Source organism: Pandoraea oxalativorans, assembly GCF_000972785.3.
GTDB classification, from domain to species: domain Bacteria; phylum Pseudomonadota; class Gammaproteobacteria; order Burkholderiales; family Burkholderiaceae; genus Pandoraea; species Pandoraea oxalativorans.
In genome coordinates, this window is record NZ_CP011518.2 from 1 (window position 1) to 57,671 (window position 57,671).

The window sequence follows — 57,671 nt, forward strand, 5'->3', positions numbered from 1 at the left end:
CACGGGCGTCCCGTCCCCGCCTGAGTTCAGGGGCTGAGCGCCGTCGCCCGCAGCCCTGACGCGCGGCGAAATGCCGGTGCACCGCCGCCTCGCCGGGGTGCCCGAAAGCAAGTGGTACGCCGCTCACGCCCCCCGTGCCGCTTTTAATCCAAGGGTTGGATCGCTTGAGACAGCCCGACCCGGCCGAACGCGCTAAGCGCGTCGCGCGCGATGCGCGGATCGCGAAGCCGAGGCAACGGCGCCGACCATGAAAGTCGCCGTGCGCCGTTTCAGTGGCCATCGTGGCCATCCCGGCGATCCCGGCAAGACCACGCGGGCCCCCCTCCGCTCACGCCGCGCATGCACGCGCCCAAGCTTGAGGGGGACGCCCTCCATGCCGGCACGGCCGACGCCGGCGCGCCTCTGAGCCACGGGCGCGGCATGACGCACGGGCGCGGCATCGCGTCGAGCCCCCCGTTGACCGGGCACGCTCGGGCCACGCGCGCATGAGCGCGTAGCGGTCATTCCGCCCTGCAAAAAGACGCCTGCGATCGGCCGGTTCGGCGCACCCGTGTCAGAAGGCGCAAGCGCGCCGCGCCCGTCACCGGCGCGACCTCACGTCGCCCGCCTCCGACGGTTGCCACGGGTCGGCCCCTGATTTTTTGTCCCCCCGTCGTCAGTGCCGGTGCGGTGACGACGGGATGGCCCGGACGGTCCGGGCAACCGCCTGGGGCAGACCGCTCCGGGCATGGCGATGCTTAGCGCCCGCGCGCCGCCCGTCCACCCGCGACGCCATAATCGAACGAAACCACGTCATTTCGAAAGCGCGCCTCTGCGCCATGGTCTAAAAATAAATCGGTCTGTATCGCGGGCGACGGGGTGACCCGGGCCCGCCGGCCTCCGAGACGCGGGGCGGCGGCAACGCCACGGCCGGTCGCTCGCCGTCAGTTCCCTGACACAACCGCAAGGATCGATAGGAAAACTCATCATGTTCCCCATCTCCGCCGACCAACGCTTGTTCTGCTTCCCCAACAACTACAACCAACCGATCACCTGGGCAGACTTGCAGCATATCAAGGAGGCCGAAACCCTGGCTGACGTGCCCGGGCGCCGGCTCGACGAGCGCGGTTGGTGCCAAAAGCTGGTGGACTGGTGCTGCCTGGGGCCCGACTACAACGACATGACCCGGGAGGCGGACGCCGCGTTGTGGCGACTGCTCAAGGCCAATCCCGACAATTACCGCAATCCCGACAAGTTGGGCCAGTTCGAGCGCCTGCGCGACATGGTGACGGACGTGGACCAGCAAAAGTTCCACTATCTCGGGCTTGACCGCGACGAAGTCCGGTTCTCGCTGTCCGGCGTGGAGAGTGAACCCGTCCATTTCAGGGCGGCGCCGGAAGGTGTCCCCAAGCTCATCACCTACAACCTTTGGAACCCTACGGCGCAGGAAGAACAGCCCGAGGCGATGCTGCCCGTCACGGGCAATCTTCATGGCCTCGCGGCGTACCAACAGGCCTCCTTCCATAAGCAGCGGATGCTGAACTGGCTCGCCCGCCCGGCCACGTATATGGCGATGGACCGAGCGATCGATACGCACCGCGCGCAGCGAAGATCGAGGCGGATGCTGGCAACCGGGATGGCCAACCCCGCGGTGCCGGCGCCCGCCAACCAAGCACCGCTTCTCGGGGAAGTGCCGCAGAACCCGCCGACGTTCACCCTGACCCAGCTTGATAACGGCCTCATGCGCGCGGACATCAGTTACGACGTGATCGTGGGCCGGGCCGAGATCTCCTTTCTCCTCAGTGAGCTCCCTCATCCAGGGGCGCCCATTCGGGACACCATGCAGTGCATTTACAGAAAATTTACGTCCACCATCGGGCTCGTCTGACGAAGGCTCCGCGGATGCGACGGCGAAGCGGGGCGGCTCGCGACACCTGCGCTTGCCGCGTGGCGGGCACGCGGCACAGCCATGGTGAGACGGCCGACGTCCGCACCGTGACGCCCCCGCCTGACGCGAGCCGCCCACCGTAGGGCGGCTCTCGCCGCGCCCCGCTGTTCCATTGTGCCGCTGTCGCGCTGCTCCACTGGGCGGAGCGGCGCATCGGGCCCTGCGCCGCCTCATGCGCTCACGCCGGCGGCGTCCTCCCTTTCAAACGCGCGCCCGCGCCCGAGCGAGGTACCGTCGCGTCGGCCGCGCCCGCAACCCGGACGCGCCCCGATGACGTCGTTATCGCCAGTCAAGGGGAATGAACTCGGCCAATTTCCGCTTAACCTCGTCGAAGGCTTTGCATCTCCTCAGAATTTCACAGCCCCCTCACCGCGACCGGCCAACGCGTTATCCCCCCCGCCGAATCGTATTGCCCGGCCCCCAACGTCCGCGCGATTGACCACCGTGGCATCCTGTCGATGCGCGGCTTTCGATCGCCCCGCCGCCCGGTGTCGACTGAAATTTGACAAGCTGCCGTCATCCCCACGTGAGCGGTCGGCGGGTCGCCCCCCGGGGCCATCGCACGACGCCACGACGCGTGAGCCGCAGCGCATGAGAATCTCGCGTGTCCACGTCGCGGCATCCGGGGCCGGGGGCGAGCTCCGCCGCCCCCCCCGCAGCACCTGCGTCGCGCGTGGATCCGTCACGTGGTGGCGGCCGTAGCGCGACGCCGCAGCACGACGCCTCAGCACGACGCCGCAGCACGTCGCCTTAGCATCCGCTCCTCACCTCGGGCCCCGGGCGCGTCACCGGCCGCCACCGCCGGTGCAGAGTGCCGTGGACCGTCACGGGCACTGCGCCAAGCGGCCACCGTTGGCCGCGCCACGGCGTACGCGCCTCACGTCGCGCACACACGCCCCCGCACACGCCCGGCGCCGTGCCGTCGCGCGGTGGGCTCCCCCCGGGTGGCCCACCCGGCCTCGCCCCCGCGCCCATGTAGCGCGGCACGCTCGCCCTTGCACCGGAGGCCCGCCCGCTCGCCGGGGAGCGCCGCAACCCCACGCTTGTGGGCGGCTCCCCGCCTCGCCTCGCCCCACGCCCCGCTCCCCTGTCCACGTGCACGCGAGGCTACGATTCAGGTGTTCACCCGAGCGTCGTGCAGCCAAGGCGACCGACAATGACGACAAGCCCCCGGCGTTTGCCCACCGCGCGCGCCGGCCGCCGCGCACACGCCGACAGCGGTGCGACGCGAACCGTCCGTCAGGCCTGAATTTCGCCCGCCGTCGGCCCCCTTTCGATCACGAGGCCCCCACGATGCCCCCGATTCTGACGCTGCGCCCGAGCACGTTTTTCTTTTTTTCGCCCACCCTGCATGTCTCCCAAACCGAGCTCGATCAGATCAAAGCCACACCCGATCGCGCGGCGCTCCAAAGCGGGGGGAACACCTGGCTCGACTGGCTCTTTGACGCCGACAGGCTCAACGCCAAGCACGCGTTGCACTGCCTGATCCACGGCGCGGACGCAAAAACGATGGTGCGCAGCTTCGCGCTTTTGCGCGGCCTGGTCCCCGAGCACGACCGGGCCCACTTTCACTTGGCCCCCCTCGACGAAGACACGATGGAGTTGACCATCCGCGCCCCCGGTGGCGGCGAGCCGCTTGCGTGCGTGCAAGTGCCGCGTCTGGGCACCTTCGGACTCGCGGACGACCCCGACGACCCCGCGTACGTGCGCCTCGTGTACGGTGACCCCCAGGATCCCCTCCTCATGCTGCGGATGCATTCCCCGCGCTTGCGGGCCGAGCTGACAACGTTCGAGCCCGCTTACTCGCGATTGAACCGCTTCTTCGATCGCGGGACCGTGGAGAACGAGCGCGATCCTTACCTGCTTCGGTTTTGCGAGGTGGTGATCGCGCACCTGAGAACCCGCACCGGTGAGCTTGACTTGGAGGCGGCGTTCAATGCCACCGTCCCGCCCGCCCTCGGCGCCGCGCCGGATTCGAGCGCCGCGCACGCGCTCGCCGCCCTCCCGACGCGCGTTGCCGACGCCTTCGAGGGCGCGCTTAAGCAACTGGTCAAAGACCTGAAAACGATCAAACAGGATCCAAAAATATGGGCGTATGTGTATGAGCAAGCCAACCGTAAGCTAAAGCTCAGTGCGATCGCGCAAGCTTACCGAGACCGCGCCCACGAGCAATTGGCCAAGCTGGCGCTGAGCGCCCGGGAAGCGGGGAATTTCACGTTCGTGGATTTTTGCAGAAATACGTCGCCCCCCGGAAACGCCAAAACCAAACTCAGAATCAACTCTTAAAACTCGATGGGTTGAGCCCGGACGCCACCAGCCGGTTTCTGATTGGGTGGCTAAAAGACATTCACAAAGATCTTCCTCATATTCGGTCAGCCCAAGCCAGCAATATCCTGTGGACCGGCATGCATCCGGGGGACCGCCGCGATCATTTGCATACCCATAACCAGGTGACGTTATTTTTTCCGGAAGGCACCTCCGCCGCCGCGATCGAGCACAGCGCTCGCCAACTCGAAGCGTTGGTCCGCAAAACCCTGGGCGGTGCCCACGTGTGTCAGGATGTCGGTCATGATTTGGCGGTTGAGGGGTGCCAATATGTCACGATGCGAAACGAAACGATCACCAAGCATGGCTTTGATGTGGCGCAATTCCTCAAGGATCATGCCCATTTATTTGTTGATAAGCAAAAGCAGTATGCAAAATTAATCTCGGCCAATGCAGAGCTCACCCGCAAGGAGATGATTGTCTTCGCCCCGACCACCGCCGGGGTTGACGATGACCGGACGGAAGACGAGCGCTTTGTGTATCGCTTGGTGAAAATTCTGGATTACGCGGATATTGAAGACGCGGCCACCGTCAAAAAATGGCTGGTCGAGTTTTTTTCGTCCACCGCACCATCGGCGCCTTCGGCGAGCTAGCCTGGAGCGCAGGGGTGGCCCGAGGGGTGGGTGGGGGCCCGATGTCGTTCGCCAGGCATGAGGGGCCGTCTTGGCTTGAGAAAAAGAGCCGTCGCGCGGCAGGGCAAAGCGCACGTCGCAGCGCCGACGAGCCGGTGCGATCCATACCGAATCGTGGCGCCGACCCTGCCGGATTTTTCGGGTGTCGTCAGCGCTTGGATCGGCTCTCCCCCCGCCGCAACGCCCGCGGGGAAAAGGCTCGGGGGCGGCGACGCGAGCGCGCCCGCTCAGCACCACACGACATTGCGGTAATCAACGGTGCGGCGGTAGTAGTGGCGCCGATCCCACGGCGTGACCGTGTAATCCACGTAGGCGCCACTCAGGACGATGATACCGTGATGCAAGGTGTGCGAGGCGTGCGAGATCATAGTGAGCTCCGTAAAGCAACGGGTGGGCATTGGCGGCAGCGCCATGCTTCTGACGCTATTCTCCGCAGCGGCCTCACCGCGGCCCTCAGACAAACACCTGAAATGATGTGGGCGCCGCGGGCCCCCGGCACGCCGCCGCCTTCGGCCCGCCCCGGTGAGCTCGCCTTCACACGCCCGTCCCCGCTGCGCGGTCTGTCGAAGCGCCGGCGCGGCGCATGCCCGGCGCAGGACCATGGGGCCCGGCGGCGTGCGGTTGGCCGACGAGCTGCGCAGACCGCTCGCGAAGCAGGTCGCGGACACGCCCCCGGGGCGTGACGCACGACACGGGGTCATGCCGTAAAACATGGCATGTCGCCCCGGGCTCTCCCCGGTTGAACCGGCCGCGCTCAGCCACACCGCGACAGCGAGGCAGGGGGCACGCGCCCCGCAGCCGTTTGACCGTCAGACCCCTCGGCCGCGCACGTGCGGGCGGCCGAAGATGACACGGCATGCAGGCGCGATCGTGACCCGCCGTGACGCGCCCGGCAAACGTCCTGTCGCGCGACCCGGCAACAAAGCCGGCATGCCCCGACGCGGTGGCGCTGTCGATCCTCACCGAGCGGGCGGCGTTTTGCGGCGTTTTGCTGCGTTTCCTACCCCCGCTCGAGCACCGGGCAAACGACCACGCGGCGGCGCGACGCCACCTCGTGGTGAGCACGAGCGCCGACCGGCCGAGCGCCCCGCAGCAGGTCATGCGTCGCCGAGATGAGGGCCCACGCCGGCCGGCACGAGTGCACGCGCCCTTTGCCCTTTGGCTGCGCCATCACGCGCGAGCCGTTGGCGTCGCACGCCGACGTGATGTGACAGCAGACCCTACCCGCGTCGTCACCCAAGCGCTCGTCAAATGCGATATGAGGGGGCGTGTGAACCTCGATGCGGATCGGCACCTCCTCGCTCAGGACCGTCGTGGGGACGGTGCCACTGCGCCGGCGGGGGCGTTGGCCAGGTGGGTGCACCGTGCGGGTCACCGAGAGGGGGGATGCGTCGCGCCGCCGCGGCCATGCTCGATCAGCGCCGTCTTAGCGCAGTCTTGGCGCCAACGCAGCGGCATCGACGGCATCGGGCCATGGCCTGACGGCGCAAGCCGCTCGGCGGGTCCGGCCGAGGGGTCGGTTGGCAAAGCCGCTCGATGGCCGCGTGACGCTTACCCTCAGCACCGCCGACCGAAAGCGCTCAATCCAGAGGCGTGCGCGCCGCGCGACGTTGACGTTGGCGCCATCGACAGGCCGCGCCGTGGAGACGGTACCGTCGCCGTGCGCCGCTGCCCAATGACGTCGAAGCGCTACGGCGCAAGTCCGAGAAGTTGGAAGGCGAAATCGGTCAGCTCGAACGCAAACTCGAGGAATTGCCGCTCGACAACGGCGAGACTCCTGCGCCCACGACGCCTGCGTCAGAAGCGCGCGTCAATCGCGCACGCAAGCCTGTGCCAGCACACCTTCCACGCGACACCATCGTACATACGCCATCCGCCAACGCGGGTCCGGATTGCCGCGGCCCCCTCAAGCAGATCCGCAGCAATGTGGTCGAGCAACTTGAATAGGTTCCGCAACGCCGGCGCGTGATCCGTCACGTTCGCCCGAAGTTCAGTGGCACGTGTTGCCAGACACCGGTTCAGGCGCACGCGCCGTCAAGACCCGTTGCGCGTGGTGCGCGTGGTCTGGCAGGCCCGGGCTTGCTCGCCCACGTGCTCGTGGGCAAATACCGCGCTCAAACGCCGCTGTACCGTCAGGCGCACATCGAGGAGCGCGACGGCCTTGGCCCGGACCGATCGACGATGAGCGAACGGGTCGGTGGTGTGAACCGCCGGTGGCGTCCTCCGGTCGATGCGTGGTACCGCCACGCGATGGCGGGCCCGACGCTGCACGCCGATGACACGCCCGTGCCGATGTCGGCACCGGGCAAAGGTAAGACCGCCGCGGGACGACCGTGGGCTTCCGTTCGCGACGAACGGCCGACGGGCTCCCCGCAGCCCGCAGCGGTGTGGATGGCGCTCACGCCCAATCGCAAAGGCGAGCCCCTGCAACGACACCTTGAGCCCTTCGCCGGCCTGCCCCGTGCGGGCGGCTTCACGGGATCCGACAAGGTATTCAATGACCATCGCACCCACGCGGCGTGCCGGGCTCACGCACGGCGCACGTTCTACGGGCTCACCCGATCGAACCCTTCTCCCGCGGCCGGCGAAGCGCTCGATCGCATCGCCGCGCTCGATGCGATCGAGGCGCAAATCAGCGGCAAGCCCCCTTGACGGGCGACCGGCAGCCCGCACCGAAAGAACACTTCCGTTACGGCAAAGCCTGCACCCGTGGTTCGACGGCTTGATCCCGACGCTCTCGGGAACGTCCGCACGCGCCGGTGCGATCCGGTCCACGCTGAACCGCCGGGATGCGTTGAATACGTTCGTACGTGATGGACGTGCCGAGATCGACAACAACGCAGTCGAACGGGCGTTGCGTGCGGCCTCGCCCGGTCGGAAAAATTATCTGTTCGCGGGCGCTGAATCCTGGGGCGAGCGAGCCGCCGCGATGTCCGGCCTCATCGGATCGGCCAAGCTCAACGACACCAAGCCCGAGGCCTGTCTGCGCGAAGTGCTGGGTCGCATCGCCGATCATCCGGTCAACCGGATCGACGCGTTCTTGCCCTGGAATATCGGCATGCCGAGTCCAACCCGCCTTAACGAGGCCCCATAGGTCCCCACTTCGGGATAAGCGGGGACTTCGCCGTGTCCCGACGCCGCTCGCTTCGGTTAATCAACGCATTGCGTCGCAAGGTGCCCAGGCCGGACGCTTACCCTGTTTGCGCACGGTCTTACGATCGATCTCGAGGCAAGCGGCGACGGCCCGGATGCGCGGTCGTTGGCGGTGCGATTCCGGAATCGTCCTCACGTCGCCCGGTTCGATCACCGATGCGCTGCGGAAAAAGCCCAAGCGCCATAGGGTCGGGGGTCGGGGTGCGGGGTGCGGGGTGCGGGGTTTAGAGACCGGGCGCCGCTGACACGGGGTCCGGGAACAGCAAACCGGGGAAAATGACGTCGGCGAAAAATGCGGAGTATCCGCCCGACAGTGACCATGAACCACCGGCTCGTTGGCTGGTCGAGGCGCAGAACTTGCGCCTCAAGCGCCTCAAGCGCCTCAAGCGCCTCAAGCGCCTCAAGCGCCTCAAGCGCGTCACGCGCGGCATCGGCAGCACGGCGGCTGCCGCGCAAACCCGCTTCACCGGACTATGAGGGCGGGGTGATCGCGCCCCCCTCAACCTGTGGAGCGCCTTTGCGCCGACGCGTTTGCGCAAAAAAAGGAGCGCGGCGTGCGCCACACGCAAACGCTTCCCCCTTCCGCACCAAGCCCTTCAGACCCAGAAGCATTGGGAGCCCATCTCCGCCACCGGTTGCGCCACGTCGATCATCACGAGACTGAAATCCCGGGCCAGCCCAAGCGGGTGGGTCTCCACAAATTCGATGAACTTCAGGTATGTCTGCCAGATTCCCCAGATTTCCATGGTGCGTTCCTCTCAATTTGACATTGGTTTCGGTCAGTCTCGCCAGCGTGGATTTCGCCCCGCAGACCCGTTCGCGGCAACGTGTTAGCCGTTGAGTGAAGTATCGTCCTCACCGGTGGCGCGCAGCCTCAGGTATAGACCTGAAGTTATGACCCGCCCCCCCATCGCCCAGGGCCGTCGCACGAAGGCATTCCCCGTTGAAATCACGGGATTGGGATTTCGCTTGTAAGCGCCGCGGGCAGGTCGCTTACTTTTGTCTTTTGCGCGGCAAAAGATACACGGTGACGTGCCCGGTACTGAAGGCGCTGCGGGTGATCCGACCGATGCGCGCAGCCGCACGCCGGGGCACGGCCCGAGGCCGAGGCTGCGGGGCGCGCTGTGCACGCCGGCGCGCACCGCCGGGGCGGGACCCGGCCAGGGGGCGGGCAAAGCGGGAGTGGCTGCGCCGCCATGGGCCGCGCAAGAACGCCATCGCGTCGCACGATACCGTCGGCCGGTTGACCGCAGCGCTCGACCCTGAGCAATTTAGAGCCCGCCTGAAGCCCGCTTGAAGCCTGCTTGAAACCTGCTTCATGCCGTGGAGGGGCGGTGGAGGGGCGGTCGGTGCCCGGCACCGGCAGGCCGGAGGGTCGCCATCGACGGCAAAGACCGTACGTGGCTCACATCAGCGCGGCGAGCGCGCCATCCCTCGGGGGCGGCCTACGGCAGCGGCCCGGGCGTGGCGCCCGGGCGGGTGCGCCCGTTATTTGGCCGCGGGCCTAGCGGCTCCGCACCCTGCGCCGCCTGGTCGGCCGCCTCGCGCCACGCGCGCCGTGAGCGCCGCATGCGGCGCAGCGCCACCGCGGCCATCTTGAACCAGCCGAACGGTCGGGGATCGACGAGCATGCTCACCGCCCGGGCGTAATCGAGCACCAGCCCGGGCGTCCACGCCATCGTCTGCGCCCGCTTGCGCAACTGCGCCGCGACCCACAATTCCGGCGTCATCCACAGCCGCAGGAAGGTCCACCAGCCGGCGTCGTCACCGCCCGTGAGACGGCCGATGCGTCCCTCAAGCGCGGCTTCGAGCGCCAGTGCGACACTGCTGGAGCAGTTGCGGTGCGTTAAGTTGTAGGTGGTATCGGTGCGGTACGCCTCCCAAAACTTGGCCAATTGTTCAGGGCTGTAGTTGCGGATGCGCACCTTCACCGTCGAGGGGCACCAGGCCTGCGACTCATGAGCGTAGCTCGGCTGGAAGACACCGGCCACGTCGTTGTCGTGCGTGGCGCGCAACGCCGTCGCGAACGAATCCGGCGAGCGGTCGATCTCCACGGCCGGGTAGAGACTCACGTAGATCCCTTCCGGGCTCTCCAGGGCCGCGTGGCCCGTCGAGATGACGCCGTCGCGATCGACCGCCGCGATGTAGCGATCGATCAGCGGCTGGCGGCGCGCCGGCGCGCGGGACGATCCCGACGGCGTCCAGACGTGCACGGTCAGCGCCGGTTCATCCTCGCTCGGTGGGCCATCCCACTGCGGTGCCCGCGCGCGCCTGCGCTGCTGCCACAAGGCACGCTTTTCCTGCGGACTGGCAAGCACTTCCTCGATGCGCATTTCCGAGGTCATCGAGCGTGCACGCATCGCCAGCATCAGGATGTTCCAACCGGTGAAGGCCAGCCCGAGACCGAGGGCGTACGGCAGCGTGCCGCGATAATGCGTGGGGTAGGGCTGGTAGAAGAAGATCGCGATCAGCAGCTGGAACAGCCCGCCCGTGAAGGCCAGGGGCCAGCGCGGGTAACGCACGACGTAGGCGGCCACGCATTGCAGCAAGCCGTCGGCTAAGAACAGCGTGCCGAACAGCATCGACAGCCAGAAGTTGCCGACCTGCTGCTCGAAGAACAACACCAGCACCGCCGTCAGCGTAAAGCTGCCACCCTTGGCGGCGCGCACGAGACGTTGGCCGCCCACGCCGATGGTGACGATGGACAAGGTGGCGAGCCCTTCGATGAGCATTAGCCACGCAAACACCTCCAGCGGGAAGTGCACCACGCCATCGAGCGCATCGATGATCAGCGCGGAGCCCGCCGCGAAGAACAGGACCCCGATCCAGATCAGGGCGCGCGAGCGACGGCGCAGGTAATCGATTCCAAGCAGCACCAGGACCAGGCGAACCAAAGCAAGTCTCCGTCGTAGCGTCGCGCCATGGGCGCGCGGGGGGCGCACGGCGCGATGGGGGGCATCTCGGCCGAGCGGTACGTTGCGAAGCTCGCCCCACGCCCCCCGCAGGGGCGACCGGAACGAGCACGCCCTATGGTAGCGCGTCGCATGCCAAAATCGAACACCGGTAAGCAAAAGCCGGCGGTGCGCGCGGGCGGTGTAGGGGGCGGCGTACGGGGCGGCGCACGGGGCGGCGGAAGAAGCGGTGGAAGGGGCGCGAGAAAATTCCGCGCGGACTCCCGGCGCACCTCCGCGCCGCTCGCCTTCGCCCCCGCCGGGCGGCGCACGTCGAGCGGATAGTGTCGGTGCAAAGCCATGCCGGCGAGCATCGGGCGAACACCTGAAAAGCAGTCCGTCGCCGACGACGGTCCCCTCCCTTCCAGCGGCGCCGCGGCGGTCTCCCGGCGTCTCATACCGATGCTCGGCGGCATGCCCGCTTGGCCATGCACCATCGGCCGCCCGCGGTGCGCCGGCGACGTCGACACCGCCGGCGCACCGCCGAAAGGGGTGGAGGACCGACGTCCCGGGGGCGTCGGGCTCGCGGCGAGGGGCGTCTTGTCACAGCCCGTCAGCCGCCGGCGTATCACCCCGGCGCCCCCTCAAGCGACGGAGACGACAGGAGGGGCCTTCTCGACGGGCGGCGTGTGAAAAAACCCGCCGCAGGGCGGAATGCCGCCGCCCTCGCCACCGCGCGAGGTCATTTGGGCCACGTCGGGCTTCGCCGCGTCGCCCGGCCCGTTGTGACCGAGCAGGACATGACAGTCGAGCAGGGCCCCGCGCCCTAGGCAATGTTCATATTGCGGCCTGCATTCCCGCAGGCGCTTTTTCTGAAACGCCTCGCTATGCCCCCGGGTCGGCCGCCCGGTTTTCCGATCGCCCCCATGGAGATGCGCCCCGCGCGCCGGCAAACCGCCCGGTTCGCCGGGTGTGGGGCGCAGAGGCTCAATGCGCCTGCCCGGATCGAGGGGAACCACCGGGTCCGGACACAGAAGGCCTTGCAGGCCGTGCGACGGCTCGGCCCACCGTCCGGTTCGATCTGGGCGGTCCCCCACGGGGGGGCGCCCCGCGACAAGCCCGCCCACGGGAAGTCACCGCCCCGGGCGCTTACACGCGACGAGGATGCTGCGAGCCGTGGTGCTCCCCGCATAGGCGCTGCGGGTCGCGCCGGAGGCGTTCGCGCTGGCGCTCGCCCCGCTCACCCAACCGCTTTCTGCGGTGCGGTCATACACGTCGTACCCCGCACTCCCACACAACTCGCCCGCCTTCTCGAAGCACATGCCCCAATTCCGATCGTAGCCCGAACAATTGATCGAGTACGCCGGCCGACCGTCCGGCGCAAACGTTTGCGAGGAGGTTGCACAGCCGCCCACGAGGGCCAGCACCCCGACGACCGGAACCCAACGAATCACTGTTTTCACGACACACCTTAATGGCTATCTGGTTATGAGTTCATGTCACCGCGTCTGCGACGGTGACCGATACGCCCAAGGATCAACCTCGCTTGGGCGCTGAGCGCTGCGGCGACCCGACCGGTCAAGCACCGCGACATCGGTCGCCCCGGCCGCCCGCCGTCGCCGTGACGCATCAGGCGCCCCCATCTTATCGCGCGGACTCCGTACTGTCGCGGATCCTGTGCATGCGCGTCGCACGGGCGAGCGCACGGCGCGCGGCCGCGTACGGCGCCCGCCAAGGCCTCGGATACCGCCGCCGGGGTCAAGCGAGTGCCCAAACGTCATCGCCGTCAGGGCCGCGGTGTCCCGCCACCGCCCCGCGACGTCCCCAGCCTGGGCAGGCCGACGTTGCCCTGGCGGATGGGAACGCCCTGGGGCGCTCGTGATGGCCGGCGGTCTTACCCGCCCCGACGGGCCCACAGTGCGCGCCCCCCGGTTGACCGAAAGATGGCACAGGCGGTGAGGGATGCGCCGGCGCCCCGTGATCCTGCACGATTCTGCGGCCCACCGGGCGCATCGAGGGTCATCAATAGCGCGGGGCACAGGCCGCGCACGGCGTGCCTGACGCTCGCCCCCTCACGGCCGATGACGTGGCGTGATGCCCGGTGGGATGAACGGCCGTGGCTCCGGCCACGCCCCCGTAGGCGCGCGCACGGCAGACGGCACTGTTTCGTGCGGCGTCGCAATCGCCCCGGTTGATCTTGCGCCCGGACCCACCGGGCCACCGACGCCCCGTGCCCGGCGAGCGAGCGGCGACAGCTCAAGCGTCGCGTCGTAGGCGGCGTCTGTCAGGTAAATCCCCTGGCACGAAGGCGGCCGCTCGCGCGTCTCGTTCGGTCGGACGGGCCCCACGCACCACCTCGCGGTGGATGTCATTTTCGCCTGCCGCAGCAATTCGGGCGCACGCGCCTCGCCCCCCACCGTGACCCGCGCGTCGACACCGCGCAGATCACGATGGTGCGAGGCAAACGAGAGGCGGACGGTACCGTCGGCAAACTTCTCGCCGGTCTGCGTCCGGGTGACGATATCGATGGTACGCACCTCACCTTTATTATACTTAAATTGGGGGGCCCCGTCGCGGTCATAGACCGGCTGCGTGGCGCGCCACGCGAGCGCCAGCGCCATGAGCACACGCTTGCGCACCTGCGGCGCATTGGGCACCTGATTGGGCACGGCCCGCCTAAGACGACCGATCACCGCCGTGACCATGAGCCGTTTCGCCTCCGCCGGGCGGCCCGACGCCACCAGGGCCCGCACCAATTCGGGCTCCCGGTTGACCTGTTTCAGGATGTCCACACCGTCGATCATCACACTGCCGTCGGGCGAGGCATACACTTGGTACAGGGCATCGTACAAAGCGTCCATCAGGAGGGGCGGCCTCGAGTCATCGAGCTCGGCAGCACCGCACTCGGCAGCGATCTCATCGAGACGATCCTCGGCGAAGCGATAGGTGGCGGCGCTGAGTCCGGAAAGGCCCATGGGCATCTCGTGAGAGATGTTCAGTTCCCCGTGCTTCACCAACTGCCGATTGCGCTGGCGGCCGGCGTCCGTGCCGGCATAAGTAAAGGCCGCTTGTTGCGCTGCATGATCCAGCGCCGTCCCCTTGCGATACACGCGCGCGCCGGAAGTGTGATACTTCTCCATGTCGCCGGACCACGGCCCATGAGTGGGGGTCGCGGCGATAAGATAGTATTTTTCAGTGCCCTCCAGCCCGGCGAGCGCCATCCCGGGGGGGCGGGTCCAGGCGCCGGGGGTCGCCAGCTCCGGTGGCACACCCACCTCGACCCGCATCGTCCGACAGTCCCAAAGTGCCGCACGCACGCGCGCCCACACTTGCTCCACCCATTCCCTGCAGTGTCTCTGAACCTTCGCCGCCAAGGACGTCAACGGGGATGGCTGCGTCACCCCGAATTTCTCAAGCTCAGAGGGGATGTCAAGGCCGGGGTGCAATCGCACCGCCAGGCCGGACATTTTGACGGTGAGCCGGTGCGTGTCGCCCTCCCCCGAGCAGTCGGGCGTAAGCGTGAACGTCAGCTGTATATCCTCGACCTTACTCGTCTCCCGCACGGACGCTGCCGTGTACGTGGTGGTCAGGTGCACGCGAACGTCGTTGCCCTCGAAAGTGAGGCTCAGGGCACGTTGATGCACCGCATGTACGGGATCGGTCACGTGCAGCGGGGCGGCCGCGTCCAACAGCGCGTCAGAGGCCAAGAAGCCCGCAATCACACCGGCCTGCGCGTGCGCGATGTCGCCCGCCACCCCCCCCGTCGTCGTTAAGTGGTCGGCAATCCGCGCCGTGAGGTCCGCCAGCAGCGCCCCGCCCCGCTCAGCCTCGGTGGCGTTCAGGCCCAAGCGGGGCTGCGGCAGGGCGAGCGGCTCGCCCGCGACATACAACTGAATCCGGGCGGGCCGATCCGGCGCCGCCGGGTAAAAGCGCTTCCCCAGTTCGGTGAGCACCCCCTCATCCCGAGGGTCACCGGGCAAGCCGGGGAGCAGGGACGTGTTCAACACCCGATCGGCCAACACGGCGGACGGCGCCGGCCCACGGTGGCTCACCTGAAATTTGCGCATACAGCGTCATCTCCCTGAAGAAGTCGGTTCGGCCATCCCGCAAGAGGACCGCGTGGCACCGGCGGGGCGTGCCGGGGGTCGCACCGTCGCGCGCCGCCGGTCGGCGCACGTACCCATGCGCCGACACGGGCGCCGGGTCGGTTGGTCATTGTCGGGTTTCGCGAGACGGCCGCCCTCAGGTAAAGGCCTGAACTTGGGCACACAGCCCGCGCGTGCCGTTCGTGAGCGTGGCGACGCCGCTCGGTTTGGCCCTATTTGCCCTATTTGCCCTGTCGGCCCTGACCACCCGCATGCGCCCGCATGCACCCGCCTGCGCGCGCACGGCAGCTGCCACTGTTTCGCGCGACGTCGCGATCGCCCCGGTTGAGCTTGCGCCCGGACCCACCGGCCCCCCCACGCCCCGTGCCCGGCGCGCGAGCGGCCCCCGACAGCATTCGGGGGACACGTCCGCGCAGCGCGTGACCGGCCGGCACACGCGAGCGCACGGGGGACCCGCGGTGAGCGGCGTCAGCCCGCGTGCACGGCGTTCCCCGCCCGCGCGCCGGAGGGGACGCGCTCACCCGGCAACAGCTCAATCGCCGCCTTGTAGTCGGCTTTGGTCAGGCAAATCCCCCGGCTCGAGGCTGGCCGCTCGCGCGTCTTGTTCGACGGGTCGGGCTCCACCCACCACTTCGCGGTGGATTCCATCTCCGCGCGCTTGAACATTTCGCGCTTACGCGCCTCGCCCCCCACGACGACCTGCGCGTCGACACCGCGCAGGCCGCGATGGCGCACGGCAAACCAGAGGCGGACGGCATCGCCAGCGAACGTCTCGCCGGACTCCGTCCGGGTGTCGATTTCGATGGTTCGCACCTCACGTTCATTATTTTTAAATTGGGGGGCACCGTCGCGGTCATAGACCGTCTGGGTGGCGGACCACGCGAACGCCAGCGCCATGAGCACGCGCGCGCGCACCTGCGGCGCATCGGCCACCTCATTGGGCACGATGCTCGTCAGACGACCGAGCATCTTCGTGGCCAGGAGCTTTTTCGCCTTCGCCTGTTCCGCAATCTCCACCGGGGTCCGCTCCGATTTGTGCATCCCGCGAATCACGAGGCCCTTACCCTCCATGAGCTCCTCACCGTCGACCCACACACCGCCCTGCGACGAGGCATACGCGTTGCCCAACGCATCTCCCAACGCGCACAGCATGGGACGGAAGCGCGGGTCACCGGGCTCGGTAACGGCGCACGCCGCAGCGATCGCATCGAAACTCTCCCCGCTGCACGCGCGAACGAGCTCTTCGAAATACCGCTCGGGGCACGCAGCGGCGATCTCATCGAGACAATCCTCGGCGAAGCGATAGGTGGCAGCGCTGAGTCCGGAAAAGCCCATGCGCATCTCGTGCGAGATTTTCAGTTTTCGGTCCTCCACCAACTGCCGATTGCGCCGGCGGCCGGCGTCCGTGCCGGCATAAGTAATGGCCGCTTGTTGCGCCGCATGGTCCAGCGCGGTCCCCTTGCGATGCACGCGCGCGCGAGAAGTGTGATACTTCTCCGTGTCGCCGGCCCACGGCCCATGGGTGGGGGTCGCGGCGATGAGATAGTATTTTTCAGTGCCCTCCAGCCCGGCGAGCGCCATCCCGGGGGGGCGGGTCCAGGCGCCGGGCGTCGCCAGCTCCGGTGGCACACCCACCTCGACCCGCATCGTCCGATAGCCCATCAGTGCCGCACGCACACGCGCCCACACTTGCTCCACCCATTCCTGGCAGTGTCTCAGAACCTTCGCCGCCAAGGACGTCAACGGGGATGGCTGCGTCACCCCGAATTTCTTAAGCTCGGAGGGGATGTCAAGCTCGGGGTGCAATCGCACCGCCAGGCCGGACATCTTGACGGTGAGCCAGTGCGTGTCGCCCCACACCCAGCATTCGCGCCTAAGCGTGAACGTCAGCTTTATATCCTCGACCTTACTTATATCCTCGACCTTACTCTTCCCCCGCACGGACGCTGCCCTGTACGTGGTGGTCAGGTGCACGCGAACGTCGTTGCCCTCGAAAGTGAGGCTCAGGGCACGTTGATGCACCGCATGTACGGGATCGGTCCCGTTCAGCGGGGCGGCCGCGTCCAACAGCGCGTCAGAGGCCAAGAAGCCCGCAATCACACCGGCCTGCGCGTGCGCGATGTCGCCCTCCGCCCCCCCCGTCGTCGTCAGGTGATCGGCAATCCGCGTCGTGAGGTTCGCCAGCAGCGCCCCACCCCGCTCAGCCTCGGTGGCGTTCAGGCCCAAGGGGGGCTCCGGCAGGGCGAGCGGCTCGCCCGCGACATACAACTGAATCCGGGCGGGCCGATCCGGCGCCGCCGGGTAATAGCGCTTCCCCAGTTCGGTGAGCACCCCCTCATCCCGCGGATCACCGGGCAAGCCGGGGAGCAGGGACGTGTTCAACACCCGATCGGCCCACACGGCGGACGGCGCCAGCCCACGGTGGCTTACCTGAAATTTGCTCATGCAGCGTCATCTCCCTGAAGAAGTCGGTTCGGCCATCCCGCACGAGGACCGCGTGGCACCGGCGGGGCGCGCCGGGGGTCGCACCGTCGCGCGCCGCCGGTCGGCGCACGTACCCAGGCGCCGACACGGGCGCCGTGTCGGTTGGTCATTGTCGGGTTTCGCGAGACGGCCGCCCTCAGGTGAAGGCCTGAACTTGGGCACACAGCCCGCGCGCGCCGTTCGTGCGCGTGGCGACGCCGCTCGGTTTGGCCCTATTCACCCTATTCACCTTATTTACGCCGGTGGCCCTATCCGCACGGCCGGCACGATCGGCACGGCGTTGTGCGTCGTGCGCGGCGGGTGACGCGACGCTTGCACCCTGCCCCGCACGGGGCATACCTGTCGCGACGCTCGAGCGCCCTGACCATTGCGCATAAACCGTGTTCATGCCCCACCCTGTGTGGCCCGCGCGGCGTCGCGCGAAGGCGGCACCCACGCGCTTCGCACGGAGGCCCCCCGACGACACCCCGGTACCGGGGTGTCGCGCCGTGCGGCGCGTCAGCGGCGCGCTGAGCGCTTAGCCGTGCGCTCCGCGGGTCCGCCACGCCGGGCCGTCCCGCCTCGCGGGCGTACCTGACCGGCGCGCGGGCGGTGCGAGGACGACGGCCGTGAGCGATGCCGAGCCGTTTGCGCGGCGCATCACTGTCGCCCACCGACATTTACGGGCACACTGACGACATCGCCACTTCACGCGAGTCGACTTCTTATGCGCACTCTGTTTGCCGCCCCCCTGCTCTGCCTGCCCTTGCTCGCCTTCGCCGATTGCCAGGATCGCCTGAACGACTTGACCAAGACCCTGCAGCCGGGGCGCACCCTTGCCACCGAACTGTCCACCTGCAAGGTCTGGCCGGCCAACCCGTCGCACACGCTCGCCGTGCTGGCGCTGCCGCAACAGGGCGGCACCGACAAGCACACGGTGTATGACGTGGAGATCGTCGTCGCGGACAGTCGGTCGGGCAAAATCATCGCCCATCGTTTCGAGAAAGGCGCGCTCACCTCCGATGCGATCGGCCTGCGCAGCGTTGCGCTGGACACGGCGTCGTGGCGGCTGACGCGTGACGTGCTCGCGTTTGGCGTACGCGCCACCCACGAAGGCACCTCACGCGTGGCCCCGTTCGCGCAAACCACGCTAAGCCTTTACGTGGTAGACGGCACGACCCTGAGCCGGCGGCTCGACACGCTCGTCACGCAGACGAGCGGCGGCCAGTGGGACGGCAATTGTGCCGGCCGCTTCACCGATACGTCGCGCGCCATTGCCTTGGGGCCGGCGGGCCCGTCCGGGTATGCATCGCTCATCGTTAGCGAGAAGGTTGTCACGACGACCAACACACCGACACGCAGCGATTGCACGAGCACGGAGCGCACGACCAAGCGCCCAAGCGTCTCGCTCGAGTACGACGGCACGCACTACCCGGTCCCGACCGCGTTATCGCGCCACTAAGAGCGCGGGGCTCACGTCCGTGGGCGCCCTCTCTCGTCCGTGCCCGCCTTCTGTCGGCGGGCCTTCGCGGTCGTCGGACCACCGGCGCGCGCCCGGTCGGCTCGCCCTGACGCGGCCCACCCCGCGCAACGCCTCGCGAGGCGCCGGGCCACCACGCCGTTGAGGGTGCAGGCGCGCCTCGCCGCATCACGCGCGGTGCACCGTGCACCGCGAGCGCCGCGGCAGCGGCAGGGGCCGCATCATGACCGCAACGCCGGAAGCGCCCCAAACTCCGCTCAGGGCAGCCGACGCCCCCCTGCCCAACGGTTCCCTCACGATGCCGGCGCCCCGTCGCCAATCGGGGGCGTGTTCAGTCAGTCACCCTACCGATGGCGCGTGTCCCGTCAGCGACCCGCACGGGAGAAGCGACGTCTTCCCATCGCCGCGCGGCGCGCGCCATACAGCGGTGACGCATTCACCGAATGGGGGGAGGCCGCTCGATGTCGGCGAGTCGCTTCACGGCCAATGGCGGAGGGTGTTTTTTGCACAGCACGGAAAGTCTCAAGCAACGCACAGCCGGGAATCGCTCCCCGATCCGCGCGAGAGATCGGACGCTTTTCGTGGTGACGCGACGGTTGCCGGTCCGGTTCGGGGAACCCAAACATTCCGGTGTCGGGGCGCGAAAATCGACGGGACCTCGATACCGCAACGCCTGGGACAGGCGATTCATCCCGCCATCCTGCGCCGACAACCTCTTGGCCCCACGGTAGGGGAGGCAACACTGCGGGCGAACGGCCGAACCCGGACGGTGCCGGCCGGGCCGCCGGGACGACGGACATATCGCGCCGTCGCCATGGTCGGTCGTCACCCTGTCACCCTGTCGCCGTGTGGCCCCGTCGGGTCACGCCGCTCACCACACCACGCTCAGCCCTTTGCCCAGTGCACAATCGTACTGCGTCGTTTGCAGCACCGCCGCACTCATCAGATCGAGCACCACGGTTTGAAACTCGACCTTGCCGTCGGGCAGGACCCGATATTTCACGAATTCTCGCACCGCTTTGCCGTCGGGACGCACGGTCAAATGGTGATCGGAAAAGGCAACAGTGCCGTCCTTCAGGAGCAGGAAAGCGTTCGGATGCACACTCCCACGAATCGCCGGTCCGGATGCGCCCGTGCCATGGACGGTGCATAACGAGAGGTCCAACACGGCACGGATATCTTTACCGGCCATCACCGCGGCCCGCAACGCGGCCCCGTCGACGTTTTGGGCCGCCGCCGCACTCGCCCAGCCCGCGGCAACGAGGGCCGCCACGGTAAGGCCGCCCGCCAGACGTAGGGACATTGAACACTTGCGTTTCATCGATCTCTCCTGAGCAAAAATCGGGGGTGAACCACCGCGCGACGGGCACGGCCGGGCCTGCGCCAAACGATGTGTCGCCATTAACAATGGCCGCCGACCCTCGCTCGGCCACGACACCGCGGCAAGGCGGCGACTGCGCGCCACCCCACGCGTGGCCGAGATGCGTGCGTCGATGGGGGCGCCCCCCCGTCACAGCCGTTGGCTCACGATCGCGTCGTGCAGGGCCAACGCGGCGAACCGGCAGCGCGGTGCGCCTGAACCGATCTCTTATACCCCGGCGCTTCGCGCACGGCTTTTGCAACCGTGTCAGGAATCGTCATTTGTTGACAGCGGCGGGGACAAGCGGCGCGAACATCGATCAGGAGTCCTCATTGAATCTCATGGAGACTCATGAGACCTCAGGCAATATCATGGGATAGCACGGAAGGCGCGTTGGGGATACGCGCCGTGGGAGGACGGCGGTGCCGCCGAATCCGATCAATCCCCGGCGACATGCCGCGGTGGCGCGCCGTCGGAAAATGTCAGCGTGATGATGTGACGGGTGGGGACACTGACCGGCAGGTGGGCGACCGCGCGCCAATCGAACCACCGGCAACGAACGATTTCCTGACCCGGCTTCGGCACCCGCGACGCCGGCACGTCGACCCCGAATACGTGGTGATGTTTGTTGAGCCCGCCAAACAGGAAAAGGTAGGTGGGGCACATACCGTGCAGCGTGGTTTCTTCGGCAAGCTCACGCCGCGCCGCCGCCAACGGGGTCTCCCCCCGCTTGAGAATGCCCCCGGGCAAGGCCCATCGGTTCCCGTCTCTGGACACCAGCAACACCTTGTCATCCTGCCGGCACACGATAGTGGCGCGTTCTTTCATGCGTCCAATCTTACAAAGCCCGGGGGCCGATGTCTGTCAGCGAAAACGACGGCGCGCACCGCCGCGCCGGCGCACAGCGCGTCGCGTCGACACCGTGGCCGCCGGGGCCCCCGTCGAGCGTGCCGGCGAGTGCCCGCGGTCGTCGCATCGCGCGATGCCGCGCCGCGTGGCTCAATAGCGCCACGTGGCCGACACCGCGCCGGCGAGATCGGTGTCGCCGCCGCGGTAGAAGTTGCTCGCCATGGCCGCGCCCACCGTCATGCGCTTACCCAGTCGGTACGTCAAGCCCGCCTGCACCGTGACGCTATCGCGCCCCACCACCTGCGTGCGCGTCGCAAAGCGGGCGGCGGGCGCGCCCACGAAGGCCGCCCCTTGCGCGACCGCCGTGCCGAGGAACTCGTGATTCCAGGTCGTTTGCAAGTGGGCGCGCAGCACGTTGCCGGGCGTCGCCGGCAGCGCGAAGCGAAGCTCCGCCCCGACACGCGAGCGCAACGATTGGAACGTCTGGCCGTCCAGCGCCAGACGCACGCCGCCGTCGCCGTTGCCCGCCGCCTCCGTCTCGCCGGGGCGCGACACCCTCGTGTAATCCAGCGCGACGATCGGACCCACGCTCAGGGTCGGGCTCAGGGCCCAGCGCCAGCCGCCGCCCAGCGAGGCCGCGGCCGCGGTACCGGTCCAGGTGCCGCGGGCGGTGCCGGTATAACCGTTAATGGCCACCGAACGATCCACCCGAGCGTCTTCCACGCCCACACGCACCGCCGCAAACGCATGCGGCCCGCTCGGCGTCTCAGCGGCGTAACGCGCATGCACGCCGACGTCGAGTGCCGTGGTCTTGCCCGTGTCACGGCCGTCGCGCGCGGCGCCGTCCAGACGCGTGGACTGGGCACTGACCGCGCCGTGCACCCCGAGCGTCCAGGCACGCGCTTCGGGCACGCCCCGCTCGGCACCAAACACCACGCCGTAGGCGTTGCCGTTCGCGCCCGGCTGATCGCCCGCGGCACCGCGCCAGTAGCCCGCGCCAAACGACATCGCAAACGCCCGCCAATCGCCGCGCGCCGCGCTCCCCTTGGCGGCCGTGTCGCGCCCGCGCTCGGCTCCCCACGCCGCATCGGCGACCAGGTCGGTAATTTGACGCTCGCGCAATAACGCGCCGGTGAACATCGCGCCATACACGCTCGGGGAAAGCCGGCGCAGTGTGCGGCGCACCTCGCTGCCGTCGGGCGCCGAGAAGTCGAGCGCGGCGACGAGCGGCCGCAACGTCGTGTCGGCCGTGTCCGCCAGACGATCCAGGGCCCCGCCCACCTGTTGGCTGTTGGCGTCCGCCCCATAGCGTGAATAGGCGTTGGCCGTGCGCGCCACCGTCACCGCGTAACGGCCGCCCGCCCGCGGCTCGACCCCCACGCGCAGCGTGGGCGAATCGAGCAGCCCGGTGACGTTCGCGAACATGCCCGAGGTCGTCGTTGCGCTCACCATCTCGTCCACCGCCACGCCGAAGCCCCCCGCATACCAGCCACGTTGCGGGGCAATCGCGAGCGTCCCGTCGAGCGTGGCGTGGCCATTGACGCTCAGTTGGGAAAACGTCCTCGTGGCATCGAGCTCGATGTGCAGCGTGCCGCTCGACGTTTGCACGTAGTCACCGTTCAGGGTGAGCCGGCGGTCGGCGCCGTTAAGCAAGGGCGCCACCGTGCCATGGTTGGTGAACGCTTGCGAGGCCGCCAGCGTGTAGCGGCCATTGCCCATGAGCGTGGCGCCCGGCGCCACGCTCGCGTCGTGCACGAGATGATCGCCCGTGAACAGCGACGTCCCGCCGAGCCACTGCAGCGAGAGATTACGCCCCGTGATGTTGCCGTCGTATCGGAGGCGAAACGCGGGGTCCGCAAGCTCAGTCGCGCGGCCGTCGACGTCGGCCGCCTGGCCGAAGCTCAGCTCGGTCAAGCGCAGCGCGCCCGCGGGGTCGCGCCGCACATAGTCGGACACGATGTTGCCCACCAGCGACGCCCCGCGCATCACGTTGATCTGGCCCACATAGCCATTCTCGGACACATAGATGGCCGCGTACCGGCCGGCCAGCCGGCCCGTCAGATCGAACGTGCTCACCAGCGGCCCGTCGAGTTCCGGCAACAGTGGCTGGTCTTGGCCCGCGATGCTCCGCACATAGGAGCCGCGATACTCACCCGCGTTCGACAGCGGGTTATTGCCAAAGTCAAAACTCGCCGCGATACCGTGCTCCCCCAGCGCTTGCACGTCGCCGCGCTGCGTGAAGGTGTGATCCCGGCCGTAGGCGAACATCACACCGCGCGCATAAGCGCCGTCGGCATACACGCGCGTGCCCGGCAACACCACGAGGTGGTTCTGCCGGCCGTCCACGCGAATGCCGCCGCCGCCCGCCCCACTCGTGAGCAAATCGGCGCGCTGATAAATCGTGTTCGCGCTGCCATACACGTGCAGCCCGAGGCCCTGAATCGCCGAATTATAAGTATTGGGCAGGTAGGCCGTGCCCTGCGCATTACGCGCGAGGTAGGGCGCGTCGTTGACGATCTCTTGACCGTCGGCGTAGACCGAGCGGCCGAAGAAGTTGCGTCGATCGATCACGTAGCCCAGATCCTGCATGAGCGCGAGCTCCGCCTCCAGAAATCCGGTGTAATTGCGGTAGTTCTGGTGGCTCATCAAGCTGTTCTTGAGCTCAAGGTGCGTCATATAGTTCGGATTGACGGTGTGCGGCGCGTCGTAAGCGGTCATACGAACCGGCACGCCGGGCAAGCCCGAGCCGGCCAACACCTCGTCGACGTGCGCACCGACGAAGTGAGCGCGTTCGGCCCGCACCTCAAACGGGGCGATCGCGTCGGGGGGATTGACGCACCCCTGGCAATAGATCGCTTGCCCCGGGCGCGCGGGCTGACCGTTGTCGTCGCGAAGATGCGCCGTAAATTCACTGAAGTGCGCAGCAAACTCGGGCTGGTAGCGGTGCGCGACCGGATTACCCCGCTCCACGAAGAAGTTGCTGATCCCCATCGCGTGCGCGACTTCGTGGCTCACGACCGCCGCCAAATCCCAGCCGGTGCCGAGCGCGAGGGGCGAGGGGACATAAGCCTGCGGTGAGAACGGCAGACGCCCGAGGACGAATTCCCCATAAGCGCCATACTGCGGATCCCCGGCCGCCCGATTCTGCAACGCGGCCTGCAGTTGCAGCGGGGCGACCACGCCCTCCGACGGCGCAAGCGGACTCGACCCAAACGCGTTATCGGTATCCGGAATGGTGCCGACGTTGAGCTCCGCGAGGGGCTGGTCCGGCGCCGCCTTAAGCATCTGGGTCCAATACCGTATCCCCCCCCGCGCCCCATTGACTTGGTCTTGCGACATGTCCCAGGTCGAGGCGGCTTCCTGGTGCTTCGCATTCGTGCCGTAGATGCCGTCGCGCGTGCCGAAGATGCGCGCCCGCAGAATCGGCACACCGTTGGCATCCTCCACCTCGAGGACCTCCACCGCCTGCGCGTCCGGGGCCATCAGCAGGAACGCCGCGCTCATCGCGATCGTGGCGCACGCGGCGCGCCAGGTCGTCATCCTAGTGCCCAGCTTCATGGGGGCTTCTCCTTGCCGTCGCATCGCCGCGACGCACACCGTCAGGGGGGGCCCTCGCCGGCACGCCAAGCGGCGGCGCGGCCGTGGCAAGGGATGTCTTGCCGCGATTCTCGGCACTCGAGGACACGCGGTCGATCGGGCCAACACCTGAAGCGCGTCGGCCCGGCACCGCAGGCTTGGCATCTTCGAGCCGGCGCGGTCGGGTCACGCCTTGGCGTCGGCGATCGGAGAGCGCGTCACACGTGGCCCCCCGGGGTGTGCACCGGGCGCGCCCCCTGCTCACTCGAATCTCGGCAGAAGCACGCGGCGCGGCCGTCCTCCTACGCGAAATCGTTAAAAGTTCGATGTGGGGGCGTGGCTTCGCGAGCCACCTCTGGCGGCAGCACGATGACATTGAACCCGACGCAGTGAATGCGTTCGTTCGAGACAACGAACCGGGCCTCAAGGTGGGGGGGCCCTGCATACCAGACGAGCGCGTGTATCACGTCCTCTCCCTCTTGACGGAGCTTGAACTAAGCCACGCGCGGCGTCACCTCCGGCATCGGCTGCGTGGACTGCATCCCCCCGACACTCGCGCGATTTGATTCGGCCTCCTTATGTTCTTCGAGTTGCGTAGGGGCCGGTGTCTTCGGCAGGAGCACCGTCGACTCCTGCTGGCTCAGCGCGTTGACCAACGCGTCATACGTCGACGCCGCCGCGAGTTGACCCAGCAGGGCCTTTTGTGTGACCGGCGCGCTCTGGAAGACGGGGTCCTTCGTCATCCCGCCCTTCCGATACCGCTGCTCGAGCTCGTCCAATGTGGCCAATTGGTCTCTGGCACGCCTGATGCCTTTGGTGGCGAGCTTGGCGGCCCCTTGGGGCTTCGCATACAAGGTGAGGGGGGCCTCGTCGACGCCCGTGAACTCGATGTGCAGGCCGCGGTAATCGTCGCCAATATATCTGAGCTTGGCTTGATCATCCGGGTGCAGTTGCGCTCGGACGATTTCAATAAGCCCCGGCACGTCGAGCCGACCGGGGTCGTCCGGGTGGTAGGCGCAGTACACCAACTCCCGCATCCTCTTTGTTGTCTCGCTCGCCTCTCGGGTGAAACACCCGCTAAACCAGTTTGGCTTGGGATTCACCGCGGCCAAACTCGTCGCATTACGCGCTGCAACCAGATCCCCGAGTGTGAGCGCCGCGGCCCCGTTCACGTCCCTGAGCAGCACCGTTTTGGGCGACCGTGTGGCGGCGATGTTGCCCTGCCGAAGGGGCGTTGTATGTGTGACTTGCTCGAGCATGACGCGTTCTCCCGGACGTTCATTGCAATGGATGGGGCGACGCCGCATCGGAGGTCACCGCGATGCGGCGGCCCCCGAGGGGCCGGTGCCGAGCTCGCGGACCGCGACGCTGCCCGTGCTCAAGCGACGAGTTGACGTGCTGATCGACGCGGTCTCGTGCGGGCCAAGCGGATCGAATTCACCACGCACGGGGAGGCGGCCTCGACGCATCTCGCACCCACGCCCTCTGCCCGTCGCATCGCGGACCGGCTATGATGGCGGTTCGGTCACTCTCGAACACCGGTGACTTCATGTCTTCTCTCAAGTTTGTGCACCGCGGGTGCGCCGTCGACATTGAAATTCGAGCGCGCACCATGCTGTGGGACATCACGATCGAAATTACACCGTTCGACGGCGTGGAGCTCATCACGCCGTTTGGCCCCCGCAAGCTCAAATGGCCGCGGACCCAAGAGTTTGCGGTGTTGCAAAACGCGCTCGTTGATGAGGTGTGCGAAGCGATCGACCGCAGGCTCGTGGGCGGCTGAGGCGCACTGCAGTGTCCAAGCGGGTGAGGGCCACGCGCCACGGCACGCCGAGTACGACCACACCGGTGGCTTGGGTGCCATCCACCCCGTCATCAGGGGCCGGTGGGAGGCGCACGAAGCGCGCGATGTTGTGCTGTCGTGCGCTCGTGCGCTCGTGCGCGCCTGCGCGTCGGAGTTCGTATTTTCTGCGGGCCGCACACGGGCTCGCCCTCTGACGCCGGCGCTCGCATGCGGCACGTATTTTCCCACGCGGCGCGGCCCGCTCCATGGTGCACAGTCGTCGCTTGCGCAACGGCGCCCCCCCTTGGCCGGCTGCGCCACCCGCCATTGGCAATCACCGCGACGCGCAACGCCCGCCCCCACGGCACCGCCGACTGAGCGGATCGGAGTCGCGCTCGGCCTCGAGCTTCGCGCCCCTCAGCGCGCTCGGTTCGCAACGCGAGCCGGCGCTGTTCTGCAGCGGTCGATATCGCGCGCCGCGGGCGCCCACGCTTGCCGCAGCCCCCGGTGCTTGGCCTGCAGCACCGTTACCCCGGGCTTGGCTCGGCGCAAAGACGCGCGCCTCCGGTGTGCTCGCCACGGGCATGCCGAGACGACGTGCCCCCGAATTTGCGCGGCTCGCCGCCTGCGCCCGGATCGCCTCGGTGTCATGGCGATTTGGTCCATTTTATTTGCCCATTGTGCGCTCGGTTCACCCCATGAAGCAACCGCTGTGCTTTACGTCGTTGAGCGCCAGGGTCAACGCGAGGAGGGAACCCTCGAAGCGACGTTGACACTCAAATTGCCACGGGACGCCCTGCCTGGCACTCGCCCCGATCAATCGTCGGGCGGACTCATCATCGGTTGGGCTATTCGTCGGGCGGGCTGTTCGTCGGACGATCGGCGGTACGTACGTTTCGGAACAGCGCCCACGACCACAGTGCGCCACCCGCAATCTTCGCCACGAATTGGAGCGCTGCGATCGTCGGAAATATCGTGCCGAACGCGATCAACGGGAAGATCAGTGAGTCAAGCGCCGCAGCCGCGACATTCGCGCCATTGGCGCGCGTCAAAAGCGGATAGCGGCGCGCCGCCTGAAAGACAGCCGCGCTGCCAAGGGACGCCGTACTGAACGCGACGAGCGATGCCAACGATATCGCGGCGGATGCGGGATTGAGCCCATAGCTCACGACCCCCGCGCCGACGATCAGGCTCATCATTCGGACCCACAGCGCTCGCCCTTGCCAGTCGAGATGAAGTCGGTCTCGGATGGCCAGGTCGAGCCCGATCAGCAGGAACGCGTTGATCGGCGTGGACGCCGCACCGAAGTGCGCGACACTGAGATTTGCAGCGGCCACCGCCGCGACGTAGAGAAAGAGGAACATTCCAGGACGGGCCGATGAGGCGGATAGCAAATTAGGGATAGCCGGTTGAGCGTGGCGCGCTCGCGCAGACGCCCCTGGGCTGACGCGTTCCGACGCCCCAACCGCGGACCGATGACGCCCCAGAGTGCCGCGGGGAGCTCACCGACGTGCCCATTGAGACCCGTCAGTTGAGATACCGTCAATTGAGGTACCTTCGTTAAGCACCGCCTCTGACGGTGCAAGCACGCCGCCCCTGGGTTAAAAATCTCAGCAACGCGCCGAACGCGTGAGGCCGCCGCGGGGCGTCGAGCGAGCGCTGCATCGGCCTCTTGCCGTCGCCCCCTCGGCCTGGATCGGCTCGCCCGTGTAACGAATGACATCGGCGGGCGGCGGCCGAGCTCACGCGTCGACGAACTCGATGACCGTACCGCTGCGCATGCCGGCGAAAAGCGCGGCGCCGTCGATTTTGGATGCACAAATCACGCCGGGACGCTCATCGGCCTCTGCGCCGTTAAACGTGATCACCACGTGACCGAGCTCGCGCACCTTGTGCCATGCGCTAGGTCCGACGGCCGTCACCACCGCGCAAGTTTCGCCGATCCGCAGCACCGCGCCAAGGCGCGGCGCGCGCTCGCTCACTTGCTCGACACGGTGAAGAATCGAAACTTCGGCTAACCCGGACGGCGCGCCGTGCGCAAACAGAATGAGCACGCCCCCTTCGAGCAGCGACCGGACTTCAACACCAATGCTGGAAATGATCGTCTTGTAGTAGCGCATGCCCCTCCTCGATGCGTCACAGAGCCAGGCTCGCGACCCAGGCCACCAGCACCGAAACGGGCCCCATCATTTGCCGGCTGACCAGCACAGCGGGCACCCCGAGGCGAATCGTTTCCGGCTTCGCCTCGCCCAGACTCAGGCCCACCGGGGCGAAGTCGCAGCCGACCTGCGTGTCGTACGCAAACAGTGCGGGCAGCGCCAAGTGCGGCGCAATCGTGCCATGAGCGATCGCCGGCCCGATGATCGCCGCACCGATCACTTGGGCGATCACGGCCCCCGGCCCCAGCACCGGGGACAGAAAGGGCAAACCGCAAATCGCCGATAGGGCCGCGAGACCCACGATATTGTCGGCGAGCGGCGCGAGCCAATGCGCAAGCCCCGTACTTGCCACCAACGAATCGATCAGGCCGATCAACAGGGCCACGAACGCGATGAATGGCAACACGTTCGTGATCACGGTATCGATCGCTTTTCGGCCACTGGTGTAGAGGACGTTGACCACGCCGCCCATGCCGCCGGCCACCGTGGTGAGCGTGCCGGCGAGAGCGGCGCGGTTTTTCACCCCGCGCACACTGCCCGGTTCTGGCGCGACGTTCGCGCCGCCCGCGCATGCGCGTGGCGCAGTCATGTCTACGTCCGCGGGCGGCGTCAACCCGTCAACGCGATGCAGGCCATCTCGCTGCACGCCCGAGACGTAGATGTCTTCCGTGATGAACCGGGCGAGCGGTCCCGAGGGGCCCCCGGGTCTGATATTAATCGTGGGAATGCGCTTGCGCGGATAAACGCCGCACCGGGCCGTGCCTCCGCAGTCGATAACCACGGCCGCCACTTCGGCGCCGGGCGGCGCAGTGCGAAAGCCGTCCACGACCGTCGCGCCTGTCAGCTCCGCGAGCCGCTGCGCGACTTTCGGGATATCCCCTCCGGTCACCGCAACGATTTTGTTGCGCTGCTGCGTCGGTGTAACGACAAGCGGCCCGCCCCAACCGTTCGGCCCGCATCGAACTTCGACGGCATGGTAGGCGGGCGCGTGGATCGCCCGCGCGCCGGCACAGGTATCACCGACTGGGGAGGGGGGCGCGCCGGTCCGCATCATCATCCAGCGCGTAAGCGCCTCGGTCACCGCACCTCTGAGAAGATTGACAAGGAGCGCAACGCCCAGATAGTAAAGCGCGAGCTTGGGCAACGAAAATGGTACCGCGTGTGTTTGCGCGAGCGTCGTGATCCCCGTGGCCACGCCCAGCCAAACGAACAGTTCGCCCGGATTGCAATGGGGAAATAAGCCGGTGATCGGGTGGCAAAGCGAGACGGTGGTGTCGTAAAAGGCGGGTTTATGCCGTTCCTCGAGAAACACACCGAACGTGTACGCCATGGGGTTCGTCAGAAAGAACATCGCAAGCAGCGGCAACAACGAGTATCTCGTGACGCTATGTTTTGATAGGAAGCGAGCGAGCCCCCGAATGCGGCGCTCACCCACCAGGGCGATCATCGTATAAATTGCCGTGAGCAGAACGATCAGCGTGGGCAGGATGCCGGTGACGAACACGACGAGCGTTTTCCCACCCGCGTTGAATGCGCCGGTCAGCGCCTCGACCGTGTGTGTGAGCCAATCGAGTGGGGCCATGGTTTTTGTATGAGCGTGCCTTCCCGAGCCGGTGCCCTCGGGTGGCGTCGAAGTTGAATCTCACGCGAAACGCCTGCGCAGGCTTTCGACGGCTTGCGCGTGCGTGAGGCGAACGTGTACGCAGCACGGCTGCGGGTCATGCCGATATCGCGCCGAGGGATGCGGGTTGCCGGAATGCCGCCGCGGCGGCCCGCTTGCTCACAGGCTCATAGGCTCAGAGGCTCGCAGTCGCGCGCTGCGCTGAACGGGTGCTGAACCGGTGCTGAACCGATAAGGCCTCGGCGTCGGCCACCCACTCACCGCCCTCGCACGGTTTCGTTCCGTCTGTGCCTGCCGATGTACGGCGTCCGCATCGTCCGTCGCCCCCCTCGGGGCACCGACGCGTCGCACCGTATTTCCGATGACGCTTACGCCAAGCCACACATTCATGCGACGCGCCACGCGCACGCGTGACGCTCTTTGCGGCCACGTGCAACGCCCACGCCAACTTACGCGGCAAACGACGGCGCCCCATGCGCATGTTCGCTCGCGCTCCGCGATGCGGCGCCCTGCCGGGCTCACCAGCCCCCATGGGCAGACCGGTCCAGCGATGTGCGCTCCCCCCCTGCGTGAGCGGCGGCGCGCGCCCGCCGTGCCGAACGCCATGTGTTTGCCCAACCGATGCGGCCACTCCCCGTGACATTGCGATGAAGCCCGCGGGGATCACCCCGCTGAGAATCAGGCCGTCGCCCATCCGGCGGCCTACGTCGCGCACGTGTGCGACGGCGACTCGGCGCCCGATAATCGGTCACCCTTCTCGACGGTCCACATCGCGGGTTCGCCTGTCACACTCTATCGCCCTCTGCGCGGCAGCGGGTACGCCACGCGAGAGCCAACGCATCAGCAGGTATTAGCAGTGGTTAGCGGTTATTAGCAGTTCGCGCGGATTATCAGGCGCAAACCAGGCGTAGGTGGCGCGGCCTGACGCGGCCTGAAGCGGCCTCACGCAGCCACACGTACCGGCGCACTCGGGCACCCGCTTCAAGCGAGTCACCGCTCGACGTCGTCACCGCCGCCATGAACGCCACGAATGCGCGACACCGGCTATCGCCGGCGGTTTTCCTAACGTCGGAAAATGGCGGAACCCGTGATCGAGGTGCATAGCGCGGTGCATACGCGCGCGCCGCCCAACCACGCGGCGCGCGGGCCCCGCGTGCCCCCTCGCGATGCAGCGCCCGCGAGATGCGGTACCGGGACCGAACCCCCTCCCCCATTCCGCGCGCCGCTTTCATCACGATGTATCAGCGCCGTGACACACCACACTCGGTCCCGGTTACCCTGCCCGAGTGCCGAGGAGGTGAAAGCTTCGAGCCGAAGCAGTCGGCCACCTCGGCACTGCGGGTTTGCCGCCGGCAGTGCGTCATCCGCTTGACGAGCCCCTGTCAAGCCGGCGGGGCGCTGACGTTATCCCACCGGTCGCGCTCACGATGTCTGCTAAGCGCCTGCGGGGAATCGTCTTGGGGCGTGGCGCCCGATAGTCACTCAAGGGCCGCGCGGGGATGCTCCGCCCACGACACGCGCAACCCGTCGGTAAGCATGACGTGCCGTGGGAGGCCGCATCCGACGCTCCGGCACGCGACGGCCACCGCCGCGCTCCCGTGGCCCGCCCTTTCGGAGCACAAGATGTGGCGAACAGAACGCAACGCTAAACGGTGATCGATGCACGCTTCCAAACTCGGTTCGACACAATCGCTCAGTTATTCGGATTACAAGCTCATCGGTTTCACGGCCTTGGGCGGGACGCTCGAATTCTATGACTTCGTGATCTTCGTTTTTTCATCGAGACGGTGGGCACCCTCTTCTTCCCCGCCACGACGCCCGATTGGCTACGCCAACTACAGAGCTTTGGCATCTTTGCGGCGGGCTATCTGACAAGGCCGCTCGGCGGCGTGGCGATTGCTTACTTCGGCGATTTGTTTGGCCGCCGGCGCACCTTCATGTTTAGCCTCGGCTTGATGGCGCTGCCAACGCTGGCGATCGGACTGCTGCCCACCTACGAGCAGATCGGGCTGCCGGCCCCGGTCCTGCTGCTCCTGTTTCGCCTCATACAGGGCGCCGCCGTCGGTGGAGAGATGCCGGGCGCATGGGTGTTCGTCGCCGAGCACGTGCCCGACGCACGGGTCGGGCGTGCCTGTGGGATCGTCGGGGCGGGGGCATGCGCCGGGCTGTTGCTCGGCTCCATCGTCGCCTTAACCGTCCATCGATGCTTGCCCCCCCACGAGGTGCTTCGCTACGGCTGGCGGCTCCCGTTTCTGCTTGGGGGCATGCTGGGTATCGCGACCGTTTCGCAACGCCGCAAATTGCACGAGACGCCGGTGTTTCAGGCGCTCCAACGACGCACACACCCGACTCGCGGCACCCCGCTCAAGGTACTGGCGCGCCACCATCGAGGCAATGTCCTACGCTTGATGTCGCTCTCGGCGGTGGTGGCGACGACCTTCGTGGTGGTGATGTTAATGACGCCGACGCTGCTGCAAAGCCACTATTCGCTGCCGGCAGCCGCCGTCTTTGCGGCGCACTTCGCGGCGATCGTCGCCCTCGTGGTGGGCTGCGTAGCGGCCGGTATCTTGGTCGACGGCATCGGCCCGCGCATCACCTTGAGCGGGGGATTTCTGTTGCTCGCGGCCGGCAATTACGGGTTGCATGTAATCGCGGCCCACCACCCCGCCTGGCTACTCGCGCTTTACCTTCTCACCGGCTTTGCCCTGGGCACGGTCGGCGCCATGGGCGCCGTCTTCATCCGTGCCTTTCCCGCCCCGGTGCGCTGCACGGGCGTCTCATTTTCGTACAACTTGCCCTACGCGATATTGGGCGGCGTCACCCCCCTTCTCGCATCGCTCTTTTCGGCATTCACACCGCTGGGCCCCGCCCACTACGTGGCCGCAGCGTGCGCGCTCGGGATCCTCGTCGCACAGAGCCCGGCCATCAACAAGACCTCAGCCGCCCCACACTTAGCCCTTGTCAGCCACACCGGCCCCCCGCCCCGTCTCGATGCCCCGCCTCCGCCTCCACGAACGTGACGCGCCCGCGCTGTCCTTGCCACGCTGCACCCCGCCCCTCCCCCGGTGAACCCTCGGCGTTCGAGCGTTTCCTGTGCCCAGTGCGCGCCAAGCAGACGCCCCGCTCCGAACGCGTCGTGAGTGGCGATGAAACGCGGGCCGCTCCGGACAGAGCGGCCGCCCCATGTTCCCCTTCGGCGCACCGAGCGGCGTGCCGACGCGGACACCGAACCGTCGGTCGACCGCCCCCTCAATGCGCCGACACAAACGCTCAACGGTCTGTAAAAACGGATCCGATGCACCGGCGAACACCTTGCAACACCACGGAATCGGTCGCGCTTACCACCCCGCAACGGGGCCCTGGGTATCACCCTCATCGGCCGAGGGAGCCGCAAAGCGATGTGCCGCCGGCCGCGGCTCGCACAAACGACGACGGACAACTCGGAAATACCGCACAGCGTGCGCTTACTTAACCCCACGGCGGCCCGTTTGCCTTGCCGGATCGCATCAATATCGGATTTGCGAAACTGCGGATGCACTCCGCACTCGGCTTTTCCGACACCGTCTACGGCATTGGCGCAGGCACCTTCTTTTTCGGCAATGTCCTGTTCGAGATTCCGAGCAATCTTTTACTTCCCAGAGTGGGTGCGCGAAAAACCATCAGCCGGATCATGGTGTTGTGGGGCCAGAGCTCCACAGCAATGCTGTTCGTGCGCAGCGCACCGATGTTCTACGCCCCGCGCTTCATGCTCGGCGTTTTTGAGGCCGGATTCGCGCCCGGCATAATTTTTTTACCTGACCTATTGGTATCGCCAAACACGCATGGCCCGGGTAATGGCGATCGGCATGCTTGCCGGACCGATCAGCGGCATGATCGGCGGCCCTCTGTCGACATGGGTCATGGCGAACTTCTCCGGCGTGTGCGGTCGGGGCGGGTGGCAGTGGATGTTCATCGTCGAAGGTCTGCCATGCATGTTTTTAGGCATGCTCGCATTCGTCCTGCTCGATAACCGCCCCGCAGACGCGCGCCGGCTGTGCGCGAACGAGCAGCAATTACTCTTGGACGCTCTCGATGCTTCGGGCCGCCATCATTCGTTCCGGCAGGTGATCAAGCGTCCGCATGTCTATTGGATGGCAGCGCCCTATTTCTGCTTGATCTGCGGCATTTATGCCGTCAGCTTTTGGCCGCATTCGAACCTCAAGGCGTCTGGCGTCACAGACGCAACGCGGATCGGCATTTTCTCTGCCATCCCCTATGTGGCATCCGCCGTCACAATGGTCGTGGTCGGACGTCGCTCGGATCGCCGCGAAGAGCGCCGCAACGCTCGCGTTGGCAACGGCATTAGGCGACACGCCAACGCTCTCGCCGACCTTCATGAGGGTCGCCACGGCAATGATGTGGGCAGCCTACACCGTCTTCTGGACACTGCCGCCCGAGTCTCTGAAAGGAGACGGGGCCGCGGGCGGCATCGCACTGATCGATACCCTTGGGCGGCTTGGTGGACTCGTGAGCCCGACGATCATCGGCGGGACGCAATCCGTGACCGGCAATCCTCATGCAAGGCTCCACCTGATCGTCGCGCCACTCGCAGTCGGCGCCATCACACTGATCCGCATTCGGCCGGCGCACACTGCCGATGCATGACACCACTCGCGACTAATTCTTGAACACCAACGTTAGACCGTGTCACATCCACGCACCCTTCCGGGTTCCGCACGAGACCAACACGTTTGCGCCAACCCCGGCAGACTGCGACAACTTGGAGCGAGGCGAAGGCTGTGCGCACATGAGCCGGGGCGCGGACATGCTCGCGTTGCGCGACGTTTATATCCCGGCGGGACGGCTCATCCGTGCGGCACAGGCAGTAAGCCCAAAACGGATACCAATCCTGTGGGCGGCTGCCGGTCCGCCAGCGCACGTCACGCGCGACGCATACGAGCGCATCGCCGGCGACATCGTGGACGCGGTATACCATCACGATGTCGACGCCGTGTATTGTGACCTGATGGCGCCGTCGGCGCCGGGTACATTGACGACGGCGAGGCGGCACTACTCGAACGGGTGCGCCGCGTCGCAAGCGACAATCTACGGATCGTCGCGTCGCTTGACCTGCACGCGAATGTCGCGCATCGCATGCTGGACCCCGCCTATTGCGCTCCTGGCGCTCGGTACGTATCGACACGTCGATACGGCCGAAACAGGCGGCCAGGTCGCAGCGATGCGCGAACGTCGGCATGATGGGGCCGCGCCGATCCCACGATCCCCTGCCGCTGCACACGACCGAGCGTCGATCTCAGCAGCGGCGACGGCACCGTCATCGGCGCGCGCAGGCCGGTGAGGCGGCATACGACCGGGGCGGCGCCGAGCGCCCGGCACAGCGACGCGGCGACGCTCCGGCCACGCCGTGCGACAGCGCGGCGCGGGCAAGGCTCGCCCCCACGCCATCAGCGCCGGCGCTGCTTGCTCGACACACCGCCCGGGGTCGTGACTACCGCCCCACCGCGCTGCGCATCGGCGGCCTAGCGCCGCCACGCCCATAGTGCCCGCACGGAGGAGGCGGGGCGCGGTGCAGGCTTGAGGTGGCCGTCGCACTGTACCGCGGTGAGTTTGGGCCCCTCGGCTGTGAGGGAGTAAGAAGCCCTCGTCGTCATTCTTACCCCGGCCAGCTGCTGCGCCGTGAAGGTCTTCGGGCCCAGCGTCACGCTGGCATCCGCGCTGAGCGCGCGGCCTTGGTTTACGACAAACTCGACTCTGGCCTCACCTGGAAGGGGGGCATGCTCCCCCACGGCTTGGGAGGTCCAGATGTCGATACGGCACGTCTCGTTGGTATTCTCCTTAAACTGCGGCACGCCATTGCCCCGGCCAACAATGTCCATTCCCGCCCGTCCGCTGATAATCGCCTCGAATACCTGGCGTCGCAGAGGGAGCTCGGGAATCTTATCCTCAATTTTCTTGATCACCTCGTCGAGGATCGGCTCCTTCTCGACGGCTCCGCTGCCGAGCGCGTACCGTTCACCGTTAATCGCGATTTTAAGACGCTGCGCGCCACCCTCGGGGAACAGGGCCGCCGCTAGCGTGGTGCGTAACGCAGCCTTGAGCGCCGCATCGCCCCGGTCGCGATGCTGCTCAAGCTTCGCGGCAACGTGCTCGGTGCCAAACGGATAGGTGTTCGGCGGCAGCGGCGTCCCGCCCAGCAGCAGCTCGAGCCCCCCGATGCAAAGCGTTTTACCATCGTACAACTCGTCCGCCCTTCGCGCGGCGACCGAGTCCCCGAACGCTTCAAACGCGCCCCGTTGCGTCGCGGGATCCACGCCGGTGCCGTCTTTGCGGACCACGCGAGCACCATCGACCCCGTAGCTCACCCCCTTGTTGTTCCACCCCCACTGGACCCCCGCAAAGCTGGCTTTGCTCGCGGACACGACCCAGTAGTCATTATCGTTGGCGCCGTCCAGGCCCAGGCTTTTGGCACAGATCGCGGCCGGGCGGGCGGCGGCCTGCGGGTCTGCGAGCGCGAAATCGCTCGCGTGGCACTCGACGAACACAATGTTCGGCTCGCCCGAAAAAAGCGACGAGAGTGCCGCGAACAGGCGAGATAAAAAACCGAATCGCTCCGGCACCCCACTGACGTGCTCCTTCAATGACGCATGCAGGTCACCCGACTCCGTCGACTCCGCCGAGACCGTCGAGGCCGCACGCATCGTCACGTGATCCACCCCGACCTCAAGGCGATTGCACGTGCCCGTGAGCCGCATTGCGCAGTCGATGACCAGCGTCGTGCGGTCCCCGTCGGCCTTCTCGGCGACGCCGTCCACCTCGGCCTTGGTGACGCTGTCGCTGTCGCTGTCGCTGTCGCTGTCGATGTCGATGTCGATGTCGATGTCGATGTCGCTGGCGTCGCTGGCCCGGTATGTCGTTGTCTTATGGACACAGACGGCGTTGTCCTCGATGCTCACATCGAGGGCCTGTCGATACCGCTGTTGGCTGATAAATGGATCCCCTAGCAGGTGGTCCACCTCCACATATCGCTTGCGTCCCAACTGGCACGCGGCGTCGAAGGCCTGGACGAACGCCACATCCGGCGGCACCTTGGCCTTCACAAACGCGTCGTAAAATTGCTTGCTGAGGACCTGCAACAGCTTGGCACCGCGCCCGCCTTGCTCAAAAGGCCCGGGGCCGATCAGGTCGTGACACGCTTGCCCGCCCACGGTCAGTGCAATCGGGGCAGGTTTATTACCGCGCGCAAAATAAAGCTCCTCCATGGTCTGGCTGGCCGCAGCGGCGCTCGTCAGACCAAAGTGGGCGTTAGTGCGGAACACTGGGTCAAGAAGCGGCGACCCATTCGTTGGGCTGTACGTTCGGTTGACGGGGCCTAATGGCATGAAGCGGTTCTCCTTGATGTGATGGCCAAACACCGCGCGACAGCGCGCTCCGGGATTGCTCGAGTGCTTGACCGACCGGGGGTGGTGCGGCGTCACGCCCTTGGTACGCCCCGCCGCGGTGTCCCTGGCCCGTGCAAAAATGCGGCGTCGCGCCGGCGCTGACACGCCGCGCGCGACCCTGCTCATGCTGCCATTGTCGATATCCCGGGCGCGGCCACCCTCCGGTGAACACCTGAAATGGCCATGCCCGGCGCACACTTGGCGCCGCGGAGCCGGGGGTGCGCGAGCGCCTGGATGACCGAGATCGCCCACGCCCCGCCGCCGCGCAGACGTGGCGGGCGCATCGCCGGGGCACGCCACCGGCGGCACGCTCCCTTCAGGCCGTCCTTCCCCGGGGCTCCGCCGGGGAGCACCGTGCATGATCGGCCCCCGGCGCAACGCCACGGCCCCGTCCCCGACACTTACCAGGCACCCTGCGAGCGGGCGGCGCCCCACGGGGTACAGGGGAGGGCGCCCGCGCTGCGGCACCGGCGGCGATCGCGCCGCAACGGCAGCGGCCCGGCACCCGCCGTGGCAGCGCCGGCGTCGCGCGACCGTCTTCGCGCGCCCGCGGACTACACGTCGCCCACCTGTCATGCGCGCGCGTGGCGCCCCCTAGGCCTCCAACTGCGCGTCGTAGGTGGCATGCCGCAGTGTGGCCGCAGCGCCGGTGAGCACAAAGGTCGTCTTCGTCGACATCGTGCCGCGATGCAACCGCTTAAGGGTCGCGGCGCCAAGCGACACCGCCGCGCTCTCGTCGCGCAACGTGTCGTAGTCAGATTCAAAGGTCAGACGCACCGGCGCTGCGGCGGACGGCGTGGCGCCGGGCGTGGTCTCAATGAGAATGCGGCGCGGCTTGCGGGTCTCGGTCGAAAAACGCGGCCCGCCGTCCATGCCGGTGAGCAAGTCCGAGACCGCTTTCTCGTGAAGCAACACCTTGTATAACTGCTCTCGCGTGGCGGCGTCGTCAATCGCCGCCGTGAGCCGCCGGGTCATGTTCGCACCCAGCTGCCGTTTCACGAAGGCGACCTGCTCGGGCAAGGACAGCGCCGAGTGGCCGAACGCCAGGGCCCAGGTGGCGGCGTCCTGCGTAATGTCGTCAGCCCCCTTGTCGGATATCGTCGCCTTTGTCCGCTGGTGTTCCGCTAACCAGACGGCTCGTCGTAACGCCTTCGCATAGGCGTCCAACGCTTGTTCATCCGCGTCCAGACTCGCCATCACATCCGTCGCGCCGAGCGTGATCAGCGGCGCCGCGTGCCGCTGCCGGCCACTCAACTCGAACAGCTCGTCGCCCAGCGTCATCTCGAGGGCCGCGCGTTGCTTCGCCTGGACCGCGGCCGTCGCCTTCTCGGCCGTCGCCCCGTCTGCCACGGCCGCGTCGATCTCGTCTTTGTCCTTGAGCGCGACCTGCGCGAGGTACTCGGTCCCAAATCGATAGAAGGATTGGGGCACCGGCGCGCGCGCCCCCCACGTCCGATCGTCCTGCCCGAACGTGACGGCGCCCCCCGTCTTCAAGCAGGCCGCGTGCCGGGCCGCACGCTCGTCCCCTATGCTGCGAAGCGTCTCGGCATCGAACTTTTCACCATTGCACGCCACGATGCCGCCATCGTTATCGTAGTGCGCCACCACATGCGTCCACCGCCCGTGCCCGGGCTCCGCGCTGACCAAGCGAGATGATTTATCAAACGCGGCCAGATCGAGGCCGATGCCCGCCGGCCGTGCAGTGGCCGCCGGGTCCAACGGCCCGGGCGCGCGCTCGATGAACTTCGTGCCGCGCCCACCAAACAGCTTCGAGCAGTGCGCGAGCAGTTGGCTCACATGCTCCGATAACCAGCCAGGCGCCTGCGGCGCGTCTGGGACACCGAGGCGCTGCCGCACGCCCGATAAGCGATCGGGTTGCTCAGGCGACGTGCTCACGCGCACAGTGGCCCGGGTCACCTGGGCGGTGGTCTGACTCGCCGCCTGGCTCAAGCGCCGGGACGTCCAGTCGGAGCCGACCGTGAACTTGAACCCCACGTCCGTAACCCGCGTGAGCGCGATCGGCGCGTCGGGGCCCGGCGCCTGCCCCGCGGCCCGGTAGGTCGTCGTGATGTGGAAAAAGACGTCAGTGCCGTCCATGCTCACATCCATGGCCTGCTGATGCAGCACTTCATCCGGGTCGGTCGGCCCCAACAGGTCGGGCGCCGCCAGAAGCTCTTGGCAGGCCAAATAGCTCGCGAGGTCACGGGCCTGGACATAGGCGACGTCGGAGGCGACCCCGTGCTCGACCAGCACATTGCAAATTGCGGTACTCAGGTGCTCCAGCAACGCGCGGCCGCGCCCGCCCTCCTGGGCGGCCGTCACGTCGGGCATCGCGACCGCCAGCGGCATCCCGCCGATGCTCAGCACGATCGGGCGGCTCGTGTGCGACCGATGGGATGGCGCTGCGCAATAGCGCGCCTCCAGGGTGTCGCATACGGCGCTCATCGCATTGTGATCCCGTGCACGCAACCCCAGGGAAGTGTTGAGCACTTGGTCCATCGGACTCGCGGACAGAAACGAACGGATGGCGGGAGGCGGTGGCATGGGGTGACGCTCCTTGTCATGCGCGGCAAGCGGGCTGGCAACAGTAGCGCGCGCGTACACTGATCGGACCGGCGTGACGCGGGGCGGGCCCCCCACGCTACCCACGCTACCCACGCCGCCAACGCGGCGCACGATGTGCATGGTCGCGTGAGGGCTGATGCGCCGCGCGTCACCACGGTAATGCGGTCATTGTCCGTTACCCCCGCGCGGCCGGCCTCCGGTGAACACCTGAATTCCTCCGCACCCGACGTGCCCGGTGTACCCGCCGGCCCGTTGGCACTCAACGCACGACGGCCAAGCCCGTCGTCACAGCGCAGCGTCCGGGGCGCCTCTTTTAGCGTCGGGGTCAGGCCGATCGCGTGCCCCCGTGACGCCGCGTCGTGGAGACCGGCACGCGACACGCGGCGCCTTGGCCGGCGGGCGCAAGCGCTCAGGCCGCAAGGTGGGCTGAAGCGCCCGGTGCAGGGCGCCGGTGACGCGGGTCCGGCAACGCGTCCATTCAAAGCGTCTGCGTTTTCTGCGTTTCACTGCCACGATCATCGCGCCGCCCATGCCGGCGAAAAGACGCAAAAACGGTCGGCTTGGGGAAAGCGCCATGCGCGGGCGTGACAAGCGTCCCGCAGCATAGTGACCGAGACACCGTCACGGCCGTCAAGCGCTGTGGCGCTCGGGCGGGCCATCGGTCTCGTCGTCCGCTGCAGGGTCGCGGCGCCGTGCGGGCGCTCAGCGCCCGCGACGCGTCACCGCTCAAACGGCGCGTGCCATGCAGGCCGTCGTTCTCCCGGGCGGCGGTGCGCCGGGCGCACACGTCCGCCCGGCTGATGCCGAACCCGCAAGTTTTGCCCGGAATCCAGAAGTCGCGCAGAGCGCTTGGTGGTATCTATCCCCACACCCCTCCCCGTCACAGGTCCCTCCCTATGTCAATGTTTTTTGTCTCCGCCGGCGCCCCGTCCGACGCTCACTCTAACGCTCAGATCAGCCACGAAGATGCGGCCCCCGAACCGCTGAACTTCAACGATCCACAGGCCGTCGACGCGGCGCATCAAACGTTCGTCAATCAGGGACTACCCGCGCGCTGGCGGGATGCGCTCTTGGCAGCGCCCCCCACCGACGACGACCGGCACGCCTTTGCCACCCTACGCCTGCGCAAACTTGCCGATCAGGCGCAGCCGTACCCAACCGGCATGCCGGGCGATCTCGAACAAGCGGTCACGACGCTGGCCAACCACCTCTCGCCCACCGGCCGAACCGAACTGCTGCAAAGCCTTGAGGTCGGCGGGGGGGACAATGCGTTTGCCCAATACCTCACCGATCAGGACCGGTGGCACTTGGCCGCCGACGTACTCGCCGCGCGGGCCAAGACGTGCTACGTCGCCTGGCGCAACGGTACGTCCGCGGAAGATGCCGGCCCGCCGGGCATGGCGGACTACCGGCACGCCGCCAGCCTTTATGAGCGAGCGGGCCTTCCGGCGCACGCCGCGGACGCCCTTAAGCGCGTCGGGGCCATCGCCCTGAAGACCGCCAACTTCTACAAGCACACCGACCAGCCCCAGCGCACGCAAGAGGCCTGGCGCAGCGCCGTGAACGCCTACCTCGACGAGGTGGAATTGCGCCGGGCCGCCGGTCAGCGTGCAAATGTGGCCGACGCCTTGGAGCGCTTGGCAGGCGTGTACACCCTGCTGGAAGAGCACGACGATGCCGCCCGCAGCCTCACCGCGGCCAGCGAATCCTACGAGCTCGCGGACCTCCGCGACGAGGCCATCGCGGCGGCTCGGAAGGCGGAGGCACGGTACATGCGACTCGCGCAGCTCGCACCGCTCACGCGGCTCACGCAGCTCGCGCTGGCCGTCGATGCCTGCAAGCGGGTCGCCCAGCTCTATAGCCGCTGGGAAAAATACGGTGCGGCCGCCCACACCCGCCTCCGGCTCGCCGGACTTTATGGGGACTTGGCGCAGCCCAAGCTGGCGCGAGAGGCCCATGGGGACGCCGCGCGCGCCTTCGTGCAGGCGAAAAACTGGGCAATGGCCGCCGACGCCTTCTGGGAGTCGGGGGAGTATGAGCTGGCAGCCCCGCTTTTCCGGTCGACGGAGCAGCCCGATCGGGCCGGGGACGCCTATGCGGCGGCGGCGGCCCGCCGCGAGCAAGAGGGGGCGCACACGGACGCCGAACGTCTCTACAGGGAGGCCGCAAAGGAGTACGAGCTGGCGGGCATGTGGGAGATGCGGGCTCAAGCCATAAGGTTCGCGGACAAGCTGGCAAACCCTGGCGCATTACCGGCATCGACGTGAGGCCCGCCCCGGGCGAAGGCCCTCCCGCGGGGGAGCCGCGCACGGTCAGCGATCGGCGATCGCGCTGATCTGAAGGGTGAGGGGTCGCCGCACCCGTCGGCGGCCGCACGAAGGGCCCGCCCCCGCAGCCCAAGACGCACGGATCGTGTGCTGCGGGAGCCGCGGCCGCGCGGCCAACCATGCCGGCTCGCCACCGTCCGCTCGCCCGGTGCGGCAGCCGACCGGCGTCACGCGCAACTTCCCAAAACCGCAGGTTTGGGCCGAAACCCGGAAACGGTCGGCCGCATCCCGTGCTATTACTAAGTATCACGGACTTCTCCTTATCACGGAGCTTCTCATGGTTCACCAAGTCAATAACGCCGGCGGCCTGGTGGGTCAGCCATGGTCGCCCCCGACAGCCGAGACCGCCCAGAGCGACCGGAGCGCCGCACAGGATCGGCTGAAGAACGTCGATTTCACGGATGCGGATGCCGTTGAGCAAGTTTATGAGCGCTTCAGGTACTGGGCGCCGCTGACGGAGTTCGCCCGCTGGGCTTTCGTCGGCGCCGACCAAACCAAAGCGATTGAGGCGCTGCTCACGCTGACGATGCACAAGCACGCCCTCGCGCGGGACGAGCGCACAGACCACATTCCGGGAACTTGGCACGACGCGCTGACGACGCTGGCGCCACAGCTCTCGCCTTGCGCGCTGGACGCACTGATGCGCAGCGTGGGCGAGGTCCCGGAGGCCAACGAATTTTCCGAGTTTCTGTCGGCGCAGGACCAGTGGGCGCTGTTGGGCAAGGTGCATCAACAGCAAGCCGATAGCGACGAACGCGCCGTCTTTAGCGCGTTGCAGCAACATTGGCGCGACGGCATGCCGCATGACGAGTGTTTGAGGCATGCCCAACAGAATCTCGAGCCGATCCGCGCGAAGCGCTTGGAGGCCATCGCCGCCTCGCAGGCGGCCGCGGACGCCTGCGAGGCCACGGGGCGCCCCGATTGGGCCGCCAAACTCCGGGGCGCCATAGCCGAAATCTGGTTGAGAATCGCGAGCACCTTTGACGCCCTGGCGCAGCCCGAGCAGCCCGAGCAGCCCGAGCAGCCCGAGCAGCCCGAGCAGGCCGAGCAGGCCGAGAACGCCAGGGCCGCGGCACACACCGCCTATACCGAGGCCCGAGATTGCTACCGGCGCACGATGGACGCGGCGACGCTGGCGAGGCAAGGCGATGTGGTCGAAGACGCCGCTCGGGAGGCTGGACAGCTTGACCTGAACGCCGCACATTACTTCGCGGTGAATAACCGGTATGCGCAAGCGATCGCCGCCTACCAGGACGCCATCAGCGTCTTCCTTCAGGGTGGCGCGACAACCCACGCAGCGGACGCCCGCATGCACCTCGGCGACCTCTACATGGAACTTGGAGAATATCTCGAGGCCGCCGACATGTACCTGGCGGGGGTGAGCGAGCGCCTTCATGATCCGTCATCGACCGATGCCGCGCTGTTGGGGCGGGCGGGTAACGCGCTCAAGCGCGAAGGCAAAGGCGACCAAGCAAAAGCGATTTTCGAGCGGGCCGGCGATGCCCTCATGAAGCTGACCAAGAACGCCCGTATGGGCGGCGCCGTGGCCCGCGCCGAGCACTACGACCGGGCCGGCGAATATTACCTGCAAGCGGGCCAGTATTTGAAGGCGATCGATGCCTTCCGAGGCGCCGAGAACGCCCACACAAAGACGCGGGCGCCCGCGGCAGCCCGGCGCGCCCACGAGCGGGCCGGCGACGCCTACGAACGGTTGGCAAAAGAGCACGCCGAGCGCGGAGAGCTCCGCCAAGCCGGCGACCTGTTCGCGCTCGCCGCCAAGGAGTTTGTCGCCGCAGGGTTGGGCCCCGTAGGGGCGGGCGCGGCGGGGTTTAACGTCGCGGGGGGGGTCTCGCGCAGCGAACAAGCGCACGGACACGCCGGCGAGGCCTACGAACAGTGGGCCAAAGACCTCGCCCGGCGGGGTGAGCACGGCCGGGCCGGTGACCTGTTCACGCTCGCCGCCACGGAGTTTGCCGCCGCGGGGTGGGCCGAGCGCAGCCGGCAAGCGCATGGGCACGCCGGCGATCGGTATATGGATCACGCACGCCGCCATGTCGCGGCCGACCCGCGGTCCGCCGAGGCCGACACGGCCGCCGGCAAGGCGGGCAAAGCGTACCGAAACGCGCAGCAGTACGAAGCGGCCGCCTCCGCCTGCCAAATGTGGACCGACATCCACCTGCGCCAGCTACTGTCGAACCGGCCGGGCACCAGTTACCTCACCTTCGCCATCCGCTGTCGGGAGCTCGCCCAATTCTGTCGCGCGGCCGGACTCCGCGAGGCGGCCTACGACGCCGAGATGACGGCGGCCGCGGCCTTCCTGGAAGGCGAGAGCTTCAGGTCCGCCGCGGAAGCCTATTCGCGCGCGGACGAGCGCGACCTCGCGATGCGCACCTATCAGCTCATGAACGAATGGGCCGGACTCGATCCGCTGCACCCGGACATTTTCGATCATATTGCCAAGGAGTACCAGGCGATGGACCCCGTGAATCTGAGGTTACTGTACCTCGTCAAGGCCGCCCAAACTGCGAGGGGCCTTAACGCGGTGGACCCGGTGGAGCGGCTAAAGGTGGCCGCCGAGCGGGTGCTCGGCACCGCGTGAGCCCGCCCGCGGCGATGCGGAGCCGGGCCGGCAGCGTCATTGCGAGGCCGCTCGGCGGGCGGCCTCGGCCCCCGTTTTCCCCTGCCCGAGCGCCGGGACGCCCGCTCGGCAGATGTCCCCCCCCCCCCGCGAGAACGGACCTCGGGGGGCCGCAAGCGCCGCGACGATGAGGATGCGGCGTTTCGCTTGAACATGAGGGCGATGGCCGGGTGGATCCTCACGCAAACCGGCGAGCCCGCCGCCGCCTGACGCTCGTGAGGCATCAGCGCAGGGGCCGCGGGGCTCAACAGAGGCTCAACAGAGGCTCAACAGGCGCGCACATGCGCTCGAAGGCCGGCGTAAGCGCACGCCCCTGCGGCGCGAGGCAGTGTCGTGGCGGTATCCCTATCGCGCGCGGCGGCTTGGCCGGGCCGCGCGGCACCGCACCGCCACCGCACCGACGGCGCGGGTGGCGTGCGCCGCCAGGCGGGCAACGTCTTAGGCTCCCGATCAAGGTGAGGAGGAGGCTCACTGAAGCGTCGGCCCCTGCTCCGGGCGCGTTGTGTCTGACGCGCGCTGCGGCCGCGAGCGGGGGGCGCGGCGCCGCGAGGGCCGGATAAGTTCAGGTCTTTACTGGAGGCGCCGGGGTCGGGGCAACGACGATACTTCACTCAACGGCACGCGGTCCCCGCGGCCCCCACCCCCGAAGTTAAGTAAGGAGATCTCTCATGTCCGCACGCCTCGTCTTCGGCATCGCCTTGTGCCTCGGCCTGTTCGGTATCCTCGAGCCCGTCCTTGATCACCGGATTACCCACAACGCATGTGCGCAGACCGGCCTGCGGTGCACCGCCTCCGTCGCGCACGTGTTCAGTTACTGACACGCAGCCCCGCGCGGCCGCCCATCGGGCGCCAGCGCGGTCAAGGCGTCGGCGGCGGGAGTTGTTGAGAGCGTGTTTTACCACCTCTCGTCGCAAAATCCCGCCCCCCTTCCCCACGTTTGCGAGGCCGTCATTATGGAAGTGCTCGTCGCCCTGGCAGGGCTGGTTGGCTCCGTGCTGGAATTCCTGATCGGCGTGCGCGCCCCCGCCCATAGCACGGCGGCGGCGAGTCAGCCCGAGGCGGAAAAGCGCGTGCGGTGGCGTCGCTACTGTCCCCAGAGCCCTGCGTCGACGCGCTTGAACAGCGAACGACTGTGGGACGAGATGCCAGGCGAATTTCGCTTGCTCACGGGCAATCCCAGCGCGATCAAGCAGGTCCTCAGTACCTGCGGCGCATGCCTGACGGGCCGTGCGCGAGTGGCGCCCGCCACACCCACGGTGCCGCAAGCGACGGCCTCACCGTTGGCGCCGCCCGCCGCCGCGATGCGGTGCGCTTCGCCCCGTTCGATGGCGAGCCGCGCATTCTGGGACGCGTTAGCGACCGCGACGCTGACGGCCGTCGTCGCGGGGGCGTTGGCGCTGCTGCCCCGTGTGGCGCCCTTGGCGCCCCTCACCGGCGTCGAAATTCTGCTCGCGGTAGGCGTGGTCGCGCTGGTGAGTTTGACGCTGCGCGCGCTCATCCGCCGTGCGTGCCGCCCCGGGCCGGGCACGCCTGACCCGCGGGCCTAAGTCCCTGCCGCTTAGGGCTCTCGCCATCGCGTAAGCCCCCGGGACGGTGCAGCCGCCTCCCTCGGACCGATTCCGCGGTGCCCCGCCGGCGCCCCTGGCACCGCCCCGCCCCCTACGCGATGTCCGTTCCCCAACCTCTCCCGGCCGACAGTTCACCGCGTGGAAGGGGCAACTTGCCCCCTGCCACAGCGGGCTCGCGTCGCGCCGGTGGCGGAGTGCACTGGTGAGGTGTGCTGCAACGCGGTGGCCGACGGCGGCGTCCGGGCGATGTCAGGCACGGCGCGCGGGGCCACGTCATCGGCCGGTGGTGGCGCGGGCGGGCCGCACTTCGCGCGTTCGCCAGGCCAATCTGCTCACAGCGACAGATAAAATCGCCGATATTTAAAAAATTTAACTCAAAACAATCGATCGAATTTCATGTCTGCGATCGAACTCGCAGCGCCCGCCTGACATAGCCAAGGCGCGTGTCGCCAACTCATTGGCGTCGCCCGGCGACACGGCTCCGTATCATGGGCCGGTCATCTGCGAGTGATGAAAAATTTAAGACACGCATGGCTCAGCGTCAGCGACAACGTCACGACCGCACGCGCCGACGCCGACAGGCGTCATGCCGACCGTCGACCGGCAATTCGCGGTGCCGCTACTGCTCTGCCGCTCCACTGTTCTACTGAGCTGCTGTGCCGCGGCGTCTGCCACGACGCGGACGATTGATCCTACCGCCCACGTCGCCGCGCCCGAAGGACGGCGAACGACGGAACAGCCAGACAATGGACCAGTGAAGGGGCTGGCGCGAGGACCGCCGCCTCCCGCACGTGAGGCGGCGAAGTTTCCACGTAGAAACCGCCCTCCCGGCCCCGCGGTCGAGTTTCCACGTAGAAACCGGCTGCACCACTCGCGCTCCGGGAATCGATAGCAATAATTCATTGATGATCGGTTGATGTTTGACGCAGCCTTGTTATACTCAAGAAATAGTAGTCGTGACCCCCATGGGTTTCTACGTAGAAACATCCTCAGGAGCGCCGATGTCAGCGAAAATTATTGCCGTCTTCAATCAAAAAGGCGGGGCCGGAAAAACGACCATCGCGGTCAATGTGGCCGGCACCCTCGGTAACCGTGGCCATAAGGTCATGATCGTAGATCTCGATCCGCAGGGCACCGCCAGTATTTGGACCACCTTGAACGAGGAAAAAGCGTTCCCGGCGCGCATTAATAATCTGGTGCAAGCGCGGCAAATTCACCGGGAAATCGAGCAACATATCGATGCTTACGATTTTATCGTGATCGATTGCCCGCCGGCGGCGGAATCGGCGGCGCCCTCGGTGGCGTTGCTGATCGCCGACCTGGGCATTGTGCCCGTGGGCGCCTCAGGCGGTAATTTGTGGGCCACCGAAAAGGTGAAACAACTCGTCGAGCAAGCCCGCGCGAGCGGCAACGAAGCGTTGATTGTGCGCTCCGTCGCGAATATGGACCAGAATGTCGCCATTGTCCGGCAAATTTTCGACGCACTGGAAAAAGATGAAGAATTAAAGCCTTTTGAAACGCGCCTAGGTTTGCGGGCGGCCTACAAAGAAGCCGAGGTGATGGGCGTGGTGGTGGGCGAGGTGCCGCGCGCGCGCGCCGCGGCCAAGGAGATGGATGCGCTCGTCAACGAAATTGTCGCCTGCTTGGCGTAACGGAGCGAATCATGGTGAAAGATTTCTCGAAAGGCCTCGCCGTCGGGCGTAAATTGGACGTTGAGCTGAACAAAACCCCGGCCTCGCCGTCCCGCTTTGATCGCGTTGACGGCGCTCTGGCGGGGCGCGAATCCCTGCTAGGACGCCCCCAGCCCGGCCCCGATGCGCGGGCGCTACAGGTCGTGCAAGAGCTCTCGCTGAGTACCTCCGCACCGCTCGAGCTGCCGCTCACCGAGCTCGACGACAACCCGTTAAATAGTCGGACGATCTACAGCGAAGAGATCGTGGTGGCACGCGCGAACTCGATCCGCGAACACGGCCAATTGGTACCGATTCTCGTCACGCAAAGCCTCTCGACGCCGGGTCGCTACACGATCATTGACGGCCAGTATCGCAAGCGCGCGCTCACCTACCTCGGGGAAAAAAGCGCGAAATGCCAGATCATTGAGGTCAAGGACAAGGTCGAGTTTTATAAACTTGCCCGCGCCATGAACAATGAGCGGCAACAAGAGTCGATCTTGGATATTGCCTATGGCTACGAAAAACTCATCTCCGAAGGCCTGGCGAAGACCGAAGAGGAGCTCGGCAGTATCGTCAAAGACACCAAGTCCCGCATCAACAAGCTGCGCGCCGTGCTCAAACTCCCGCCGGCGGTGCATGAGTTGATTACCGCTTCACCCGACCAGTTCGGCATTTCCATTGCCTATGAACTCACGCTGTATCAGGCGATCGTGGGGGCGGAGAAGACCGTGGAGCTGGCGCAGCGCATTGCGTCAGGGCACTTACCTTTCACCAAGGTGCAGGCGATCCGCAACGCCGCGGCGCAGGGGCCCAAACCCCGGCGGAACGTGTCGCGGCAACACAAGCTACGCGACGCCGGGATCGAAATCGGCACGTTAAAAGAGTGGGATTCGGGCCGCATCGTGCTCGATATTACCGTGGTGGACCCCGCCAAACGGGACGCCTATTTGGTGGCGTTGAAACATCTGCAGCAACAGTCCGGGCTCTCCAGTGAGCTCGGCGCGGTGGAGAGCGCAGAGTAATTAGTTTTTCAGCCAGCGGGGTCTGAGCGCGCCGCGCTCAGACCAGCGCCGGATCGCCGAGCAGGGCAGGGGTGGGCGCTTTCATCGTGCGCGGCGTGCGCGTGAGGTAGACCACGTCGTTGCGAATAATAAACGACTTCAAAAACTTGATATCCACGAGTTTTTGCAGCGCGGCGCGCAGCCGGCGCCGAAAATCGGCCATGTCCTTGGCGCGACTGGCGGACAACTCATAGTATTTCGGCACGGAAATCGGCAGCGGCTCGCGGTGCGTGATCAAAAATGAGTGTAACCACAGCGCGAGCGGCGCGCGCCCGCCAATGAGCTTTCGCTCACTCCAAGCAAACAGCGAAAACGTGTTTTCCGAAAACAACTGGGCGATTTTCGGCTCCAATAGCACGCACCACTGCGACAACTGCTGACCCTCACTGTCGCGCCACGCGAATGACCGAATCAGCGAGCCCGCGTAACCGGACGAGGCGCTGTCGCCGGGCCCCTTGCCCGTGATGCGCTTCTCGATGGCCACGGTCACGTTGGTGGCCGACAGCCTGTCGCAACACTCCTTCAAATGCTGATATTCCGCTTTATTGATCGACCAACCGAGCTCTTTGAGCATCGAATACGCCGTGAAGTGAATCGGTTGGCCGAGCGGAAAGTGGCGTGCCAAATGCAACAGCGTCATGAAAACGCTCGCATCATCCTGCCTGAGTTCTTCGCCCCGATACTGGATTTCGAGGCCGCCAAGGCTGGCGACATTGAGCTTCTTAAAATACTTTCTGTCTTCGCTTTTGGCCGCCGTGAACAGCGCGCCACGTGCCAGCGAATTGGGCAGAGCCCGCGTGTCGTCTTCCCACATCGGGAGTTGGACAGGGGTGTCTTCCATTTCCTTGAGACGACCGCTGGTTTTGGCGCGTTCTCGCATCGCAGACACCACGCGGACAAGGTCCGATTTGTTTCGCGGTGTTTTCGGGTCAGCAGCGCGTGCCATTGTCGGGGTCCGAGAGATGTGCGTTGGGGCGATTATGGGCGAAGGGAGTTGAGAGTCAAGCACCCGGGCGGCGAATTTGACGAGAATCCTTAGTGATTCACCCATGTATGTTAGTGATTCGCCCAGCTTTTGACGGTTGGGCGCTTCGCAGCGCTCGTGGGGGTCGTGTCTGTCAGTACTACTGCTGTTTACCGGTCTTTAGTAAACATTAAATAAAGGATTATAAGAAGATTAGAGGGCCCCGCAAACCCTTATAGTACAAGGCTTTCCGGGGGGGTGTGCGGGGTGGATCACTACTAGTGGTCCGACCGAGTCGCTAGTAGGGGTCCGACCATACGACTATTAGTGAATGACTCAGTCACTAAGCCTTCTGGGCGGAAAACTAGTAGGCATTCGCCAGGCATAGGGATTCAGCCGGCGGCCATGCCCCGCGCGAGCGCTCTCGCCGGCGCGGGTTTGGACCCGCGCGCGCTTGCACGTTGAACGCTTACCCCTTGATTTTGCGGGAGTTTTTTCGGTCGCTTCAGGCTTCAGAGGCGGAAGCGGGGCGGGCGTCGCGCCGCCCCGTGCCGCAGGCTAGTGATTCGGCCAGGGTTTTCCGATAGGGCGTTGATTCACCAAGGGTTGGGTCGCGGGGCGCCGCCCGACCTGAGCCGTGTTCGGCCGGGTCCGTGGCCTCGTGCCCGCCGATTGGGCAGCCACCGGTTAGTATTTCGATCATGTTTACGATATAACTCATTGATTTCAATCATATTTATCTAAATTTTTGGGGGCCGCAGCCGGCTTGCGAGCTGTGGGTAACTCGGCACTGGGCGAATCACTAACCCCGTCGCGCAGAGGGCCCTCTGGGTGAAAAACTAAGTCGGAAGCGCGCGCTGCGCGATTCGGGCCGCTAGTGATTCACTCATTACTCAAATAAACTTATTTATCTATCAATGACTTAGCGTACGCTCCGGAAGCGATTTCTGATATCGATGCGCGTCGAGGCGTCGTCAAAGCGCGCCGCTGGGTGAATCACTAAGACGGGGCTGGGTGATTTACTAACGCGCCGCCGTCGGCACGGTGAACCCCGGGTGCAGTGCGCAGGCAGAGAAAGTTGACCCATTCGTGGGCTATTTCACGACAGTAAGCGCTTGCTATTGTGAGGGCGTACCGGCGGTCGGCAGTGCGGACGCGTCGAAGCGTGGAGGCGTCGAGGCGCCGGTTAAGGCATCGGGCGAGGCGTCCGCGAAGGCGCCCCGACGTTGTCGCCGACGTCGACGCGGACTCGCCGGGGCGAACGACTAGTGATTCACCCGGGCCCGGGTGTCATCGCGTGGTGTGCCGCCGGTGAGTCCATCCGTCGCGGGGCCTGACACGTGACGGGCCCAACGCGTCGTGCGCGGGGGCAGCGTGCCCATGGCGTCCGCGTGAGGGCGCGCCGCGGCTTGGACGGTGGCATGCGCGGGTAGACCCGCCGGTTCGGGGAGGGCGGGGGGCGGGGTGGGGCGAGGCCGCCGGAAACGAGGGGCGAGGCGCTCGATGTGAGGAGCCGGTTACGCTGATCCGGCGACGCTGCCATTTAAAGCGTCCGGTTTTCACTGCCACGATCAATCGGCCGCCCTTTCTGTTCCCAAGCACCACTCGCGTGGCGGGGCGGCAACTCGGACGCGGGGATTTAGGCCGCTTCGTAGTAAAAGGCGTCGTTTTTGCCAGTTACGGTGTTGTGCCGATTAGGTCGGGCACCTCTCCTGCTGCCGTCTTCGCTAGCTCGCCCTGTCGAACCCAAGGCACCCCCACCCCAGAACGCTTCACCGACAAACGCCCTCGGGTGGAGGTGGCGGGAGTCGAACCCGCGTCCAGAACGCCTTCACGTTGAAGGAATTACAGCAATCACCATCGCTTGATGGCAGCACCGATTCTGCCCCCACCTCGCCGGGCATGCTTTCGAAACAGCGTGAAAACGTTCGGCTTTGGGCAGCGCAGTGCACCCCGCACCGTCGGCGGGCGGGGCGACGTCATGGGCGTGGCCGGCGAACACGCCGAACCGCGCCGGCCTGCCCGGGCCCGGCGCGGCACCCCGCCGCTCAACGCGTCAGATGACACCGGGCCGAGCTCCGTCCCGGATCGGTCACCGGACGGTGCACGACGCACCGCGCGCCGGGAGCGGAGGGTGCGGGGGTGCGGCCCCGGGGCCGGCGGCCAGGGGGAGACGCCGGGTGACGCGCCCGCGTGCCAGGGCGACACCCGGCTTGGGCGCCGCCCGGCGTAGACCGGCACGCCCGATCAACGCGCAGACGTCGCGCGTGTGACGTTGGCGTCCCGGCCCGGCCGACGATGCGCGACTGCGGGCAGGCGTGGCCATGACCTGGGGTATCGGTCCAGACCGGGACGGCGAAAAGTTCTACGTAGAAACTTTGGATCGACGACCGGGACGCAGGGACGCATCGCGGGACGCGGCGGGCCAGGGGCTCGCGCGTCGCCGCCGCGTTCCTTCGGCGCGCCGCGGCGTCGCATCGCCGACATCTCACCAGGACCCGTGCAGGCGACCGGCAAGAACCAGGGGGGTGTCACCCGCCGAGCAAGCGGCGTGGGCATGCCCGTGCGAAGGCGCATCCCCGCCCGGGTGCTGACGGGGCGGCGTGGCGCATGCGCGAGATGGGTCAATCACTAACGGTGAGGCGCCGTCGGTGGGGGCGCGGGCGGCTGCGGGCGCCCGCGACGCGGACATCACCGCGCGAGGGCGGCGAGCGAGGGACCTCTCTGAGTGAGCGTGCCGGTCGTGAGTCGGGGCCGCCCGGCGGCCAACGTCGGCGCCCACGGCGCCTCACGCTCCGTCGCGCCGCCGCGGGGGCACCACGCCGGGGTGCGACGCCAGGGCACGACGCGGGCGGGCCGCGCGTCGCCTAGTGATTCACCCAGAGAACGCACCAAGGGGCACCGAACGGCTTGCGCGCGTGGCGCCGACCTGACGCCGCCGCTCGCCAGACTCGGGGGGCGCCCCGTGCGGGGACCGGTCACCGGGTCAACGGATCAACGGGGGAGTGGGGGAGTGGGGGAGCGGGGGAGCGGGGGAGCGGGGGAGCGGGGGAGCGGGGGGCCGCCCACCGAGGGCGGCCCCCCGGTGGGGCGAAAGCCCCGTGCGGGGCACGGGGTCACAGGCGGATCTCGCGGCGCGCGCCGCCGCGCTCGATGGTGAGGGTCAGCTTGCCCGCCGGCGTGGTGGCCACCAGATCACGTGCGTCGTCAATCGCCACCGGCGCAACGCGTTGGCCGTTAATGTCGAGCAGTACGTCGCCATGCTGCAGGCCGTAACGCGCCAGCTCCTTCGATTCGGGGCCATACAGCTCGACACGGCCGTGAATGAACCGGATCGGGATGTTGCGCAGCGGGACCGGCTCATTTTGCGTGAAACGGCTCGCTTCGTAGCAGAACTCCATGGTGCTGGGCACGATCATGTAGCGATCCAGGCGTGCGAAGAAATTCAACCCAAGGAAGTTATCGGTGCCTTCGCTCACGTGCAGGCGTCCGAGCGCTTGTCCGTCGAGCGAAAAGCCGGTGAGCATATGCTCACGCGTCTGCGCCAGACCATTGACCGTGGCGGACGGGGATGTACCGCCGAGCGACGTCACCGCCTTGTGCTCGGCCAAGTGCTTCAACAGCGGCTCATTGGCGATCGAATAGTGGGCTCCCGTATCCATGCGAAAGTTGACCCAATTCTCGCCAAAGTCGACGCTGATGCCGGGCGACTTGCCGAAGCTGTCCTCGTAGGGCACGCAATGGCTGAACTGCTCGCCGCTCGGGCGGTCGCGCCAGACCGTCAACTGGCCCGAGCGATTATCGACCACCCAGGTGAACTGACGAAAGATGTCCATACCGATCACGCCATCAATTTTTTGGCCGGCCGCCTGTGACGCCAACGACAAATCGACGCCAAGCCACGGCAGGCCGGCCGGCAACGTGTGGCTGCCCAGTTGCAGCGGCAGCGACTGCCAGAGCGGGACGTCGGCGCGCGTGAGCGTGCCATTCGCGGTGCTAAAGCCATGCTCCAACATTTTGTGGAACATCACCGGCACTTGCGCATCGCTCGGCGCCCGGGTGATGGATGCCCCAAGCGCACTGTCGATGGCGGAGAAGCTCGCCCCGGTGTCCACGAGAAAGCGATAGTCCTTGCCGGCGATGGTGACAGGCACGATCAGGCCGGTCTTCGGTCTGAACGCGGTGGTGAGCACGGGCTGGGCGGGCGTCGCGGGGGCCGCGCTGTGGGACGACGGCGGGGCGGCCCGTTCGCTGCAGCCCACCGCAAACACGGTCGCCACGCCCATGAGCGTGAGCAGGGCCAGCCGGCGCGCGGCGCGATGGCAGCGCGTGAGCAGGGCGGTCAAGGGCGCGCGCGGGCGTCCCTTCGTCGGAGCGGCAGTATGGTTCGTCATAGAGAGGTCTCGAGTTCCTGTAAAAAGGGGGACAAGTCCGGGGGATGCCGTTCACTGCCTGGCAGCGATAACGGCACATTTCAGGCGCACCAGATCGGTGTTTACGCGGTGGTAGGCGGCCTCCAGCGTGTCGCACCGCTGGTGCAAGTCGGCGTGGCGCCGCAGGCGGGTGTCCGCCCACAGCTCCGTGGCGATGCCCACCAAGAAGACGGTGAAACTGCACACCGCGCCCAGCAGTGCGGTCAGCGGCGGCAGCACGTCGGTCATGCCCGAGGCGATCAGGGCGATGAAGGTGGTCACGGTGAGCGCGATACCGAGCCAAGCGCCCCGCCGCGCGAGCAGGGTGAGCCCGCGGCGGGGCGCGAACCGGCGCTTCATTGTGTGCAGGACGGGCGGGGGCGCGGTGAAGGCGGCCGCCGTCTCGGCGAACGCCTCCAGCGAGCGCGTGTGCTCCAAACGCCGGGTCAGCGCGGCCAGTTGGCCTTGACACGCCGCGAGGTCGGCGAGCTCGACGCCGTGGCACGAGGGCAATGTCTGCATCAAGGCGTGCTGGTGGGACGCGAGCGCCGACAAGCCCGAAAGAAACGTGTCCCGAAGGTGCTCCGTGTAGGCCGCTGTCAGGGGCGTGGGACGCTCCGGCGGGGCGTCACTGAGCGGGTGTGCGCTTGTCATCGCGGTTACCTCCTGAAGGTCATGGGCCCGAGACCGGTCCGGCTCGGCACGGGAGCGCCCGCGCATTGCTGCGCGTCGCGGGGCTCGGCATGCGGACCATTATGACGATCGTCACGGCGGCCCCGGATCCGGTGTGCACCTGAACCGGGGCCGCCGCGCTCGAGCGGGTTCCTGGCGCACGCCGATCGAGGGCCGAGCCCGCGCGCGGCGGGCTGCGCGAGCGCGCCGACGTCGCCGACGGCGCCGCCGCGTTCCGGGTCGCACGCGACCCCGCCGCGGCGTGCATCTCAGATGTTTGCCTGAGTGCGGTGGGGCGGGCGCGCTTCATAATCACAACGCGCCCCCCCGACGCACGGGACGTTCGTCGCGCACGTGCGGCGCGCGGCGCGCGGGGACATGAGCGGGTCGGCGCGCCGCGCCCCCGGTGCCGCGCCGCGGCGGCCCTCGCGTACCACGCGAGGGGCCCCGTTGCGCTGCGGTGTCATATACCCACATCCCCCCTGCGGAGTCACCATGGAAGGTGTAAGTCAGTATTCCCCCCTAATCCCCCGCCCGGACCCTGCGACCCAAACCGCGGGCACCGGCCTTGCGACGGAACACGCACCGCCTGAGGAAGCCGCCACGATCGACGCGCCGCTCGCGACGGCGCTCGACCCGGACGCACGCGGTGACGGTGCAGACGCGGTGGGGGACGATGCCGGGACGCTGTCCGAGGACGAGTTGACACAAGAGATGCGCGAGATGCGTGAGGCCGCCGGCAGGGAAGCCCGGCGCCATGTGGCGTCCATTAGCAGCGAGTCCAGCTATCACACGGCCCTGGGGGAGGAGCCGGGCCCGCGAGAGTTCGACGACGCCCCGCAGCGCGCGGACGCCGGGATGCGGGGTGCCAACGGCGATCCGGCGGGGCGCGGCGGGGCGGATCGCGCCACCGTCAATGTGAACTACGCCCCGGTGATCGTCTACCACGGCCCCCACAATGCAAACCAAGTCCATCTCAACCTCGTGAACCGCCCCGTCATCCGCCTCGGGGGCGCGGAGCAGCCGCGGCCGCCGAACGCGCCGCACCGGCACGCCGCCCCGCGCGAGCAAGCCGGGCCGGCAGACGTGCCGGCACCGGGCGAGGAGGTTCGGATCCCCTTGTTGGCCGATGTCCAAGGGGCAGCGGCGCAGGAGCGCCGGGCGGAAGACTATTGCCTGGTGGTCCCCGTACAACCTCGCACGCTGCCGCCCAAATATCTGTATCCGGTTTGGGCGGGGGGCGTGGCGCTCTTCACGGGGGCGAGCTGGATACAGGTGGTGCCGCCTTGGCGCACGCTGGGTAAGGCGGGCGCGACAGTGTCCTATCCACTGTTACCGCTGGGCGCGCTCGTTGAGGTGGGGGCCATCGCGCAGATCGGTTTGAGCCGGCGGCACAAGTCCAAGGCGCTGACGACGGAGCTCGTGCGGCTTGAATTGCTCGTCAACGCATACAACGAGGCCGACGCGGGCTGGAAGAACCGGCTTGCGCCACGGCGGGCGCAGGCCTCGCCGCCGGCGGAGCTGCTCGCTGAGGCCGCGCTCAAGTTTGAGGCCCTGTCCACCCACGCCGAGTATTGGCACCTGTCGGACAAAGAGTTCGAGGCCCTGATGCTGCGCGATGTCGCCCTGCAGGCCTTGGCGGCCGTTTTGAAGGGCGTGAACTATGTCAGTCAGACCTTCACGCTGGGCAAACCGCCAACATTACACGCGTTGGACAGCGCCACCAGCGTCACGGGTGTCTTTGCCGGCCTGTTGCATTGCCGCCAAGCTTATTTCGAGCGCCGGCGTGCGCAACAGGCGAAGCGCGTGCTGCGCGCCGTCACAGCGGAAATCCGGCCGGCACCCGCGCCCGGGGCCGCCTCAGTGCGGGAGAAGTTGCGTGCATTGGACGTGGCGTACCGGGAAAAAAGATACGCGGGCGCGCGCGGCCCGAGCCGCGAGTTTGTCGACTTGCTGAGCGAGCGCGGCCCGTTGGCCACGGACCAATTGCAGGCGCTCGACAAGCTCATGGACGCCGTGCACACCAC

Annotated in this window: 35 protein-coding genes, 1 other RNA gene and 6 pseudogenes (1 of these 42 running past the window's edge); 21 read left to right on the forward strand and 21 right to left on the reverse strand. The window is 67.2% G+C overall.

Going from position 1 to position 57,671, the window contains the following annotated elements; translation table 11 throughout:
* The first annotated feature begins 967 nt into the window (after window positions 1–967).
* From MB84_RS24865 to MB84_RS24875, 3 genes are all read left to right on the forward strand, one after another.
* The gene (locus MB84_RS24865) at window positions 968–1,867 is read left to right on the forward strand and encodes a hypothetical protein (RefSeq protein WP_052654267.1); all 900 of its coding nucleotides are present in this window, start codon (window positions 968–970) and stop codon (window positions 1,865–1,867) included.
* A gap of 1,353 nt (window positions 1,868–3,220) precedes the next feature.
* Window positions 3,221–4,213, forward strand: a complete 993-nt coding sequence (locus MB84_RS24870; RefSeq protein WP_052654268.1) for a hypothetical protein — start codon at window positions 3,221–3,223, stop codon at window positions 4,211–4,213.
* Window positions 4,214–4,224: 11 nt separating this feature from the next.
* Window positions 4,225–4,845, forward strand: coding sequence for a hypothetical protein (locus tag MB84_RS24875; RefSeq protein ID WP_052654270.1), 621 nt, complete (start codon window positions 4,225–4,227; stop codon window positions 4,843–4,845).
* 54 nt (window positions 4,846–4,899) lie between these two features.
* Here the strand turns inward: MB84_RS24875 and MB84_RS31110 are convergent.
* Both MB84_RS31110 and MB84_RS30580 read right to left on the reverse strand, forming a co-directional pair.
* Window positions 4,900–5,028, reverse strand: a pseudogene (locus tag MB84_RS31110) (IS110 family transposase); the annotation flags it as partial.
* An 83-nt stretch (window positions 5,029–5,111) separates the two neighbouring features.
* Complete coding sequence (locus MB84_RS30580) at window positions 5,112–5,252, reverse strand: hypothetical protein (protein WP_169835071.1); 141 nt, start codon at window positions 5,250–5,252, stop codon at window positions 5,112–5,114.
* Window positions 5,253–6,552: 1,300 nt separating this feature from the next.
* On the opposite strand from MB84_RS30580, the gene MB84_RS24885 reads away from it, so the two are divergent.
* From MB84_RS24885 to MB84_RS30585, 4 genes are all read left to right on the forward strand, one after another.
* Window positions 6,553–6,831 (forward strand): IS66 family transposase, encoded by a 279-nt coding sequence (locus tag MB84_RS24885; RefSeq protein ID WP_084010095.1) that lies wholly within the window; start codon window positions 6,553–6,555, stop codon window positions 6,829–6,831.
* 18 nt (window positions 6,832–6,849) lie between these two features.
* Window positions 6,850–7,536, forward strand: coding sequence for an IS66 family transposase (locus MB84_RS24890; protein WP_084010096.1), 687 nt, complete (start codon window positions 6,850–6,852; stop codon window positions 7,534–7,536).
* Window positions 7,499–7,978 carry an IS66 family transposase gene (locus MB84_RS31505; protein WP_084010097.1) on the forward strand — a complete coding sequence of 160 codons (480 nt, stop codon included), beginning with the start codon at window positions 7,499–7,501 and terminating at the stop codon, window positions 7,976–7,978. Before MB84_RS24890 ends, MB84_RS31505 begins: the two co-directional genes overlap by 38 nt.
* Window positions 7,979–8,313: 335 nt before the next feature.
* A complete protein-coding gene (locus tag MB84_RS30585; RefSeq protein WP_052654280.1) occupies window positions 8,314–8,514 on the forward strand; it encodes a hypothetical protein in 201 nt (66 codons plus the stop codon).
* 119 nt (window positions 8,515–8,633) lie between these two features.
* Here MB84_RS30585 and MB84_RS30590 read toward each other — a convergent pair whose 3' ends face one another.
* The 5 genes from MB84_RS30590 to MB84_RS24925 all read right to left on the reverse strand — a co-directional run bounded on the left by MB84_RS30590 (window position 8,634) and on the right by MB84_RS24925 (window position 17,479).
* A complete protein-coding gene (locus MB84_RS30590; protein ID WP_169835072.1) occupies window positions 8,634–8,783 on the reverse strand; it encodes a hypothetical protein in 150 nt (49 codons plus the stop codon).
* Window positions 8,784–9,482: 699 nt separating this feature from the next.
* Window positions 9,483–10,931 carry an HdeD family acid-resistance protein gene (locus tag MB84_RS24905; RefSeq protein WP_245725605.1) on the reverse strand — a complete coding sequence of 483 codons (1,449 nt, stop codon included), beginning with the start codon at window positions 10,929–10,931 and terminating at the stop codon, window positions 9,483–9,485.
* A gap of 1,130 nt (window positions 10,932–12,061) precedes the next feature.
* Window positions 12,062–12,391, reverse strand: a complete 330-nt coding sequence (locus MB84_RS24915) for a hypothetical protein (protein ID WP_245725606.1) — start codon at window positions 12,389–12,391, stop codon at window positions 12,062–12,064.
* A 609-nt stretch (window positions 12,392–13,000) separates the two neighbouring features.
* Window positions 13,001–14,881, reverse strand: coding sequence for a hypothetical protein (locus MB84_RS24920; protein ID WP_157122930.1), 1,881 nt, complete (start codon window positions 14,879–14,881; stop codon window positions 13,001–13,003).
* Between the two features lie 621 nt (window positions 14,882–15,502).
* Complete coding sequence (locus tag MB84_RS24925; RefSeq protein WP_052654286.1) at window positions 15,503–17,479, reverse strand: hypothetical protein; 1,977 nt, start codon at window positions 17,477–17,479, stop codon at window positions 15,503–15,505.
* 784 nt (window positions 17,480–18,263) lie between these two features.
* On the opposite strand from MB84_RS24925, the gene MB84_RS24930 reads away from it, so the two are divergent.
* Complete coding sequence (locus tag MB84_RS24930; RefSeq protein ID WP_157122931.1) at window positions 18,264–18,959, forward strand: PA3715 family protein; 696 nt, start codon at window positions 18,264–18,266, stop codon at window positions 18,957–18,959.
* Between the two features lie 889 nt (window positions 18,960–19,848).
* Here the strand turns inward: MB84_RS24930 and MB84_RS24935 are convergent.
* The 4 genes from MB84_RS24935 to MB84_RS24950 all read right to left on the reverse strand — a co-directional run bounded on the left by MB84_RS24935 (window position 19,849) and on the right by MB84_RS24950 (window position 26,021).
* Entirely contained in the window at window positions 19,849–20,298 is a 450-nt protein-coding gene (locus tag MB84_RS24935) for a VirK family protein (RefSeq protein ID WP_052654288.1), read from the reverse strand.
* 477 nt (window positions 20,299–20,775) lie between these two features.
* On the reverse strand, window positions 20,776–21,165 hold the full coding sequence (locus MB84_RS24940) for an NUDIX hydrolase (RefSeq protein WP_052654290.1): 390 nt from the start codon (window positions 21,163–21,165) through the stop codon (window positions 20,776–20,778).
* 171 nt (window positions 21,166–21,336) lie between these two features.
* Window positions 21,337–24,768, reverse strand: coding sequence for an autotransporter outer membrane beta-barrel domain-containing protein (locus MB84_RS24945; protein WP_169835073.1), 3,432 nt, complete (start codon window positions 24,766–24,768; stop codon window positions 21,337–21,339).
* A 488-nt stretch (window positions 24,769–25,256) separates the two neighbouring features.
* Complete coding sequence (locus MB84_RS24950) at window positions 25,257–26,021, reverse strand: hypothetical protein (RefSeq protein WP_052654292.1); 765 nt, start codon at window positions 26,019–26,021, stop codon at window positions 25,257–25,259.
* A 290-nt stretch (window positions 26,022–26,311) separates the two neighbouring features.
* On the opposite strand from MB84_RS24950, the gene MB84_RS24955 reads away from it, so the two are divergent.
* Window positions 26,312–26,545 carry a hypothetical protein gene (locus tag MB84_RS24955; RefSeq protein ID WP_157122932.1) on the forward strand — a complete coding sequence of 78 codons (234 nt, stop codon included), beginning with the start codon at window positions 26,312–26,314 and terminating at the stop codon, window positions 26,543–26,545.
* An 848-nt stretch (window positions 26,546–27,393) separates the two neighbouring features.
* On the opposite strand, the gene MB84_RS24965 is transcribed toward MB84_RS24955, so the two are convergent.
* From MB84_RS24965 to srlA, 4 genes and pseudogenes are all read right to left on the reverse strand, one after another.
* A complete protein-coding gene (locus MB84_RS24965) occupies window positions 27,394–27,909 on the reverse strand; it encodes a VUT family protein (protein ID WP_052654297.1) in 516 nt (171 codons plus the stop codon).
* Window positions 27,910–28,287: 378 nt separating this feature from the next.
* Window positions 28,288–28,665, reverse strand: coding sequence for a PTS glucitol/sorbitol transporter subunit IIA (locus MB84_RS24970; RefSeq protein ID WP_052654299.1), 378 nt, complete (start codon window positions 28,663–28,665; stop codon window positions 28,288–28,290).
* A gap of 16 nt (window positions 28,666–28,681) precedes the next feature.
* Window positions 28,682–29,698: a PTS glucitol/sorbitol transporter subunit IIB gene (srlE, locus tag MB84_RS31755; RefSeq protein WP_052654627.1), complete on the reverse strand. Its 1,017-nt coding sequence runs from the start codon at window positions 29,696–29,698 to the stop codon at window positions 28,682–28,684.
* 60 nt (window positions 29,699–29,758) lie between these two features.
* Window positions 29,759–30,286: pseudogene (gene srlA / locus MB84_RS31760) on the reverse strand (PTS glucitol/sorbitol transporter subunit IIC); the annotation flags it as partial.
* Window positions 30,287–31,984: 1,698 nt separating this feature from the next.
* Between srlA and MB84_RS24980 the strand changes: the two are divergent.
* From MB84_RS24980 to MB84_RS31770, 5 genes and pseudogenes are all read left to right on the forward strand, one after another.
* A pseudogene (locus MB84_RS24980) lies at window positions 31,985–33,345 on the forward strand (MFS transporter).
* 512 nt (window positions 33,346–33,857) lie between these two features.
* A pseudogene (locus MB84_RS31635) lies at window positions 33,858–34,058 on the forward strand (MFS transporter); the annotation flags it as partial.
* Between the two features lie 112 nt (window positions 34,059–34,170).
* Window positions 34,171–34,992: an MFS transporter gene (locus MB84_RS29245; RefSeq protein ID WP_342672666.1), complete on the forward strand. Its 822-nt coding sequence runs from the start codon at window positions 34,171–34,173 to the stop codon at window positions 34,990–34,992.
* Window positions 34,989–35,318 (forward strand): annotated as a pseudogene (locus MB84_RS31765) (M81 family metallopeptidase); the annotation flags it as partial. The gene MB84_RS29245 and the pseudogene MB84_RS31765, both read left to right, overlap by 4 nt.
* 26 nt (window positions 35,319–35,344) lie before the next feature.
* Window positions 35,345–35,563, forward strand: a pseudogene (locus MB84_RS31770) (M81 family metallopeptidase); the annotation flags it as partial.
* A gap of 281 nt (window positions 35,564–35,844) precedes the next feature.
* Here the strand turns inward: MB84_RS31770 and MB84_RS25000 are convergent.
* Both MB84_RS25000 and MB84_RS25005 read right to left on the reverse strand, forming a co-directional pair.
* Entirely contained in the window at window positions 35,845–37,890 is a 2,046-nt protein-coding gene (locus tag MB84_RS25000) for a hypothetical protein (protein ID WP_065225861.1), read from the reverse strand.
* A 468-nt stretch (window positions 37,891–38,358) separates the two neighbouring features.
* Window positions 38,359–40,263, reverse strand: a complete 1,905-nt coding sequence (locus tag MB84_RS25005) for a hypothetical protein (RefSeq protein ID WP_052654309.1) — start codon at window positions 40,261–40,263, stop codon at window positions 38,359–38,361.
* A 968-nt stretch (window positions 40,264–41,231) separates the two neighbouring features.
* Between MB84_RS25005 and MB84_RS30105 the strand changes: the two genes are divergently transcribed.
* The 6 genes from MB84_RS30105 to MB84_RS25030 all read left to right on the forward strand — a co-directional run bounded on the left by MB84_RS30105 (window position 41,232) and on the right by MB84_RS25030 (window position 49,557).
* Window positions 41,232–42,596 (forward strand): hypothetical protein, encoded by a 1,365-nt coding sequence (locus MB84_RS30105; RefSeq protein ID WP_157122933.1) that lies wholly within the window; start codon window positions 41,232–41,234, stop codon window positions 42,594–42,596.
* A 337-nt stretch (window positions 42,597–42,933) separates the two neighbouring features.
* The gene (locus MB84_RS30600) at window positions 42,934–45,255 is read left to right on the forward strand and encodes a tol-pal system YbgF family protein (RefSeq protein ID WP_052654313.1); all 2,322 of its coding nucleotides are present in this window, start codon (window positions 42,934–42,936) and stop codon (window positions 45,253–45,255) included.
* A 707-nt stretch (window positions 45,256–45,962) separates the two neighbouring features.
* Window positions 45,963–46,112 (forward strand): hypothetical protein, encoded by a 150-nt coding sequence (locus MB84_RS30115; protein WP_157122937.1) that lies wholly within the window; start codon window positions 45,963–45,965, stop codon window positions 46,110–46,112.
* Between the two features lie 135 nt (window positions 46,113–46,247).
* Window positions 46,248–46,841 (forward strand): hypothetical protein, encoded by a 594-nt coding sequence (locus MB84_RS25020; protein ID WP_052654315.1) that lies wholly within the window; start codon window positions 46,248–46,250, stop codon window positions 46,839–46,841.
* A gap of 1,022 nt (window positions 46,842–47,863) precedes the next feature.
* Complete coding sequence (locus MB84_RS25025; RefSeq protein ID WP_052654317.1) at window positions 47,864–48,514, forward strand: ParA family protein; 651 nt, start codon at window positions 47,864–47,866, stop codon at window positions 48,512–48,514.
* 11 nt (window positions 48,515–48,525) lie between these two features.
* Window positions 48,526–49,557: a ParB/RepB/Spo0J family partition protein gene (locus MB84_RS25030; RefSeq protein ID WP_052654319.1), complete on the forward strand. Its 1,032-nt coding sequence runs from the start codon at window positions 48,526–48,528 to the stop codon at window positions 49,555–49,557.
* Between the two features lie 37 nt (window positions 49,558–49,594).
* Here the strand turns inward: MB84_RS25030 and trfA are convergent, their stop codons facing one another.
* From trfA to MB84_RS25050, 4 genes are all read right to left on the reverse strand, one after another.
* On the reverse strand, window positions 49,595–50,542 hold the full coding sequence (gene trfA / locus MB84_RS25035; protein WP_169835074.1) for a plasmid replication initiator TrfA: 948 nt from the start codon (window positions 50,540–50,542) through the stop codon (window positions 49,595–49,597).
* A gap of 1,589 nt (window positions 50,543–52,131) precedes the next feature.
* Window positions 52,132–52,486, reverse strand: a transfer-messenger RNA (tmRNA) gene (gene ssrA, locus MB84_RS25040).
* A 1,190-nt stretch (window positions 52,487–53,676) separates the two neighbouring features.
* Window positions 53,677–54,954: an aspartyl protease family protein gene (locus MB84_RS25045; protein ID WP_245725607.1), complete on the reverse strand. Its 1,278-nt coding sequence runs from the start codon at window positions 54,952–54,954 to the stop codon at window positions 53,677–53,679.
* A 51-nt stretch (window positions 54,955–55,005) separates the two neighbouring features.
* Window positions 55,006–55,626: a hypothetical protein gene (locus tag MB84_RS25050; RefSeq protein WP_157122939.1), complete on the reverse strand. Its 621-nt coding sequence runs from the start codon at window positions 55,624–55,626 to the stop codon at window positions 55,006–55,008.
* Window positions 55,627–56,139: 513 nt separating this feature from the next.
* Between MB84_RS25050 and MB84_RS25055 the strand changes: the two genes are divergently transcribed.
* Window positions 56,140–57,671, forward strand: the 5' portion of a protein-coding gene (locus MB84_RS25055; RefSeq protein WP_052654325.1) for a hypothetical protein. 700 nt of this gene lie beyond the right edge of the window; only the first 1,532 of its 2,232 coding nucleotides appear in the window; the start codon lies at window positions 56,140–56,142; its stop codon lies off the right edge, out of view.

Coding starts and splice junctions, on each gene's coding strand:
- MB84_RS24865 (WP_052654267.1), top strand. CDS start 968: ATGTTCCCCATCTCCGCCGACCAACGCTTGTTCTGCTTCCCCAACAAC.
- MB84_RS24870 (WP_052654268.1), top strand. CDS start 3,221: ATGCCCCCGATTCTGACGCTGCGCCCGAGCACGTTTTTCTTTTTTTCG.
- MB84_RS30580 (WP_169835071.1), bottom strand. CDS start 5,252: ATGATCTCGCACGCCTCGCACACCTTGCATCACGGTATCATCGTCCTG.
- MB84_RS31505 (WP_084010097.1), top strand. CDS start 7,499: ATGCGATCGAGGCGCAAATCAGCGGCAAGCCCCCTTGACGGGCGACCG.
- MB84_RS30585 (WP_052654280.1), top strand. CDS start 8,314: ATGACGTCGGCGAAAAATGCGGAGTATCCGCCCGACAGTGACCATGAA.
- MB84_RS30590 (WP_169835072.1), bottom strand. CDS start 8,783: ATGGAAATCTGGGGAATCTGGCAGACATACCTGAAGTTCATCGAATTT.
- MB84_RS24925 (WP_052654286.1), bottom strand. CDS start 17,479: ATGAGCAAATTTCAGGTAAGCCACCGTGGGCTGGCGCCGTCCGCCGTG.
- MB84_RS24935 (WP_052654288.1), bottom strand. CDS start 20,298: ATGAAACGCAAGTGTTCAATGTCCCTACGTCTGGCGGGCGGCCTTACC.
- MB84_RS24940 (WP_052654290.1), bottom strand. CDS start 21,165: ATGAAAGAACGCGCCACTATCGTGTGCCGGCAGGATGACAAGGTGTTG.
- MB84_RS24945 (WP_169835073.1), bottom strand. CDS start 24,768: ATGCGACGGCAAGGAGAAGCCCCCATGAAGCTGGGCACTAGGATGACG.
- MB84_RS24950 (WP_052654292.1), bottom strand. CDS start 26,021: ATGCTCGAGCAAGTCACACATACAACGCCCCTTCGGCAGGGCAACATC.
- MB84_RS24955 (WP_157122932.1), top strand. CDS start 26,312: ATGTCTTCTCTCAAGTTTGTGCACCGCGGGTGCGCCGTCGACATTGAA.
- MB84_RS24965 (WP_052654297.1), bottom strand. CDS start 27,909: ATGTTCCTCTTTCTCTACGTCGCGGCGGTGGCCGCTGCAAATCTCAGT.
- MB84_RS24970 (WP_052654299.1), bottom strand. CDS start 28,665: ATGCGCTACTACAAGACGATCATTTCCAGCATTGGTGTTGAAGTCCGG.
- MB84_RS29245 (WP_342672666.1), top strand. CDS start 34,171: ATGCTTGCCGGACCGATCAGCGGCATGATCGGCGGCCCTCTGTCGACA.
- MB84_RS25000 (WP_065225861.1), bottom strand. CDS start 37,890: ATGAGCAGGGTCGCGCGCGGCGTGTCAGCGCCGGCGCGACGCCGCATT.
- MB84_RS25005 (WP_052654309.1), bottom strand. CDS start 40,263: ATGGACCAAGTGCTCAACACTTCCCTGGGGTTGCGTGCACGGGATCAC.
- MB84_RS30105 (WP_157122933.1), top strand. CDS start 41,232: ATGTTTTTTGTCTCCGCCGGCGCCCCGTCCGACGCTCACTCTAACGCT.
- MB84_RS30600 (WP_052654313.1), top strand. CDS start 42,934: ATGGTTCACCAAGTCAATAACGCCGGCGGCCTGGTGGGTCAGCCATGG.
- MB84_RS30115 (WP_157122937.1), top strand. CDS start 45,963: ATGTCCGCACGCCTCGTCTTCGGCATCGCCTTGTGCCTCGGCCTGTTC.
- MB84_RS25020 (WP_052654315.1), top strand. CDS start 46,248: ATGGAAGTGCTCGTCGCCCTGGCAGGGCTGGTTGGCTCCGTGCTGGAA.
- MB84_RS25025 (WP_052654317.1), top strand. CDS start 47,864: ATGTCAGCGAAAATTATTGCCGTCTTCAATCAAAAAGGCGGGGCCGGA.
- MB84_RS25030 (WP_052654319.1), top strand. CDS start 48,526: ATGGTGAAAGATTTCTCGAAAGGCCTCGCCGTCGGGCGTAAATTGGAC.
- trfA (WP_169835074.1), bottom strand. CDS start 50,542: ATGGCACGCGCTGCTGACCCGAAAACACCGCGAAACAAATCGGACCTT.
- MB84_RS25045 (WP_245725607.1), bottom strand. CDS start 54,954: ATGACGAACCATACTGCCGCTCCGACGAAGGGACGCCCGCGCGCGCCC.
- MB84_RS25050 (WP_157122939.1), bottom strand. CDS start 55,626: ATGACAAGCGCACACCCGCTCAGTGACGCCCCGCCGGAGCGTCCCACG.